At 42.8% G+C, this 57,671-nt stretch carries 53 protein-coding genes, 1 other RNA gene and 1 riboswitch (2 of these 55 cut by a window edge); of the genes, 13 read left to right on the plus strand and 41 right to left on the minus strand.

Going from position 1 to position 57,671, the window contains the following annotated elements:
• Together BLQ87_RS21075 and BLQ87_RS21080 are read left to right on the plus strand one after the other, a co-directional pair.
• On the plus strand, positions 1-462 hold the 3' portion of the coding sequence (locus BLQ87_RS21075) for a sulfite exporter TauE/SafE family protein (RefSeq protein WP_074610661.1). 225 nt of this gene lie to the left of the window's left edge; only the last 462 of its 687 coding nucleotides appear in the window; its start codon lies beyond the left edge, outside the window; it ends in the stop codon at positions 460-462.
• Positions 463-500: 38 nt separating this feature from the next.
• Positions 501-878 carry a group III truncated hemoglobin gene (locus BLQ87_RS21080; protein WP_074610663.1) on the plus strand — a complete coding sequence of 126 codons (378 nt, stop codon included), beginning with the start codon at positions 501-503 and terminating at the stop codon, positions 876-878.
• Between the two features lie 146 nt (positions 879-1,024).
• On the opposite strand, the gene hemN is transcribed toward BLQ87_RS21080, so the two are convergent.
• From hemN to BLQ87_RS21100, 4 genes are all read right to left on the minus strand, one after another.
• Positions 1,025-2,383: an oxygen-independent coproporphyrinogen III oxidase gene (gene hemN / locus BLQ87_RS21085; protein ID WP_074610665.1), complete on the minus strand. Its 1,359-nt coding sequence runs from the start codon at positions 2,381-2,383 to the stop codon at positions 1,025-1,027.
• A gap of 1 nt (position 2,384) precedes the next feature.
• Entirely contained in the window at positions 2,385-2,858 is a 474-nt protein-coding gene (locus BLQ87_RS21090; RefSeq protein WP_074610667.1) for a Rossmann-fold NAD(P)-binding domain-containing protein, read from the minus strand.
• An 83-nt stretch (positions 2,859-2,941) separates the two neighbouring features.
• Complete coding sequence (locus tag BLQ87_RS21095) at positions 2,942-4,000, minus strand: response regulator (RefSeq protein ID WP_074610669.1); 1,059 nt, start codon at positions 3,998-4,000, stop codon at positions 2,942-2,944.
• Between the two features lie 13 nt (positions 4,001-4,013).
• Positions 4,014-5,198 (minus strand): PAS domain-containing sensor histidine kinase, encoded by a 1,185-nt coding sequence (locus BLQ87_RS21100; protein ID WP_074610670.1) that lies wholly within the window; start codon positions 5,196-5,198, stop codon positions 4,014-4,016.
• A 136-nt stretch (positions 5,199-5,334) separates the two neighbouring features.
• Here BLQ87_RS21100 and BLQ87_RS21105 point away from each other — a divergent pair, with 136 nt between their 5' ends.
• The 5 genes from BLQ87_RS21105 to BLQ87_RS21125 all read left to right on the plus strand — a co-directional run bounded on the left by BLQ87_RS21105 (position 5,335) and on the right by BLQ87_RS21125 (position 9,749).
• Positions 5,335-7,104, plus strand: coding sequence for a hypothetical protein (locus tag BLQ87_RS21105; RefSeq protein ID WP_074610672.1), 1,770 nt, complete (start codon positions 5,335-5,337; stop codon positions 7,102-7,104).
• 183 nt (positions 7,105-7,287) lie between these two features.
• The gene (locus tag BLQ87_RS21110; RefSeq protein ID WP_074610674.1) at positions 7,288-7,749 is read left to right on the plus strand and encodes a hypothetical protein; all 462 of its coding nucleotides are present in this window, start codon (positions 7,288-7,290) and stop codon (positions 7,747-7,749) included.
• 39 nt (positions 7,750-7,788) lie between these two features.
• Positions 7,789-8,469 carry a GTP cyclohydrolase I FolE gene (gene folE / locus BLQ87_RS21115; protein ID WP_074610676.1) on the plus strand — a complete coding sequence of 227 codons (681 nt, stop codon included), beginning with the start codon at positions 7,789-7,791 and terminating at the stop codon, positions 8,467-8,469.
• On the plus strand, positions 8,466-9,488 hold the full coding sequence (locus BLQ87_RS21120; RefSeq protein ID WP_074610677.1) for a CobW family GTP-binding protein: 1,023 nt from the start codon (positions 8,466-8,468) through the stop codon (positions 9,486-9,488). Before folE ends, BLQ87_RS21120 begins: the two co-directional genes overlap by 4 nt.
• Before the next feature lie 66 nt (positions 9,489-9,554).
• Positions 9,555-9,749 (plus strand): hypothetical protein, encoded by a 195-nt coding sequence (locus BLQ87_RS21125; protein ID WP_074610679.1) that lies wholly within the window; start codon positions 9,555-9,557, stop codon positions 9,747-9,749.
• Between the two features lie 235 nt (positions 9,750-9,984).
• Here BLQ87_RS21125 and BLQ87_RS21130 read toward each other — a convergent pair whose 3' ends face one another.
• From BLQ87_RS21130 to BLQ87_RS21270, 29 genes are all read right to left on the minus strand, one after another.
• Complete coding sequence (locus tag BLQ87_RS21130; protein WP_074610681.1) at positions 9,985-12,507, minus strand: family 20 glycosylhydrolase; 2,523 nt, start codon at positions 12,505-12,507, stop codon at positions 9,985-9,987.
• 47 nt (positions 12,508-12,554) lie between these two features.
• Positions 12,555-13,676 carry an acyltransferase family protein gene (locus BLQ87_RS21135; RefSeq protein WP_074610683.1) on the minus strand — a complete coding sequence of 374 codons (1,122 nt, stop codon included), beginning with the start codon at positions 13,674-13,676 and terminating at the stop codon, positions 12,555-12,557.
• Positions 13,677-13,771: 95 nt separating this feature from the next.
• Positions 13,772-15,559: a RagB/SusD family nutrient uptake outer membrane protein gene (locus BLQ87_RS21140; RefSeq protein ID WP_074610684.1), complete on the minus strand. Its 1,788-nt coding sequence runs from the start codon at positions 15,557-15,559 to the stop codon at positions 13,772-13,774.
• Positions 15,560-15,629: 70 nt separating this feature from the next.
• Complete coding sequence (locus BLQ87_RS21145; RefSeq protein ID WP_083361982.1) at positions 15,630-19,148, minus strand: TonB-dependent receptor; 3,519 nt, start codon at positions 19,146-19,148, stop codon at positions 15,630-15,632.
• A 292-nt stretch (positions 19,149-19,440) separates the two neighbouring features.
• Positions 19,441-20,490, minus strand: a complete 1,050-nt coding sequence (locus BLQ87_RS21150) for a FecR family protein (RefSeq protein WP_074610688.1) — start codon at positions 20,488-20,490, stop codon at positions 19,441-19,443.
• Positions 20,491-20,563: 73 nt separating this feature from the next.
• Positions 20,564-21,142: a sigma-70 family RNA polymerase sigma factor gene (locus tag BLQ87_RS21155; RefSeq protein WP_074610689.1), complete on the minus strand. Its 579-nt coding sequence runs from the start codon at positions 21,140-21,142 to the stop codon at positions 20,564-20,566.
• 146 nt (positions 21,143-21,288) lie between these two features.
• Positions 21,289-22,218: a transporter family protein gene (locus tag BLQ87_RS21160; RefSeq protein WP_317048288.1), complete on the minus strand. Its 930-nt coding sequence runs from the start codon at positions 22,216-22,218 to the stop codon at positions 21,289-21,291.
• Between the two features lie 33 nt (positions 22,219-22,251).
• Positions 22,252-23,313, minus strand: a complete 1,062-nt coding sequence (locus BLQ87_RS21165; protein WP_074610691.1) for a cytochrome-c peroxidase — start codon at positions 23,311-23,313, stop codon at positions 22,252-22,254.
• A gap of 5 nt (positions 23,314-23,318) precedes the next feature.
• Entirely contained in the window at positions 23,319-24,170 is an 852-nt protein-coding gene (locus BLQ87_RS21170) for an MbnP family protein (RefSeq protein WP_074610693.1), read from the minus strand.
• A gap of 54 nt (positions 24,171-24,224) precedes the next feature.
• A complete protein-coding gene (locus BLQ87_RS21175) occupies positions 24,225-25,301 on the minus strand; it encodes a cytochrome-c peroxidase (RefSeq protein WP_074610694.1) in 1,077 nt (358 codons plus the stop codon).
• Positions 25,302-25,306: 5 nt separating this feature from the next.
• Positions 25,307-26,107: an MbnP family protein gene (locus BLQ87_RS21180; RefSeq protein WP_074610696.1), complete on the minus strand. Its 801-nt coding sequence runs from the start codon at positions 26,105-26,107 to the stop codon at positions 25,307-25,309.
• Between the two features lie 198 nt (positions 26,108-26,305).
• On the minus strand, positions 26,306-26,659 hold the full coding sequence (locus BLQ87_RS21185) for a hypothetical protein (RefSeq protein WP_143010511.1): 354 nt from the start codon (positions 26,657-26,659) through the stop codon (positions 26,306-26,308).
• Between the two features lie 39 nt (positions 26,660-26,698).
• The gene (locus BLQ87_RS21190) at positions 26,699-26,959 is read right to left on the minus strand and encodes a YHS domain-containing protein (RefSeq protein WP_074610697.1); all 261 of its coding nucleotides are present in this window, start codon (positions 26,957-26,959) and stop codon (positions 26,699-26,701) included.
• The gene (locus BLQ87_RS21195) at positions 26,956-27,594 is read right to left on the minus strand and encodes an SCO family protein (protein WP_074610699.1); all 639 of its coding nucleotides are present in this window, start codon (positions 27,592-27,594) and stop codon (positions 26,956-26,958) included. The genes BLQ87_RS21190 and BLQ87_RS21195 overlap by 4 nt, the downstream gene beginning before the upstream one ends.
• Positions 27,594-28,028, minus strand: coding sequence for a hypothetical protein (locus tag BLQ87_RS21200; protein ID WP_074610871.1), 435 nt, complete (start codon positions 28,026-28,028; stop codon positions 27,594-27,596). Before BLQ87_RS21200 ends, BLQ87_RS21195 begins: the two co-directional genes overlap by 1 nt.
• 176 nt (positions 28,029-28,204) lie before the next feature.
• Positions 28,205-28,579: a hypothetical protein gene (locus tag BLQ87_RS21205; protein WP_074610701.1), complete on the minus strand. Its 375-nt coding sequence runs from the start codon at positions 28,577-28,579 to the stop codon at positions 28,205-28,207.
• Between the two features lie 81 nt (positions 28,580-28,660).
• Complete coding sequence (locus BLQ87_RS21210) at positions 28,661-29,047, minus strand: acyl-CoA thioesterase (protein ID WP_073234650.1); 387 nt, start codon at positions 29,045-29,047, stop codon at positions 28,661-28,663.
• A gap of 34 nt (positions 29,048-29,081) precedes the next feature.
• On the minus strand, positions 29,082-30,086 hold the full coding sequence (locus BLQ87_RS21215; RefSeq protein ID WP_074610702.1) for a beta-ketoacyl-ACP synthase III: 1,005 nt from the start codon (positions 30,084-30,086) through the stop codon (positions 29,082-29,084).
• Between the two features lie 57 nt (positions 30,087-30,143).
• Positions 30,144-32,462: a 5-methyltetrahydropteroyltriglutamate--homocysteine S-methyltransferase gene (gene metE / locus BLQ87_RS21220; RefSeq protein ID WP_074610704.1), complete on the minus strand. Its 2,319-nt coding sequence runs from the start codon at positions 32,460-32,462 to the stop codon at positions 30,144-30,146.
• 167 nt (positions 32,463-32,629) lie between these two features.
• A riboswitch (cobalamin riboswitch) is annotated at positions 32,630-32,821 on the minus strand.
• A 61-nt stretch (positions 32,822-32,882) separates the two neighbouring features.
• Positions 32,883-34,637, minus strand: coding sequence for a HAMP domain-containing sensor histidine kinase (locus BLQ87_RS21225; protein WP_074610706.1), 1,755 nt, complete (start codon positions 34,635-34,637; stop codon positions 32,883-32,885).
• A 75-nt stretch (positions 34,638-34,712) separates the two neighbouring features.
• On the minus strand, positions 34,713-35,840 hold the full coding sequence (locus BLQ87_RS21230; protein ID WP_074610708.1) for a sensor protein KdpD: 1,128 nt from the start codon (positions 35,838-35,840) through the stop codon (positions 34,713-34,715).
• Positions 35,841-36,105: 265 nt separating this feature from the next.
• Positions 36,106-37,176 carry a porin gene (locus tag BLQ87_RS21235; protein ID WP_074610709.1) on the minus strand — a complete coding sequence of 357 codons (1,071 nt, stop codon included), beginning with the start codon at positions 37,174-37,176 and terminating at the stop codon, positions 36,106-36,108.
• Between the two features lie 102 nt (positions 37,177-37,278).
• Complete coding sequence (locus BLQ87_RS21240) at positions 37,279-37,845, minus strand: K(+)-transporting ATPase subunit C (protein ID WP_074610712.1); 567 nt, start codon at positions 37,843-37,845, stop codon at positions 37,279-37,281.
• Between the two features lie 46 nt (positions 37,846-37,891).
• Positions 37,892-39,925: a potassium-transporting ATPase subunit KdpB gene (kdpB, locus tag BLQ87_RS21245; protein ID WP_143010512.1), complete on the minus strand. Its 2,034-nt coding sequence runs from the start codon at positions 39,923-39,925 to the stop codon at positions 37,892-37,894.
• Positions 39,926-39,934: 9 nt separating this feature from the next.
• Entirely contained in the window at positions 39,935-41,653 is a 1,719-nt protein-coding gene (gene kdpA / locus BLQ87_RS21250) for a potassium-transporting ATPase subunit KdpA (protein ID WP_074610716.1), read from the minus strand.
• Between the two features lie 10 nt (positions 41,654-41,663).
• The gene (locus BLQ87_RS33580; RefSeq protein ID WP_073235656.1) at positions 41,664-41,741 is read right to left on the minus strand and encodes a potassium-transporting ATPase subunit F; all 78 of its coding nucleotides are present in this window, start codon (positions 41,739-41,741) and stop codon (positions 41,664-41,666) included.
• A 269-nt stretch (positions 41,742-42,010) separates the two neighbouring features.
• Entirely contained in the window at positions 42,011-43,342 is a 1,332-nt protein-coding gene (locus tag BLQ87_RS21260) for a sigma-54-dependent transcriptional regulator (RefSeq protein ID WP_074610718.1), read from the minus strand.
• A gap of 20 nt (positions 43,343-43,362) precedes the next feature.
• A complete protein-coding gene (locus BLQ87_RS21265; protein ID WP_074610720.1) occupies positions 43,363-44,505 on the minus strand; it encodes a M20/M25/M40 family metallo-hydrolase in 1,143 nt (380 codons plus the stop codon).
• Between the two features lie 151 nt (positions 44,506-44,656).
• Positions 44,657-45,265: a GNAT family N-acetyltransferase gene (locus tag BLQ87_RS21270; RefSeq protein WP_074610722.1), complete on the minus strand. Its 609-nt coding sequence runs from the start codon at positions 45,263-45,265 to the stop codon at positions 44,657-44,659.
• 194 nt (positions 45,266-45,459) lie between these two features.
• Between BLQ87_RS21270 and BLQ87_RS21275 the strand changes: the two genes are divergently transcribed.
• The 6 genes from BLQ87_RS21275 (at position 45,460) to BLQ87_RS21300 (ending at position 50,155) form a co-directional block, all read left to right on the plus strand.
• Positions 45,460-46,113: an SCO family protein gene (locus BLQ87_RS21275; protein ID WP_074610724.1), complete on the plus strand. Its 654-nt coding sequence runs from the start codon at positions 45,460-45,462 to the stop codon at positions 46,111-46,113.
• A gap of 2 nt (positions 46,114-46,115) precedes the next feature.
• Positions 46,116-46,538, plus strand: a complete 423-nt coding sequence (locus BLQ87_RS21280) for a c-type cytochrome (RefSeq protein ID WP_074610727.1) — start codon at positions 46,116-46,118, stop codon at positions 46,536-46,538.
• Positions 46,539-46,853: 315 nt separating this feature from the next.
• Positions 46,854-47,498, plus strand: a complete 645-nt coding sequence (locus tag BLQ87_RS21285; protein ID WP_074610729.1) for a hypothetical protein — start codon at positions 46,854-46,856, stop codon at positions 47,496-47,498.
• A gap of 139 nt (positions 47,499-47,637) precedes the next feature.
• On the plus strand, positions 47,638-48,279 hold the full coding sequence (locus BLQ87_RS21290) for a hypothetical protein (protein WP_074610732.1): 642 nt from the start codon (positions 47,638-47,640) through the stop codon (positions 48,277-48,279).
• Positions 48,280-48,311: 32 nt separating this feature from the next.
• Positions 48,312-48,686: RNase P RNA component class A (gene rnpB / locus BLQ87_RS21295), an RNA gene on the plus strand.
• Positions 48,687-48,751: 65 nt separating this feature from the next.
• Positions 48,752-50,155 (plus strand): sigma-54-dependent transcriptional regulator, encoded by a 1,404-nt coding sequence (locus BLQ87_RS21300; RefSeq protein ID WP_074610734.1) that lies wholly within the window; start codon positions 48,752-48,754, stop codon positions 50,153-50,155.
• Positions 50,156-50,220: 65 nt separating this feature from the next.
• Here BLQ87_RS21300 and BLQ87_RS21305 read toward each other — a convergent pair whose 3' ends face one another.
• The 8 genes from BLQ87_RS21305 to BLQ87_RS21340 form a co-directional block, all read right to left on the minus strand.
• Positions 50,221-52,014, minus strand: coding sequence for a chloride channel protein (locus BLQ87_RS21305; protein WP_074610736.1), 1,794 nt, complete (start codon positions 52,012-52,014; stop codon positions 50,221-50,223).
• Between the two features lie 10 nt (positions 52,015-52,024).
• Complete coding sequence (locus BLQ87_RS21310) at positions 52,025-52,747, minus strand: RluA family pseudouridine synthase (RefSeq protein WP_074610738.1); 723 nt, start codon at positions 52,745-52,747, stop codon at positions 52,025-52,027.
• Between the two features lie 29 nt (positions 52,748-52,776).
• Positions 52,777-53,466, minus strand: a complete 690-nt coding sequence (locus BLQ87_RS21315; RefSeq protein WP_069380689.1) for a response regulator transcription factor — start codon at positions 53,464-53,466, stop codon at positions 52,777-52,779.
• Between the two features lie 105 nt (positions 53,467-53,571).
• Positions 53,572-54,678 carry a TlpA disulfide reductase family protein gene (locus tag BLQ87_RS21320; protein WP_074610740.1) on the minus strand — a complete coding sequence of 369 codons (1,107 nt, stop codon included), beginning with the start codon at positions 54,676-54,678 and terminating at the stop codon, positions 53,572-53,574.
• 4 nt (positions 54,679-54,682) lie between these two features.
• Positions 54,683-56,146 carry an Asp-tRNA(Asn)/Glu-tRNA(Gln) amidotransferase subunit GatB gene (gatB, locus tag BLQ87_RS21325; protein ID WP_074610743.1) on the minus strand — a complete coding sequence of 488 codons (1,464 nt, stop codon included), beginning with the start codon at positions 56,144-56,146 and terminating at the stop codon, positions 54,683-54,685.
• A 167-nt stretch (positions 56,147-56,313) separates the two neighbouring features.
• Positions 56,314-57,312, minus strand: coding sequence for a helix-turn-helix transcriptional regulator (locus BLQ87_RS21330; protein ID WP_074610745.1), 999 nt, complete (start codon positions 57,310-57,312; stop codon positions 56,314-56,316).
• A 7-nt stretch (positions 57,313-57,319) separates the two neighbouring features.
• Positions 57,320-57,640, minus strand: coding sequence for a DUF6686 family protein (locus tag BLQ87_RS21335; protein ID WP_245723899.1), 321 nt, complete (start codon positions 57,638-57,640; stop codon positions 57,320-57,322).
• Positions 57,641-57,662: 22 nt separating this feature from the next.
• Positions 57,663-57,671, minus strand: partial view of a S41 family peptidase gene (locus BLQ87_RS21340; protein ID WP_074610748.1) — the final stretch only. Its footprint extends 1,518 nt past the window's final position; only the last 9 of its 1,527 coding nucleotides appear in the window; its start codon lies off the right edge, out of view; it ends in the stop codon at positions 57,663-57,665.

The following is a 57,671-nucleotide window of genomic DNA, read 5'->3' on the forward strand; positions in this document are numbered from 1 at the left end:
GGAGTTAGTATTTTCAGTGGCATATTGATTATGATGGCTGCCTGTTCCAGGTTATTCAAATTCCAGGTCTTCAAAAACACGCCTTCCTTCTTTTTAAAGCCTTTTAACAAGGCCTTTAATTATGCCTTGAAGCATAAGGCCAACCACCTGATCATCGGGGTAATCAACGGATTTCTACCTTGTGGTTTTGTTTACCTGGCCATGGCAGGAGCGTTAAACACCGGAAATGTCAGCAGCTCCATGACCTATATGTTCTGGTTCGGCATGGGCACCCTGCCCCTGATGTTTATCGCAACACTAAGTATGGGATTTACAGGGGCACTGTTGCGCAGAAGGATCAACAAGGTGATTCCCTACTTTATGCTTTGCCTCGGAATCTGGTTTATTTTTAGGGGGCTGGAGTTAAACATCCCCTATCTGAGTCCGGCAGGAACGGAACAAGGGGTTGCAGAATGCCGGTAAACTTTTTTTAACCCATTAAACGTAAATTTGCAATGAATATGAGAGATATAAAAGACAGTAATGACATCCGCTTATTGGTAGATGCTTTCTATAGCAATGCACTTATTGATCCGGTAATCGGCCCGGTATTTAAAGCGGCAGATTTCTCTTTGGAAAGACATATTCCGGTGATGGTTACCTTCTGGGAAACAATCTTATTAGATGTAGTGACCTATAAAGGAAATCCAATGTTAAAGCACATCGCCTTAAATAAGGAAGTGCCGCTGCATCCGGAACACTTTGATCAATGGATGAAAATATGGACAGCTACCATCAGTGCTAATTTTGAAGGGCCTGTAGCAGAAAATGCCATCTCCAGAGCCTCTTCTATCGGGCAACTGATGCAATATAAGATTAAACAAAGCAGCTCGCTTTAAACGTTTCCAATCCCTTTTTGCAAGGTAATTGCTGCGTTCAAAGCGAGCTGTTTTCTGATGTTTTTTTGATATTCAGTTAATGCCTTTACTACTTATTATTCAGGTACGCATATTGTTCAAATACGTTCTTATCACCTGAACCCAGACTAACCTGTAAGACTAAACAACTGTGTTGTAGGCTGATTTGCCCATAACCTCGCATCTAATGCCATACAGATATTCCTTAAAAACCTTTTACCTAATGGAGTTACCCTAAGGTTCTCCTCCGACAATAAGACAAGACCGTCCAATGCCAGCCAGCGCATGCGCTTTAATCCTTCGCTCAGTGCTGCAGATTGTTCTTCAGCCCTGCTCCAGGAAGTATATCCCCTGCACATGATGTTTAATATATGTTTGCGGATGACCAGGTCTTCTTCCGTCAGTAAATGCCCTTTAAATACAGGCAGTTCTCCTTCGTTTACGATCCTGATGTAATCCTCTACTTTTTTCACGTTTTGAGCAAAGGCAGACCACGTATCACTGATCGACGACACCCCTAATCCGACCATCAGGCGACTGTATTGATGGGTGTAACCCATAAAGTTCCGGTGCAGATTCCCTTTGATCTCCGCGCCATATAAACTGTCTGTGGCCAGTGTAAAATGGTCCATACCGACATCGATATAACCTCCATCTTTTAGCTTTTTACGCCCCAGTTCATAGAGTTCCTGCTTCATTTTTGGAGAAGGCAGATCGGCTTCTGTATAACGTCTTTGTCCGGGTTTTACCCAGGGCACATGCGCATAACTGTAAAAAGCGATGCGGTCTGGTCTTAATTTTACAACGGCATCAAGGGTATCAGACAGACCTGCCGGATTTTGCTTTGGCAAGCCATAAATAAGGTCGTAATTGATCGAGGTATAGCCCGACTCCCTGGCTTTAAGGGTCACCTCTTCTACCTGTTCATAGCTTTGGATCCTGTTGATGATCAGCTGTACTGTAGGATCAAAATCCTGAATTCCAAGACTCAACCTTCTGAATCCAAGTTTATTTAAAGTGCTCAGGTGTTCGGGATTGGTATTTCCGGGATGGGCTTCAAAACTAAATTCTGCATCCTCATGAAGGTCTGCATATTGTAGAATCCCTTCAATCAGGATCTGTAGATTTTCGGCGCTGAAGAATGTTGGCGTGCCACCACCAAGGTGTAATTCCTTGATTTTTGGCCTGCTGACAAACAAGTTCAGGTATAATTGCCACTCTTTTAGCACAGCGGCGATATAAGGTTCTTCCACCTGATGGTTCTTTGTGATCCTGGTATTGCAACCGCAATAGGTACAGAGGCTCTCACAAAAAGGAAGGTGGATGTATACGCTGATCCCGTCTGAATCATTGCTTTCTTTAAAGGATTGTGCTACGGCCTTAGCCCAGTTTTCCGCATTAAAATCAGTCAGGTTCCAATAAGGAACCGTAGGATAACTGGTATAACGTGGCGCAGCAACATGGTATTTTGAAACGATGCTCTCCATATTAATGCTGATGAGGTTGTCCTTTGATGTGTACTTTGCTTCCCGCCTGATCACATGCCTTTGAACAGACACAGGCATCGCCGAGGCAACGGTTTTGCTGCCAGTTATCCAGGTTGATGATCGTTTCCGCGGCCAGAGCCATTGGCAATTCCTTCTCGGTAAGGCCGGATAAGGAAGCCAATGGAACATTGGCGATCTTAAGGCTTCTCAAACCTGCAGCTTCGGTGTCGATATGTGTCGTATCGGTAGAGCGTGTAGCAATGAATTTCACGCCAAGATCTGCCAGCTTATTGATCACCAAGGCAGAAACGTTGTCCTCTTCATTGAAAACGATCACCGCTTCTTTACCTTCGGCATAAGCTGCTGTTTCCAGGCTCAGCGAATTGGAGATCAGCGTGATCTCATGTTTTTTATTGTTGGCAATGGCCAGCGGTTCTTTTTCAAAAGATTTTATACTATATGCGACAACTCTCATGCGGTTCGATTATTTAATAACCAAAGTTAGCATGAAGGCATGGCGGGGAGAATGAGTTCGGTCAGCCGAAAAAGTGATCTTCGTCAGTTTTTCATTTGCTGCAGCCGAACCTGATCCAGGATAACGATCTGACTTCCTTTTCTTTCAATAATTCCTTCATCTTTGAAGTCGCTCAGGATCCGGCTTACCGTTTCTGTGGCCATTCCTGCCATCGCAGCAAGGTTATCCCTGGAAATGCGCAGGGTCAGCTCCGTTCCCTCCTGTTCCTGTTTGCAAAGCCTGGCCAATACTTCCGCCATGCGTTTTCTAACTGAATGATAGGCCAATTGCAGCAATTGTTCTTCTTTTTCCTGAAGGTTATTGGAGAGGATTTCTATAAACTGTCTCGCTACATCCGGGTAACGGTGGAGTAAATCTTCCATCAGATCCTTTGGCAGCATGCAAACCGTACTGTCTTCCATCGCCTCTGCTGTTTCCGTGTAAGGGGCATTGAGCAATAAAGATGTGATTCCAAAGTATTCTTCATGGCCATACATACCGGTTAGCAATTCTCTTCCATCTTCGCTCAGCTTAAAGGTTTTCACCTTCCCCTGCATCACGAGATAAACGCCGGAAACATTGTCGCCCTCGTAATAAACGATTTGTTTTTTCTTAATCGCCCTGACTTTCCGTGCGGCAATTATTTTCTCCAGCTCCTGCAAACCTGAAGTATTGCTAAACAAAGCGCTTAGTTTTTCCAGCGACTGGCTATAGAAATGTTGTTGTTTCTCTTTTTTACTGAGCCTGCTTTCTATCGCATTCATCAGTTCTACATCATCGAAAGGTTTCGTGAGGTAGTCATCTGCTCCCATTTCCATGCCTTTACGCATGTCCAGACGTTCAGCCTTGGCCGTCAGAAAGATAAACGGAGTAGCGGCAGTCTTTTCATTTTTATTGAGCAAATACAATACACCATAGCCATCCAGCTCCGGCATCATGATGTCACATAAGATCAGGTCCGGCAGGTGCGTCCCCGCGAGCTCGACGCCTATCCGGCCATTGCTGGCCTGCAATACTTCATAATTGGCAAGCTCCAGAATTTCTGCAGTACTTTCCCTGATGTCGTCGTTATCTTCTATAATGAGTATCTGTATCTTCTTCATTTGTATTGAATGGTTATTTGTGGAAGGACAGGACAAATTTAGTCCCGGTATGAATGCTGCTTTCAAAATATAAATCCCCCTTCATTAAGGAGGCATAACGGTGAACAATGTTTAAGCCCAGACCTGTTCCTGGAATGTTACCGGTATTGTGGGCACGGAAAAAGGGTTGAAACAAGTACTTATGGTCTGATTCCGGAATCCCGATCCCATTGTCTTTGATCGTCACGATACATTGCTGATCGTTGATTTCCGTATTAAATTCTATGAAAGTATTTTCTCCTGAATATTTGATGGCATTGGAGATCAGGTTGATCATGCAATTTTTCAAGAGGTTTGGATCAAGCAGCACCATGCTTTGCAGTCCGGTATGCTGGTAAATGATGTTCTGGTCCTGTTTGGCAATCATCTGCATTTCTTCCGTAATCTCTTCCGCAAGTTTCACGAGGTCAAAAGCGGTAAATGTCGGTTCTACCCTTCCTGCTTCCAGACGTTCCAGAGACAGGAAATCATTCAGGATAGTGGTTAGGTTTCCTACTGCGTTTTTGATCTTGCTGACATGCTTTCTGATATTGGTATTGTCGTAAGGCTCTGCATATTTATCGATCAGTGAAGCTGAAAGTTGTACCGAGCTCAGCGGTGTTCTGAATTCATGAGAAGCCATAGATACAAACCTGCTTTTCAATTGATTGAGTTCTTTCTCTTTTTCTAAAGAAAGACTTACTTCTTCTTTTGCCTCACTTAAAGCTTTTACTGTTTTTTTAAGGGATTTTGTCCGTTCTTCTACCAGTTCTTCCAGCTCTGCAGCATATTCCCGCAAGCGCTCTTCTGCTTCTTTCTCCCTGGACAGGTCATGTATAAATCCGGTATAAATGATCCGATCATCGTATTGAACCTCACTTACAGCCAGTCTGAAAGGAAAAGTAGAACCGTCTTTCCTCAATCCTTTTACCTCTCTCCCCTTGCCGATGATCCGTTTTTCTCCGGTGGTCTGGTATCTGGAAATATAGCCGTCATGTCCGCTTCTATCTGGTTCAGGCATTAAAACAGAAATGTTTTTTCCTTCCACCTCTTCCAGTGCATAACCAAATAACCTCAATGCTGCCGGATTAAGGCTCTCTATCCTGCCCCGGTTATCGATGGTAATGATCCCATCAATTGCCGTTTCAATGATCGCCTTAAGTAACCTCGCCTTTTCCATGTTTTACTTTTTACAAATATAGTCAATACGATTGCAGGAGCCAGATAACCTAAATCATGCAAAAGTGTGACTAATATCATGTTTTTAAAATTAAATAGTCTGTTCTTTTGCGCTTCACCTTGCTATTTTATATTAAATGAACCATACTTTTCACATTCCGGTACTAGGCTTAGGCTATTCGATTGACACTCCTTTAAAAGTAGCCAGATACGGCATCTCTTCCGTTGTCTCCATTGTGGATGATGAACTGACGGAGCGCATGAGAAAGTACCATCAGGAAAATACGACAAAAGGATATACCTTAATTGAGAAAAAAGAGGAAGACAGCAGGGCGAGGAGGATTACCGCCTACCTGAACCTTTTGGATACGCTGGTTAAGGAGCAGTTTGCTGCATTAAAAATGCAAAGCTTTGAAGAAGGAACGGAGCTGTCCCGATACTTTGAGCTTTTGCCGGATACTTCTCCAATGAAACAAAAGTATGCACAAATGAAGGCTTCAGGAACGGGAATGTCCGGAGAGGCTGTACGGAAAGAACTACTGGCGTCGATGATTCCGGGAGCCATAGATGTCAACATCATGTCTAAAGTAGACAAAGCCAATTATAAGGCCAACAATGAATATGCCGGTGATAACTTTACTGATGCCCTGGCTGCCATGCGTGGTTTTGCCAATAGTACACTGGAATCCTCTGTGATTATTTCCGCAGGTCTAAACCCGAGATTGTATGCTTATATGGAAAAATGTACTGCCTTTTTCCCGGATACTGAGGGGAAACTACAAAAGAAAATCATCCTTAAAGTGAGCGATTTCCGTTCGGCGATGATACAGGCAAAGATGCTGGCTAAAAAAGGTTTATGGGTTTCCGAATTCCGCGTAGAATCGGGTTTGAACTGCGGAGGCCATGCTTTTGCTACAGAAGGTTTCTTATTGGGGCCTATCCTGGAAGAATTCAAACAGAAGCGGGCTGAGCTTTCGGAAGAACTGTATCAGATGTATGCTGCGGCGCTGAACAGTAAGGAGTTCCCGGAAATGGAAAAACCAGTACAACGCATTACTGCACAGGGAGGTATCGGCACGGCCGAAGAACATGCGTTCCTGCTCAATTATTATCAGCTGGATGCCGCCGGTTGGGGAAGTCCGTTTTTGCTGGTTCCTGAAGCGACAAATGTGGACGAAGAAACCTTAAATGACCTTGTTACTGCAAGGGCTGATGATTATTACCTGAGCAACTCTTCCCCATTGGGCGTACTTTTCAATAATTTCAAAAAAAGCACTGCAGAGCAACAAAGACTGCAACGCATAGAAAAAGGACGGCCAGGAAGTCCATGCACAAAGAAGTTTCTATGTACCAATACCGAATTTACAGAACTGCCGATCTGTACGGCATCAAGAGCATATCAAAACCTAAAGATAAAACAGCTGAAAGATCAGCAACTGCCCAAAGCAGATTACCAAAAACAGTTTGATTCCATTACGGAGAAAGTATGTCTGTGTGAAGGTTTATGTGCTTCCACCTATATTAAAGCAGGGATATTAAAGCCAAGAGAAAACAGGGCGGTGAGCATCTGCCCGGGTCCAAATCTGGCTTTCTTTCATGCCAAATACTCCCTTAAGGAGATGATCAATCATATTTATGGAAGAGAAAACTTACTTTCAGGGGTCCTGCGTCCCAACCTGTTCATCAATGAACTAAACTTATATGTGGACTATCTGAAGAAAGACATTGCTACTCATTTAGAGGAGTTTAATACCAAAAAAGACAAGTACTTCAGCAAGTTTAAAGCGCAGTTATTGAACGGGATCGACTATTACAGAGCACTTATTCCCGAATTAACATTCCAGGACAGCTTATCTGTGGAAGAAATGCTCAAACAACTCAACCTCGCAGAGCAACGCTTAAGCTAAATTGAGTTTTAATTTATTAAGCCAGGGATTGAACAAGAATTAGGTGCATTTCTTCCCCCCCTTCTTTCTCTGGCTTATCTCTTTCCATTTCCGGTTTCGTCATCAGCGTTTCAGTTTACAAAGTATAATTGCAATGTTGTTGCATTTAATCTATGTTTGCAATACCCAATTGCATTGATAAACATGAAAAGCCGACTATCCCTTATTTTGGCCCTGTTGTTTTTTACAACCTGCGCCCTTGCCCAAAAAAGAGCGCACAACCCTGCAGATGTCATCCGCTCCATGAACTGGGACGTGATTGGCTCCGTGAATTTTGAGATGGACAAGCAAAACAAAATCCTTCCCGTGTATGGAGAGATGATCAGACGGTTTGCAGACCGTGACTTTAGTTTAAAAGGCTATATCATTCCCATTAAAGCAGGGCTGAAACAGCAGCAATTCCTGCTTTCTCCACTGCCCATCAATCAATGTTTCTTTTGTGGACAAAACGGAGTCCCTGCGATGATTTTAGTGAACATGAGCAGTCCCATTGCCTATACCACCAAGCCGGTTCTCATCGAGGGAATTCTGAAACTGGAAGTCGTCGATGCGGCGACTGCCGCTCCAATCAGCCTCCAGAAAGCAACCGCATCCCAGGCTAAATAAAAGGGATCATTACCTGTCAAAATACCAAACCATCATAAAATGGAACATTTACTGAGCAGCTACGAAGCTGAAGGGGAAACGCATTTCTCCGCAAATACCCAGACCCCATTAAGGGCTGATGCTTTTCTGAAAACCGATGAAGAAAAGATCCTGGCGATCAGCAAACATTTTGCCGCAATTATGGAAGAACTCGGTTTAGACCTGAGCGACGACAGCTTGCGGGGAACGCCACACCGCGTGGCAAAAATGTATGTTAAGGAATTGTTTTCAGGACTGAACCCTGCCAATAAACCGGGCATCTCTATTTTTGAAAACAAATATGGCTACCATCAGATGCTGATCGAACAGGACATTGAGTTTATCTCTGCCTGTGAACACCATTTTCTGCCCATGCCGGGAAAAGCGCACATTGCTTATATTCCGAATGGCAAAGTTATCGGTCTTTCCAAGATCAACAGAATTGTAAAATACTACGCCAAAAGGCCACAAGTACAGGAACGACTGAGTAAACAGATCTTCCAGGAGCTTCAGGAGGTCCTGAATACTTCAGACATCATCGTGGTCATCACCGCGCATCATATGTGCGTGAGTATGCGCGGCGTGGAAGACCAGAGCAGCAAAACGACCACGATCTCTTATGGCGGAAAGTTTGAAGAGAAAGAAACGAGAAAGGATTTTTTTCAGGTGTTAAACCTAGGCACTGATACTGTAATTAGATGAAAAACATCAAGGAAGTCAGCATTTTAACCGGGTTTTTAGGCTCAGGAAAAACCACCTTAGTCAACGCGATCATTTCCGGAAGAGCAAAAACCCGTTTTGCGATTATAGAAAATGAAATCGGAGAAGAAAGTATTGATGCAGAACTGCTCATTAAAGGGGACGACAATATTGTGGAGCTCAATAATGGTTGTTTATGTTGTACCTTAAATGACAATCTGTATGACATCCTCAATCAGTTATGGCTTAGAAAATCGTCCTGGGACCAGCTGCTGATCGAAGCCACCGGCATCGCCGATCCCGCAAATATTGCCCGGCCCTTTCTGACCAATGAATCGGTTCAGGAAAGTTTTCAATTGAAAAGGGTCATCTGTGTCGTTGATGCCGAGCTCATTGAAGACCAGCTGAAAGAAACAGAAGTAGCCATCCAGCAAATTGCATTCAGCGACGTCATCCTGCTCAATAAATCTGAAAAGGTAAGTTCCGCTTACCTTCGGGAATTGCAGGCTATTTTAAAGACCTTAAATCCTTTTGCAGAGATTTTAGTGGCCCTAGAGAACGATTTCAAGATTGATATTTTATTTAACCGGGAAAGGTTTGCCAATTTCTACAGCAATCCTAAGCCATTTCTAACGCCTAAAGGCATGTTTAACCTGATCCCTGCGGAAAGCGAAGCAATTCCGCAGTTTGGTTTGGGAAGCGCTCATCGCCAGCATCAGCATAGTGGTATTGAAACCATTTTGCTGAGGTATCCGGAAAATATGAACATAGAAGCCATTCAGCACCGGATGATGGTTTTTCTGTTGACTCAATCCATCGGTGTTTACCGGATTAAAGGGATTCTCTTTAATGCAAACTATCCGGAGCGGGTGATTCTGCAAACGGTTGGAAAGGGAATGTCTGTCAGCAAAGGTCATCCCTGGCTGGAGGGCGATAAAAAGGAAAATAAAATTGTAATTATTGGCAAGCGCCTCTCCCTCTATGGCTTCGACAGAATGTTTCGCAGCTGCCTGGAAGCCTGATTGATTAAACTTTTTTTCTTATATTAGGTAGAAAGAAAAATCCGCTACAATAACCAATAAAATGCCATGGAAAAAGAAGCTATGAAATCATTACTGGAAATTATTGACCAGCAAGTTAGTTCCTCAATTTTAGGAGGAATGGAAGAACAGTACGAAGAATTGGAAAGATTGGGATACATCCGGATCGACAGGTCCAGTGTGCAGCACTCCTCTTCTATTACGCCGGAAGGAATGGAATTTTTATATCATGATGAAGAATAGCGTTTCGCGCTCTAAAGCGCCGCTAAATCGATTCCAATTGTCATGAAATTGTTTTTATTTTTAAACCTGAAAACTTTTTTACAACATTGTCCGTTATATGATCAGTTTGTTTGGTTTAGGTTGGTCTGTGGTGGATCAACCACATTATAACAGGGATAGATCTCTCCGATTTATCCCTGTTTTTTTTGGTCTTTTTTTACTTTTTGTAAGCGGGTATGCGGATGATGATTTAAGCTTATTTGATCAGAATTGTTCTGCCCCCTCTTCCTGCCCGATCAAAAGCACGCAGTTTTACCGCTCCTTTAAAAGGGATCGCTGTTTTATAAATCTCACTGTTTTTTCCTGGCTCTGTTCCATCCGTGGTATAGCGAATGATAAAACCCGGGAACTGTAGGTTGGCCTCCAACTGTCCATTGTCAATCCGCACCCCGGGAGTTGGAATTCTGTATTGATAACCTCCTGAATAATAACTTAAACGTGGCAGCTCTTTCTTGCCTAAAACGTTGACAAATTCCGACCATGCCTGATCATAGGCTGCTTTCTCCTTTGCCACATCTGTTATCGTTGCCCATTCCGGATCTTTGGCCCATGCTCTTTCAGCAAGACCTAAAAGTTTTGGCAACAACATGTATTCCAGTTGTGCGGGTGTTTTTATGGTTTCACTCCATAATGGTGCCTGCAGACCAACAATATTCAGCTTTCCTTTTTCCGTCAGCCGCTCTTTATTCTTAAAAACACTGAGGTCAACAGGGTTCCCCTGTTCATCTTCCTTTACGTTTTTATAATAGTCGTAAGGGATGAAGTAAAAAGGTTTGTCTACATCCACATAACCACCCCAATTCTGCCCTCTTTCTTCAAAGCTTGGATTTACCGCAAGGTCAATATAGAAATTGGTTACCGGTGTTAAAACAACTTTATATCCGGCATTCGCCATTTTATAGGCCAGGTCTTCATTACCGGTCAGGTTGTTCCAAACATCCGCATGAAAGTTTTCATTTACAAAGCGGGGTTCCGGCAGCATTTTCTTTTCGCCGTTAACCTCCATTTTACGGAGTCCGATTTCTTCCCATCCGGACAGGTATAGTCCCCTTGCTTTTAACAGCTGATTCATTTTACTGAAATAGTAGTACCAAAGCGCATCCGTTCCTTTAACCTCAGGATCTGTTTTCGACAACCGATCTGCAGCAGCTGATTTTTCCCAGACTCCTGCCGGGACTTCATCTCCTCCGAAATGGATCGTCGTCAGCGGCGCTCCTGCTTCTTTGTGCATGGCGATCAGCTCATCAGTTACCTTTTCCAGAAAAGCATAGGTAGAAGGCAGTGCAACATTGACCACATTGTCGTCAAAGCCCTGAACAGAACGATATTTAGACTGGTCATTCAGGTCTCTTAACAGGTAACGTTCTGCCTCGCTTTTCTGGCCGGCTTTCATCAACCTCGAATACCTGGCATCCATTGATTTGATCGCTGCCCGCGCATGTCCCGGAGTTTCAATTTCGGGAATCACCAGGATATGTCTTGCAGTGGCATATTTAAGAATTTCTACATAATCTGCTTTGGTAAAAAAACCGCTTCCGGAATTTGTTCCGGCAGTAGCTGCTGATCCATAAGAAGGAAGAATACTTTTATGCTCCCCCTCGCTATGTCCACGCTGTGCACCTACGGAAGTAAGTTCCGGTAATCCCGGAATTTCCAGTCGCCAGCCCTCATCTTCCGTTAAATGAAAATGGAAGACATTCAGTTTATACAGAGCCATCAGGTCCAATACTTTAAACACTTCTGATTTTGGCTGAAAATTTCTGCCTACATCCATCATAAAACCCCTGAATCCGAATCGCGGTTGATCTTTAACCGTTGCTGCCGGGAGGCTGATGGCCGTTTGCACACTTGCCCAGGCTTTTGCCGGAAACATGATTTTTAACGACTGGATCGCATAAAATGCGCCAGCCGCATCTCCGGCTTTGATCACGATTTTCTGGGAACTGATGCTCAGTTCATAGGCTTCTTTAGCCATCGAGCTTTCCTGCTCGAAGAAAATGCCCCCTTTTTCCGAAGCTTTGACCACAACCGGTGTCTTTCCTAAAATTTTAGCAAGCTCATCTGCAAATCCCTTTACTTCTTTTGCAAAAACACCTCCTGTAACCAATTGAACAGCAGGACTCAGTTTAAAAACACCTTCCTGCTTGATATAGCTAAGTGGAGTTGGAAATACCGCTGGCAAATCGCTTTCCCGAATCTCTTTTATTCCTGTATTTCGCTGGTAAACCTTCGCTGCCAGTTCCTGTTCTTCTTTTAAGTGTTCCGGAAAGGGTTTGTAGGTCAGTTTAGAGATGGACGCTGCATGATCAGGACTTCTATCCCATACCAGGTAAAATCCCTGTGGGCGTTCTGTCACATTGTTCATCGATTCCAGTGCCAGCTGAAGTTGAAGCTCCGCTCCGGCAGGAACTGTTTTAAAGGCTTTCAATGGAGATAGGCAGAACAGGTCTCCGTTTACATGTTTTATAGTCGCAATTGTCGAATCTTTAGCCCATGTTTTTACCACTCTGGAGTTGAAATAGATCTTCCATCCTGAAGCAGGAAGCTCAGCCTTACCATTGTTTTTGAGGCGTAAGAGCGATTGTGTCTTGCCATCATTCCTGCTAACCATCTCCAGCTGAATACTAAGGTCTGCGGCTTTTAAACTGGCTGTCTTTTGGGCAAAACCGGTTTTCACTACGGCCAGAATCAATAAAGAGCCGATCACATATTGTTTCATTTAAATTGTCTTATGAGGTGATGTATTCCATTTTATTTGTAAAACTATCAGACACGGATGTATATTTTCTTCCGGTCAAGAAAGTACCCTACCAGCCAGCAGACCAGCATAAAGCTAATTGCAAAGAGTAAGGAGCCAATTGGTCCCGGGGCAATGGCCTGGAAGAACACGGTATTGATCCATCCGCTAAAATCAGATTTCGGGAATAGCGTATTGATGATGATCAGCAAGAGATCGGCAACGATATAAATAAACAAGGGATTTTTACCGAATATGGTAAAGAAGCCAGTCCATCTGACCGATTGTTTCACTTCGATGATGTAAATCAGCGCTGCGATAATGATCAGGTCCAGTCCGCAGGTGATCAGCACAAATGAACTTGTCCATAATTTTTTATTGATCGGGAAGGCTGAATTCCAGCACCATGCCAGGAAAACGAGCAATACTCCGGCCATCAATAATTTCGCTATGCTTTCAAAACCTTTTCCTTTTTCCTGAATAAAGCGGCCTGCATAATAACCTATGATCACATTTACGCAGGAAGGAATGGTACTGAGGATCCCTTCAGGATCAAAGGCAATTCCTTCACCATGGTAGAGGTGTTTATCTCCGAGAAGGAACAGGTCGAGGTATTGGCCTGCATTTCCGGTCATACTGAAGGGATCGGCTGGGTTTCCGAAGAGCAGCAAGACCAGCCAGTAACCGAGCAGGAACAAGATACTGAGGATGATGACCCACCTCGTGGACAGGTAATGGATCATGAGGGAGACGATTCCGTAACACAAGCCGATGCGTTGTAATACGCCCAGGATCCTTGTGTTTCCGATTGGAGAAAGGCTGATCCCTCCGCCATCATTATAATGAAAAAACGGGAACCAGTACATCAGGTATCCGATCAGAAAAATCAGTAAGGTTCGCTTAAATATTTTGGTCAGCACTTCCTGATCTTTCATCAGTCCGAATTTTTTCATAGAGAAGCTCATGGCATTTCCTACGGCAAACAGGAAAGAAGGAAAAACCAGATCTGTGGGAGTGAATCCATGCCAGGCTGCATGTTCCAGCATGGCAAATGGCTGTGCGCCGCTTCCCGGAGTGTTGACAATGATCATGAAACAGACTGTCATTCCCCGAAAAACATCGAGTGATAAAAAACGTTGTGGTTGGTTCATTTGAAGAGGAAGTTACAAATAAATATGATAAATGAGTAGGGGCATCCGCCCCTACTTCATTACAATAGGGATAAGAAATGGGGGAACACTTCTCCCTAGTTATAACCGGAATTTTGTTTTAGAACCGCCGTACCATTGGCCTGGCTCAAATCAATTTGTCGTTGTGGGATCGGGTAATATTCGCTTTTACCTTTAATGTATTTTCCGTTTCTTACATCAGAAGTCAGCTTGCCCTGGAAATTAAAATAAGCATTCAGCTCCTGATCAGCAATACCCCAGCGTACCAGGTCAAAGAAGCGGTGTCCTTCCATCGCTAATTCTATTTTTCTTTCAAAATAGATGGCGCTTAACGCATAATCCTTTCCTTTTCCGGAGAAATCACCAATCGGATATTCATTTACCTTATAATTGGCGGCCGGAATATTGGAGAATCCCTCCATCGGCTTTGCCTCGTTTTTATACTTGTACACCCATCCTACCGGATTGGCCGCACGTGCCCGAACCAGGTTCACATAACCTTCCGCTTTACTCAGGCTTCCTGCCTGAGCCTCCGCCTCTGCGCCCATCAGCAAGACATCCGCAAACCTGATGACCAGGTAATTGATCGCTGAACCAGGTGCCCAGGTGGTCAGATCGGCATCTGTTGCCTGTGATTCCTGCCAGTAAATGTTCTTTTTAGGTCCATAAGGTCCGCCGTAGCGCTGATCTCTGATCCATGGTTCTCCAGGATAGATTCCCCAATCCAGATATGGAACACCACGTCTTCCGGCAGTCCAGTCGATCCTTGGATCCAATGTTCCTGCGTCCGGAACAAAGGCTTCCGTTCCTTTGATGCCCATATCATTCTTCACTGCAAAATCATTGTAATTGTTCAGATATGGAAGTCCGTTGGCAGAGTTGGTTCTAAAATGGTTGACCATATCAATGGAAGGCTGGAAAAATCCGCAGCAACCAAAAGGGCTGTTTCCATAAGGAAAGTTCAGCATATCACCGTTATTCCCATTAGATGGGCCATTTGGATCCACATTCGCGGCCATTTGAATGGCAAAAACCACTTCTGAGTTGTCTTCTTTACTCGGCTTAAAATTGTCAGAGAATTCCGTATTCAACTGATATTTTTTACCGGTAGTCGTTACCCCTTGTGAGATGACGATGTCAAACAACCCTTGTGCTTCCGGAAATTTATGCTGGTATAAATAGGCTTTCGCAAGGTAAGCTCCTGCTGCCCATTTGTTTGCTCTTCCCATCTCTGTTTGAGTAGGCGGCAGATTATCGTAGGCATATTTAAGGTCCTCGTTTATTTTAACCCAGATATCTGTATTGTTTGGCTGGTTAAAGATCGTGGTTGTTTCATCGATCCAGGGTACCATATTCCATAACTTCTTCAATTCAAAATAATAATGTGCACGAAGGAACCTCGCCTGACCAGCGATATTTTTACGGTCGGCCTCAATGATATCGGTCGCTTTCGCCATTACTTTTAACACGTTATTGGTCCGGGTTACGCCTTCATATAAGGCCTTCCATTTTCCGTTAAAATAAGCATTGGTAGCGTCAGAGTAGAAGTTCGCAATGGGATCTACGGCAGGTTGATCTGCCCCGTCACTTCCTTTGGAAGCATCACCACCGGTGATGGAGCCAAAGACCCAGTTGCTTGGTGAAGCATGCCATGCTTCACCTCCACCTAAACCCTGATTAGAACCTTGTTGTCCGTCTAATGCCGCATAGGCACCAATTAACAAACCGTTCACTCCATTTTTATTGGCTAAAATCCCCTCTGTCAAAGAGCCCAATGGCGGTTGCTCCAATGCCTTCTTGCAGGAGAAAAATAACTGCGTTGTAAAGCACAATACAGTTAACAAAATGTATGTTGATCTTTTCATCGGAATATAATTGTTAATGGTGATGAAGCTATCATATATGATGGTTTCATCTGTTTAAAACATTAAATGGTTAAAAATTTAAATTTAATCCCAACAGGAAAGTACGCTGACTTGGATATGCGCCTTCGTCTACCCCATAAGCAGTCTGGCTTCCCGTTGCACTGGAAGTACCAATCTCAGGATCCAGTCCTGAATACTTGGTAATCGTAAACAGATTCGCTCCGGAAACATAAACACGAAGCTTTCCAACCCCAATTTTCTGAAGTGTTTTTGCAGGGAAGGTATAACCGATCTGTGCATTTTTTAACCGGAGGTAAGATCCGCTTTCTACGAAATAAGAATTAGGTACCCCATTGGAACTGAAAGACTGATTTTTTTCCTGGATAGGTGCTTTTGCATTCCTATTAGATGGTGTCCAGGAATCATACAATGCAGTATGACTTTTTGCTCCTCCGAATGAAGAAGAAAAATCCGTCCACCATTTCACCTGATTCCAGATGGAATTGCCCTGGGCACCATAGAAGAACATACTCAGATCGAAATCTTTATAAGTCATTCCGAGATTCAGGCCGTAACTAAAGTCAGGATTTGCATTTCCTAAGAAAGTACGATCGGCAGCAGTAATCAGTCCGTCACCATTCACATCTTCATACTTGAAACGCCCCGGAGCTACCGCACTTTGATACACGGAATTGACATCACCGGTGATGCCTCTTGCTTTTAAATCTGCCGCATCAATTTCTGCCTGAGAATTCCAGAAACCTGCTACTTTATAACCAAAGAATTCACTTACAGAACGGCCTACTTTATTGCGGATAATCGCGCTGCCATCAAAGCGACGCGGATCTTCATCATAATAATCTGCATCAGAAGAAATCTTTTTAATGAGGTTATTGTAAGTGGTCAATGTAGCTGTTGCATTAAATTTCAGATCCTTGCCAATATTGGTATGTGCAGAGATGGCCAGATCCAATCCATCATTCTTCATTTCGCCGATATTCACATAAGGCTGTCTTGAAGCACCGTTGGAAGCGATCATTTCCGGGTTATACAACAGGTCTTTGATCGTTTTACGGTAGTAATCAGCGGAGATTTCAAACTTTCCACCAAATAAAGTTGCATCTACCCCAATGTTTGAATTGGTATTTTTCTCCCATTTTGCACCAGGGTTACCCGTTGCATTTTTATAGAAGCCGGAAACCACATTGTTTCCACCACCTATCGCATAATACGAAGGCGCGATGGAACTGCTAAAAGTATTGAATCCATTTCCATTGGTTACGTTCAGCTGATTCCCCATTACACCATATCCTCCTCTGATTTTCAGATCGGTAAGCCATTTCACATCTTTCAGGAAAGACTCCTGAGAGATTCTCCATCCCCCACTTACGGAAGGAAACCAACCATATACATTTTCTGTGAATTTAGACGAACCGTCCCTTCTCAGCGTTGCACCGATTAAGTACCTGTCGTTGAAGCTATAATCCAGACGTCCGATCAAAGAGAACATCGCACTGGCATCACGCTCACTTGAAGAATCTTTCGGACCGCTTCCGGTATTCAGATTGGTAAAGTTGGGATCAAAAGAGAAATAGCCTTTATTGCTCCCACTCAGCGTATTGTCGCGATTTCTAAGGTATTCTGTACCTACTACGGCCTTTACACTGTGTCTGTCAAAGACCTTCGTAAAAGCAAGTGTATTTGTCCAGGTATATTCAAAACCTGTATAAGAAGATTCAGAATAGGTATTGGTAATGTTATTCTCAGAATTTTCATACTGAGGATGAACAAATGATCTGGAATCACCCGAATAGTTGGCTCCTCCAAATGAACTGCGAAGCGTAAGTGATGCAGGCAGGTCAACTTCAACAAAGACATTTCCAAACAACCTGTTGTCTGTTGCCCTGTTATTTTTTGTTCTGTTCAGCATCGCTACCGGATTATAACCATCGCCCAATCCACCACCAAAAGAACCACCATAATTTCCCATGATGTCATATACCGGAATGATGGGTTGCTGACGGAAAGCATGACCAATGGCATTATCGCCCGTCAACCCGCCAATTTTAGGGTTATTTTTAAGGGAATAAGCAATATTTTCGCCTATCCTGATTTTTTTACCAATGTTATACTGTGTATTGGAGCGCACCGTATATCTGGTCAGAAAAGTTTCCATCAAGGTACCTTCCTGATTAAAATAGTTGGCAGAAAAAAGGTAATTCCCCTGATCTGAGCCACCGCTCACCGTAACATTATGACTTGTAATTGGTGCCGGACTGAAAATTTCTTCATACCAGTTTGTTCCGTTTTTATTGGACCGGGTGATCCTGTTAAAACCAGCATACTCCGCAGGGGTGAAAAAAGGTTTCACATTATACAAAGAAGGATTTGTTCCCGGATCGCCTTCTTTTGCGCCTCTCGGCAAAATGTAATCAGGAACGACATAAGTAGGTCCATTTCCATAAAGCGCATCATTGAGGTCAGTTTCTCCGGAATTGATCAGCATCTGACGTTTTAAATTTGCCATTTCCTGAGGATTCAGGATATCCCATACATTTCCGGTTTTAGGGCGTTGCGTACCATAATAGGCATCATAGTTCACCTGGATCTTCCCTTTTCCTTTTTTAGTCGTCAGGATGATCACCCCATTTGCAGCCCTGGAACCGTAAATAGAAGCCGAGCCCGCATCTTTAAGCACCTGCGCCGATTCAATATCGTTGGGATTGATGTCGGAAGTACTTTGGGTAGGCACCCCATCTACGACGTATAGCGGACTGTTATTTCCGAAAGTATTGATCCCCCTGATTTTCACCTGAGGTTCTTCACCTGGTTGTCCGGAGCCCAATACGGTTACACCGGATGCTTGGCCCTGTAACAGGTTGTTCACCGAGGAAACCGGTTGTTTGATCATGGAAGAAACGTTGACCACTGAGACTGCACCCGTCAGGTCCTTTTTCTTTTGTGTCGAATATCCCACCACCACCACCTCACCTAAGGAGGTAGCTTCTTCTTCCAGCTGGACATTGACCGTAGTTTTTCCTGCAGCGGCAACCTCTTTGGTCTTAAAACCGATGTAAGTAAACACCAAAACCGCATCTGCTGAAGTTGTGGTAACTGCATAATTACCGTTTGCATCAGTCATTGCACCGATGGAAGTGCCTTTTATTTTTACACTTACGCCGGGCAGGGTTTCTCCTTTGGTGGAGCTCACCTGTCCTTTGATGACGATCTGTGTTTTTTTCGCTTCTGCTTCCGCAGCGGCAAAGCTGTCTTTATCGTATAATAAAATGTGCTGATCCACCACCCTATAAGTGATGTTAAGAGCAGCGAGCGTTTCCGACAGTAGGTCTCCCAGACGTTTATTAACTACGTTTAAAGAGACGATCCGCTCGGATCTGATCATGGAAGGGCTATAAATAAACTTTACCTTAGTCTGGTTTTGGATTTCCTTTAAGATCTGTTTTATTTTACCTTCAGTAATATTGATAGAAATTTCTTTGTTCAATATTGCCTGTGCCTCTACTTTTTTTGCAAAGGTGCTACAGGTAAATAAGATCACAAGAAATATTTGGCTTACAGATATTCTCATTGCTGTTATTATTAAAGCAACAAATCGCTTTTTATTCATACCTTTAGAAGTTTTGTTCGTTAATGTGAAAAATTTCGTTCAGAATTAATTTAACTGGCAATGTCCCGCAACATTGTCAGTTTTTTTTTGGAAGTTGGTCTAGTAAAAGTTTCTCTTTTTCATACGCTGTTGGTTTGGTTGGTTAGTTGATTGGTTAATTAGGTTACTCCTATTATTCAGATCAGATTCGCTCCTGCAAGGTCCCGCAACGCTGCTGGTTTAAATCTTTTGACCTGTTATTTCTTATCGTTTGTTATTTCTTACGCTTAATGATGATGCTTGTTCCCGAGATTTCATAGGTCGCTTTTATAGACTCACATAGAAAATCCAGTTTATTATATAAGCTCTGTTCAGAAAGGTCTCCCGTAAACGTATTGTTATATAAAGCCCCGTCTTCTACAATAAAATCGATCTCATAGGTCTTTTTAAGCTGTGCAATCACTTCTGTCAATGGCGCATCATTGAAAGCAAAGGCTTCCTTAACTTCGGCACTGCGCAGTTCTGCCGTTACCGGTTCCGGATTGCTGACCAGCGTTTTTTCAAACACTTTCTGATCACTGATGAATACTGCTTTTTGATTAGGAGTCAGGAAAATGGCTTTATCTGTACCCAGAATTCCTTTCACGATCGCCAGTCTGCCGGAAACCGGAGAAACCTGAACTTTCCCGGTATGAACAGAAACTTCGGTTGATTTACCTGATGCGCTTGTTCTGATCATGAAACTCGTTCCAAGAACTTTGGTGATCACATCTTTACTATAAACCATAAAAGGCCTTGAAGCATCTTTACTAATTTCGAAAAAACCCGCCCCTTCCAGGGTCACTTCCCGGACATCGCTGTTAAAATGAGCCGGATATTTAACTACCGCATTTTTTTCAAGGACAACAGAGCTGCCATCTTCAAAGGTAATCTTCTCGGGTTTTCCCGAGGTATTGGTACATTCCTTAACGTCTTGTACAGATTGAACTGCCAGGAACGTTGGAATGTGGGTTTCTTCTTTAAAAAACAGGTAACCGGTGATCAACAGAAAACCAGCAACCGCAGCAGCAATACCCCTCCACATTCCTGCGGAGCGCCTGCTGTGTTTTAAGAAAACAGGGTTTGTTGTTTCCGGAGCGGAGATGTCCACATGAATCCTGTCCCAAAGCTTTTGCTCCATGGTATTGATTTCCCTGGGGTTAATCTCATCGAGGTCTTCTTTATCAAGCATTCCGTAAAGTTCTTCAACGATTCGTTTTTCCTCGTCTGTACATGTTCCCTGGAGGTATCTGTCCAATAAAAGATGAAATGCTTCTCTACTCATTATTATAGCTTTTAAACTATATGTAAGCTAAAGGCGGGCGATCCCTAAAGAAAATAAAAATATTTTTCTGTTTTTATAAAAACAGGCTGAGGAGGATGGGTAAAAAGAGGTAATCTTTCAAATGAAAACGCATCGATTTGAGGGATTGGGTGATGTGGTACTCCACTGCCTTTTCGGAGATGTTCAACTCCCGGGAGATGTCTTTTACAGAATAATGTTCCAGTCTGCTCAGCTTAAACACCTCTCCCGTTTTCTTGGGCAACCTGGCAATCCCATCGGTCAAAGCACCAGACAATTCATTGAGCATCAATAGATAATCGGTATTTTCTACCGTATCATTCTTTAGGACCTTCAGGTGATCCTGATAGTTCTCTCTTACCAGCTGAGATTTATAATGGTTAATAATGCTGTATTTCAAGCCTCCAAAAAGATAATTACTGATGGAACCGATAACTACCGTCTCCCGTCTGCGCCAAAGGTCTACGAAAAGATTTTGGGTGAGCTCTTCTGCAAGCTCCTTATAATGTGTCTTTTTATAAGCTACCTGGAAGACACCTTTCCAATAACGGGTGTAAATCTCCCTGAACGCACGTTCGCTGCCGTCTTTAAAAAGAACGACCAGTTCATCATCTGTCAGGACTGAAAGGTTCATAAGGCAGTTAGGATAGTTAGTTAGTCTGGGTCTAACAAATTTAACAATAAAAGTCAAAAGGCGATAAAAAATTATCTGCACCTAACTAACCAATCACTCAGCAGGATTGACAGCCCCTGCTGAGTGACGTTCCTCTAAAAGTTCGCCTAAAAGGGTAAAGACATATGTACCATTACCCGGTTTCCTGCTTTTGCCCTGCCTCCTGCGAGGTCCTGAGCGCGTACATTCTGGTAATTGGTACCAAAAGAAAGGCCTTTCATTGCCACTTCTATACCCGCAACAGCGGATAAGGAATAACCTCCGGAGACTTCCACATTATACTTATTGTTTTCTACATCTTTATCGGCGGTCTCATATAAAACACCTGCATTGGGGGCTACAGTAACCACATTTGCCAGTCTGAACTTATAATAGGCCAGCATATTTGCCGTCAGCTTATTTCCATAACGATAATTGTATTTGTTTTCCGTATTGATCTTATAGTTCACATTTGTGTTCAACCCCAGGTCATTGTAACGGATGTCGTAGGCCGCATTTAGGGTGAAATCAGTGCTTGCCGTTCCCAGCTGGAAGTTATTGGGAGATTCCTGAATGACCAGTCTTTCGGAAGGTTCATATTTTCCTGTAGGCACTTTTATCCCTCCTCCAATCCAGACCGATTGTACCAGCAGGCGTTCCCCAAGAGTGCCGCTTTTGTCCAGCAGTTTATAATAACCCATCAGCGCAATGTCTCCAAGCCCATTTTTGGTTCCATTACCAGTCTGACTTTCTCTTTTATTGAAATTATAAGGCACGAAAGCCAGAATCCGAAAGCGACTTCCGATGTTCCAGCCTCCCCAGAGCTCTGCACTCTGATAAGTTTCATCGGCAGTAATCGGCGTTCTTTGCCCCAATGGGCCAAGGTGTGTCTGTAAACTCTTATGCTGATACCTCAACCCTATAAATCTTTTGTTAAACTCGGGGAGGATGCCCAGGTAATAACTTCCTACTCCGCAGCCACAAATGTCGCAGGCAAAACTGGCAAATGCAGTGGAGCACAACAGGATCAGGCTAATTATTATTTTCTTCTTCATCATTATTCTCGTTGTTTTGATCGTTATAAGACCTTGTTATTGTTCAGACAAAAGTTTGTTATTGATAAACTCTTCGTCATTTAAAGTGGATAAGAATGCGGTCAGCTTTGCCTTATCATTTTCTGTTAAAGCGATCCCCCGCCGGTCTCCCTGCAGGAGTAAAGGATCCAGGTTCGCAGTGGCCTGAACTTCCGAATTGTAATGTTCCAGCACCCCCCCAAGACTCAAAAACCGGCCATCATGCATATATGGAGCCGTATAACGCAGGTTCCTCAAAGAAGGCACCTTAAACTTATACTTATCCGTACTGATGAGGGTAGCCAGGTATAAACCCTGATCATTGATCGGGCTGGGTCCTAAGCCATTGTTCCGGAAAGCGCCATCGGTAAACAGGGGTTCACTATGACAGGAAGCGCATTTTTGCTTAAACAAAGTATATCCCTCCTGTTCTTCTGCAGTAAAAGCGGCATTTCCTTCTTTTCTCATCACCTGATCATATTTGGAATTGCTGCTGACACACATGAGCATGAACTGTGACAATGCTTTCATAAACCTCGCAGTGCTGATCTCCTCCGTTCCAAAAGCACGTTTAAACATTTCCGTATACCTGGGAAGCTGCCGGAGTTTATTAAATACATTCTCCAGTTTTTCGTCCATTTCCTCATGCGTCGTAATAGGTGCAATGGGCTGTAAATCCAGGTCATAAATCCCACCTCCCCACATGAACGATTTGTTCCAGGCAAGGTTCATAATCGGCGGGGAATTGCGCGTTCCCAGGCGGTCGTCGATCCCATGGCTCACATCATGTCCATGCTGCGTGAAAGCAGAGGATTGAATGTGACAGGAACCACAGGTAATGGTATTGTTTCGGGATAGCCGGGGTTCATAAAACAAAGCCCTTCCCAATTCAAAGCCTTCTTTAGTGATTTTATTGTTGGCGAAATTATAGACAGGCTCCGGGAAGTTTGCCGGTTTCTGAAAGCCCAGAAAATCCGCAATCTTATCGATCACAGGGTTGCCTTTCAGGGCCACATCCTTCTTACAAGCCAGAATAAAGACGCCCATCAGGAACAGCGTCATCCAGTGTTTTTTATTCATGGCGACTAATTTTCGGTATGGTCATGTCTGAACATTTCGCTCAGGTTATTGGCAATGTTCGCGCTAAAATCACCAAACATGACGTTCGGATGTGCCGCGATACTAAACGCATTTTTTCCGTTAAAGACTTTCATCAGGTCTACAAAGAGATGGACATTGCTCTGACGGTCCTTTCTCACCTTGGCAATTCCGGCCGCTTTCAGGTCTACAGTCACCGTCCTGATATTATTTAATGTTGGCGCATTATAACCGCCAAAACCACCAATATGGTATTTGAACTGCTTTTTACCGGAAGGGTCGCCATTTTGATCATCAGAGATTACCGCAGAATTTCCTTCAAATTTGAAAAAGATATAGCCGTTTTGCCAGCCCCAATACATGCCCCCTGAATCATGGCCACCGCCATAGGCAGGGTCCAGGATTCCGGTCCGCTTTTCCACAGGCATAGTACTTCTTAAACTGTCTACCCCTACGGTAAAGGTTAAGCGGGTATAATCTCCCTCCGGGACATTTACCTTGGCAAAACGGGTCGTTTTATCGCCACCATTGATCAGGAAATAACTGTCGTCCTGCTTAACGGTGTATTCCTGACCGGAAGCAGTCGCAACCTTAATGTTGCTGATGAAATATTGCAGAAAAGAAATAGAGAATTTCTCCCCCGCAGCATTGGTATATGGGCTTCCGGTATTGTTAATCGAAAAAGTCCGTTCTCCGACAATATTGTCGAACTCTACGGAAAAAGGGGCCAGATTTGTGGCTACAAATTCCGGAGCTGCATCTTCTTTTTTAGAACAGGCAGATAAGATCAGAAAGATACCGCCCAGCAGTACCCATTTAAAGTTTTTTATGTTGTTCATCTTTTGTTTTTTATCATTAGAAAACCGCTTTTGAGGCCGTTGATGACAAGCGCATCAAAATGGATTTCCATGTTTTTTATTCGTAATAAATGATTCGTCAGTAAGTGTTCCTAGAAAAGCAATCAATTCCTTTTTCTCCGTTTCAGTGAGGGGAATGCCTATAGCGCCATGGTCCTGATAAAGGATGGAGTCCACAGTCGGAGCAGCTTTTATCCCTGAATTGTAATGCTCCAGTACTTCTGCTATCGTATTGAACCTTCCATCATGCATGTATGGTGCACTGAGCAAGACGTTTCTCAGGGAAGGGGTTTTGAATTTTCCCAGATCGGCAGGGTTAAAACTCACCCTGAAATGCCCCTGATAGATCCCTTCCTTTTCATCGCCAAAACTGGCGTCAAGGCCATTGTTATGGAAAGCCTGATCGGTAAATAATGCCCCCTTATGACAAGCACTGCATTTTCCGAGGTACAGATTCATGCCATTCAACTCTTCTATGGAAAGCATTGCCTCTTTCCGCAGGTATTGATCATAGCGTGAATTGGCAGAGATCAGCGTCCGTTGAAATTGCGACAAGGCTTTTACCACATCTGTTGACCGGATTTCTTGTTTAAAGACGAGTTTAAACTGATTCACATAATCCGGTATGGCCTTCAGCTCTGCTTCCAGTTCATAAAGATCCTGATGCATTTCGTCTTCGGCCGTGAGTGGCCCAAAAGCCTGCGATTCCAGGTTTTTAGCTCCTCCATCCCAGAAAAGCCCCTGATTTGCCCATGCCAGGTTAAACAATACCGGAGCATGGCGCAATAGTGGCCGTCCGGAAAAGCCTTTATTACTCAGGGCTAAACCATCGGAAAAGGCCAGTTCCTGCCTATGACAGGAAGCACAGGCGATCCTGTTGTTTCCGGACAACCTGATGTCGTAAAAAAGCCTTCTCCCCAGCTCAATTCCTTCTTCCGTTAAAGGGTTGTCGGGATCGATCTGAATTTGAGGGAATTCCTTTGGCAGGTGGAGCTGAGCTTCATGCAGCAACACAGGCTGTTCTTCCTGCGGTGCCTCCTTTTTACAGGAAATCAGCACCGCACAGAAGAAAAGTCCGGCAGCAATACGTAGAAAAGCAGAATTGCTGGTCATGTGTTTTAGTTCAGCGATTTAATACTGAATACTTTTGTCGCATAGTTCCCTGCCACAGCAGTCATTGCAGTTGCTTGCGCCGCCCCCACAACAGGAGTCGTCATGACATCCAGTCCGTCGAGTGCTTTGGCCACATCTACATTAAGGACCAGGTGGCTTGATGTCGTAGCATTGATACTTAATGCCTTAGGCAGATCCAGCGCAACGGTTTTGTAATTGGCATTGAGCCCCGTTTCTATTTTCAATGTTTTCGAGGTTGGCCCTTCTGTTACTTTACCTGTTACAGAAGTAAAAATATAGCTCGTCAGCCACATCCAGGAAACATTCGTCATCCCGTTTAAAGGAGACAATTCTCCGGAAAGCAGGCTCAGGTTATCATTGTATTTCGGATCTACACCTACCGAGAATTTAATGGATTTATAATCTCCTGCCGGAATGTCTTTCAACACGACATCTTCTCTTTTCGTAGCGGGATAAACAGTGGTAGGCAGGTCATTATTAACCCCTTTCAGGTTTATTGCCCCTGTTTCTTCGAGTAAATAATAAGATCCCGGAACTTTAAATTCTGTGCCATTGCTGCCGACAAGAACCACATTACTGATCCAATACCTGAATTTATTGAAATTATAGGTTTTTCCGGAAGCAGTAAAGTCGGTATTGAGGGCAAAGTCCTGATTCCCAAAGACTGCATCAAAGCTCAGGGTTGTTTTTCCATTTGCATCGATTGCATTAATCGGGTCTTTATCTTTTGAACAGGCGGTAAATAAGAGTACTGATAAGCTAAGAATGGTTGATATTTTCTTCATTTGATTTGAAATTATTGGTCATACCTCTCCCATTCCATCGGAATGAGCTTGCGGGTAAGATTTTAAAAAAAATTGATAATTTTGGTTACAGCCAGCCCGTCCGGCGTTACCAAACATCAGGACATTTTCATACACAGGATATCCTCCGAAATGACGGTGATCCCCTGAGGTGACGAAAAAAGAAAACTAAGCTGTTAACTAAGCGGGAATGAAGAAAACCGCGGGTGGAGGGTGAAGGATTTCCGTGGTACTTTCCGGCAGGTGGAAAGGTCTTTCTTTTGAAAAATCTGTTCTGATAAACCAGGCAGGAAAAACAAGCAATACATTTGACTTCATGAAGAAGGAATCTCCTGCATTTTTCTTTTGTGCTTCTCTTTCCTGTCGTTTCTCTTTTTCTTCTGCCTGTCTGAGTTTATTGGTCAGGTAACATTTACCATTGCAATGCATTTCCGGTTTGTCCCTGTTTTCGCAAAGTGTATTGGCAATGTATTGCTGGTTGAGTTCAAAACCCGCATAGATGAAGACCCTGCTGAACTGAGTCAGCAGTATCATGGTCAACAAAAACATAGCGGTAAAACTCCTGAACATCATTTATTTCTTAAGGTATTTGTCCGGATTGCTTACAAAATTCTTTTTACAGCTTGCGCTGCAAAAGCCATAAACGGTCTTATTATGCGTTTGCGTAAGGGTGATTCCCTTTTTCACTTTCATTCCGCAAACCGGATCTCTGGCATCAGTTTTCAAGGTGTCTGTCTGGGCTTGCGGAGCAGAAAACAGCTCCGGGTTTCCGGAGGATTTAAAGGCAGCGCTACTGAGTAAAAGCAGCACCATACAGGTTATCAGTTTTTTCATTTCTTATACTCGTTTAATAAAATATCCATGTCTTCCATGAGTTTTTTGACTTCTTTATCCAGGGTTCCGTCATAGGCACCCCTCATGCGTTTTTCTTTATCTATCAGGATGAGGTATCCCTGGTGCATAAAACCACCGGGTGCTTTATTGTCTTCCTTTGCTGCAACGAGATAATTGCGTTCAGCAAGGGCATAAATCTCTTCCTTGGTTCCCCAAAGGTATTCCCACTGGGTTCCTTTGACACCTAATTTATCCGCATAGGCTTTCATTCTCGAAGGAACGTCATACTTCACATCAATGGTATGAGAAGCCAGTTTCACTTCCGGATTGCCTTCATACTTCTTATACACCTTTAATAAGTTGCGGTGCATGGTCGGACAAATGGTTGGACAGGAGGTGAAAAAGAAATCCGCCACATAGATCGCTCCATTGAAGTCTTTATCCGTTACAGCCACACTATCCTGATTTAAGAGTTTAAATGTGGGAATCGTTCTAAAAACAGTATCTATCACTGTTTTACCATCAACCACCTTCTCCTGTTGTTCCATTTGCAGAAATGGCAGGCGTTTTGGCTTTTCTTTACAGCTAAAAAGAAACAAAAGAAAAAAGGAAAGACAGGTTATGTTTAATCTCATTATTTTTTGAATTTACTGAGGTAAGCTTCTGATGATTTGATTTCTTTTTTGTAGAGGCTGTCTACGCGCTGAATTTTCGCTTTTTCTGCCTTGAAATATTTGACAGATTCTTCGTTTGATTTACCTGTTACATCAGGTTCAAACTTGTGCATCCAATCGTTCATGCTGTCTTCGGCCGTAGTCAGGTCCTGCAGCAAAGCTTTCATCGATTCTTTTTCTTTTAGGGTATCCAGATCAGGATATTTCGCTTTCAGCCCCTTCAGGTCTTTCAATAAGGTATCCAGCTTCATCTGGTAGTTAACGATGGCCGTTTGATCACCCATTACCAGGTCATGAAACTTCATCACTTCATCGCGTTCTTTTTTGTAATCTGCGGTTTGCGTACATGCTGCGGCTCCAAGAGCCAGCAGGACTATTCCAACTAATTTCTTCATCTTAATTTTTAAAAATATTCGGGTATGGTTAGCGATCAGCGTTCCAACAGGCTGCATAAGGGCAATTCAAAGGATATAAATAACCTTCTCCCTGCTGCGCCTGAAAAATAACTGATTTCTAATGTAAGGTTAAGTATTCGCCTGAAATCTGACCATGAGGGCCAGCAATTCCGGGACTATATACTCAATTGCGGAGGGTGGAAAATCGAATTCAAAATAGATTGCGGCATTCCTGTAGACAGCGGAATATGAAAATGAATTTCCGCGAAGGCATATTGTTTAAATTCCAGGGTGTTGACTACGATGGCATCCTGAATGGGTGTTTTCTGCGCTTGTCTTTCCTGTTTCTGTTCTTTGTCCTGCGCCTGCTTTAACTTGTTCATTAAATAGCACTTTCCATTACAGTGAAGCTGGGGTTTATCTTTATTCACACAAAGCTCGGCAGCGATGTATTTTTTGTTCATTTCAAAACCAGCGAACACAAAGGCATTGGAGAAGTTTACCGTAAGTAAACTCAACAAAAGCAATATGGCTGTTGGTTTGATTAACATTGGCGCAAAGATAGGGAACAATTACCGGGATTTACCAGATAAAGCATAAAAAAAGCAGGCCGGAGCCTGCTTTTCAATTGATTATTTCAATATTTTTATTGGTTTCTTGTGTTCGTCAATCGCCACAAAAGAAAACTCTCCTGTAACGGCCTTTTCCCGGTCTTCAGAATACATTTGTTCAATGTAAATCTCTACCCGTACCTTCAGACTGGTATTTCCGATATGACTTACCGTGCCGATCAGCTCTACAATTGTTCCTGCAGGGATCGGTTTCTTGAAATCAATCCGGTCACTACTTACGGTTACCATGATTTGTCTGCTGAAACGGGTGGCCGTAATAAAGGCTACTTCATCCATCATGTGCATGGCTGTCCCGCCAAATAAGGTATCGTAATGATTGGTGGTATTGGGAAACACGGCTTTAAAAATGCGTGTTTCCGACGCTTTAATTTTATCTTCTACTGTCATTTATTTTTCTTTAACACTCATTCTAAGGGAAAATCTATTTCCCTCTTAGTTTGCCCCATTTTAAATAGGTAGCACCCCATGAGAATCCTGCTCCAAAAGCGGTTAATAATAGTTTATCACCATATTTGAAGTCATCTTTAAAATCCCATAAGCACAATGGAATCGTTGCTGCAGTGGTATTTCCGTACCTGCTGATGTTGACCTTCACCTGTGATTCGGTAAGGTTCAATTGCTCCCCTACCGCCTGAATGATCCTTAAATTTGCCTGGTGAGGAATCAGATAGTTGATTTGTTTAATGTCTAAGTCATTTGCCCTCAGGATCTCTCTGCAAGTATCCGTCATGCCTTGAATCGCTGCTTTAAATACAACGCGGCCATCCTGACGGACATAATGTAAGTTCTGATCCAGCGTATCCTGCGATGCGGGATATTTGGAACCTCCGGCAGTAACGATCAGGTTTTCCTTCCCACTGCCATCTGTTCTGAAATAACTATCGATTAATCCTACTTCTTCTTCTGTTTGTTCCAATAAAACCGCTCCGGCACCATCACCAAAAAGAATGCAGGTATTGCGGTCTTTATAGTTGACGATCGAACTGTTTTTATCCGCACCAATCACCACTACACGTTTACAACGTCCGCTTTCGATCATGCTTGCCCCAAGGGTCAAAGCATAAAGGAAACCGCTGCAGGCAGCATTGGTATCTATTCCCCAGGCATTCTTTAATCCTGCTTTTTCACACACCATACTTCCTGTAGAGACCATCACATAGTCCGGAGTAGAGGTGGATACAATCACACAGTCAATTTCGTCAGGGTGTACATTTCCATCTTCAAGCAATTTTTTCAAGGCATTCGTCGCCAGGTCCGAAGTTGCCACATTGGCATCGTTCACGATTCTTCTCTCCCTGATCCCGGTTCTGGAAACGATCCATTCATCATTCGTTTCCACCATTTTTTCCAGGTCCTTGTTGCTCAAAACAGTTTCCGGAACATAACCCCCAACTCCGGTTATCACCGCATTTTTACGTATTCTCATTCTGTGTGCTGTATCTATTAAAACAGGCAAGCGTACCACTTGCCTGTTTGATTTTTTTTACAAAGTTACGGCTTCTTCAACATATTCCCGCAGTACTTTTGCAGCAGCGACCATTTCTGTCAATGCTTTTTTTGTTTCGTCCCAGTGTCTGGTCTTCAAACCGCAATCCGGATTCACCCAAAGTTGTGCCGAAGGAATCACAGCACGTGCCTTTTCCAACAGAAAAACCATCTCTTCTTTGGCCGGAACGCGGGGCGAATGAATATCGTAAACCCCTGGTCCTATTTCATTTGGATATTTAAAGTCGGCAAAAGCATCCAGTAACTCCATTTGAGAACGGGAACATTCAATTGTGATGACATCCGCATCCATGTCTGCGATATTTTGAATAATGTCATTAAATTCAGAATAGCACATATGGGTATGAATTTGTGTTTCATCCTGTACTCCACTGGCAGAAATGCGGAAAGCACGTACTGCCCAATGCAAATAATTCTGCCAATCGGCCTTTCTCAAAGGCAAACCTTCGCGAATTGCAGGCTCATCAATCTGAATAATTTTTATTCCTGCGCTTTCCAGATCCACCACCTCATCTCTGATCGCCAATGCAATCTGGGTACAGGTTTCGGAGCGTGGCTGATCATTACGTACAAAAGACCATTGCAAAATCGTAACCGGACCGGTTAACATTCCTTTTACCCATTTATCCGTCAGCGATTGCGCAAAGGACGACCACCTGATCGTCATCGGTGCCGGACGGTGAACATCTCCATAAATGATGGGTGGTTTCACACACCTGCTGCCATAACTTTGGACCCATCCATTTTTCGTGAAGGTAAATCCAGCCAGCTGCTCCCCAAAATATTCCACCATGTCATTGCGCTCAAATTCACCGTGAACGAGTACATCAATCCCTGTTTCTTCCTGAAAGATGATCGTTTCTTTCGTTTCCTTTTCAATCAGTGCATCATATGCTTCCTGACTCAGTTCTCCTTTTTTGAACCTGGCCCTCCAGCTTCTCACTTCTGCCGTTTGCGGAAATGAACCGATGGTGGTGGTCGGGAAGGAAGGTAATTTCAAGGCTTCTCTTTGAACAACACTTCTTGAGGCATAAGGATGCAAACGCTGCTCATCTTTTACAGTAATTCCTGACACCCTTTGTTTTACGCCAGGGTTATGGATTAAAGTTGAAGTTTTCCTGTTGTTATTCGCCTGGTCATTACTTTCCAGCTTCGCTTGTACCTGGGCATCGCCTTCCGCCAATTGCTTTAAGGTCACGATCTCTTCTACTTTCTGCTTCGCAAAAGATAGCCATTGTTTAATTTCAGGTGTTAGTGTAGCCTCATTGGTTTCCAGATCAAGGTCACATGGAGAATGGATCAGGGAACAGGAAGGGCTAATGATCAGACGGCTCGCACCAATCTTTTCTTTTGCGGTTTCAACTAACTGAAGCGAAGCGCGGAAATCATTTTTCCAGATGTTGCGGCCATCCACCACACCGATAGAAAGGACAAGATTGGCGGGAATTGCAGCCAGCACCGTCGATAATTGTTCCGGATTCCTCACAAGATCAATATGTAAAGCATGTACAGGAAGTCCAACGGTCAGTTCTGTATTGTCTTTTAAGGCCTCGAAATAGGTAGCCAGTAAAGTTTTAAGTTTAGGGAACTGTTTTTTGATCTCTGCATACACATATTTAAATGCCGCTTTATCTTTCTCTGTCAGGTCTAAAGAAAGGAATGGTTCATCAAACTGTACCCATTCTACCTGTTGTGCTTCCAGTTTTTTAAGGATCTCGATGTAGACTGGTAATAGGTTTTTGATCAGGTCAATCCGATCAAAACCGGACTCTTTCTCTTTACCCAACAATAAGTAAGATACCGGGCCAATCAGGACTGGCTTGGTTTGAATGCCCAGTCTTTTGCTCTCATTGTATTCATCCAGCAATTTAGTGGAGAACAGTTTGAACTGTTGATCTTTGGTGAATTCCGGTACGATATAATGATAATTGGTATCAAACCATTTGGTCATTTCCATTGCCGTGATGTCCAATCCTTCTTTTTGATAACCTCTGGCCATCGCAAAGTAAAGGTCCAACTCTGTATTTGACTTGTTCAGGATCACCTCATGGTAACGCTTAGGAATGGCACCTACGGTAAGGGACAAATCCAATACCTGATCATAAAATGAGAAGTCGTTGGAAGGAATCAGGTCGATCCCTTTCTCTTTTTGCAGTTCCCAGTTCTGCCGGCGGATGTTTTTTCCTACCTGTACCAGATTTTGAAGGGTACTTTTCCCTGCCCAAAATTGCTCACAGGCTTTTTTGAGTTCTCTGTTACTACCTATACGCGGGTAGCCTAGATTGTTTGTTAGCATTGTCTTGCTTTTTAATTGATGAAAAGATCAGTTAAAAGTTCTTTGCTGAAATCGCAATGCGGTCGGGAAGAGAAAAAAAGGAAAAATAAATGTACAGACATACGCATTCCGAAGAAGGTATGTATTGAATATACACCTACCTGACCCATGCTTCAGATCGCGAAAGCATTGTCAATTCGGTAAAGGCAGGTCTCCTGACTTGTAACATTTTTACCATCCTTCCCATTCCAGGACTGGAACAGTGGATATTCTTGGGTAAAAACCTTTTTGTGTTACTTACAGTTGCGCGACAGCTCGTGATTTACACACGATTCCCTATTAATCTACAGCTAAGTAAAACCTCTTCCGGTTGATGAAGAAATAAAGTAAAGAACTTATCAGCTATAAAGGTAAGGAAAAATCTAACTCCCCTGGTATACCTTAAGGGGCAATAGGCAAGGAAAAACAGAATCTACTGCCTTCACCCAATGCGCTTTCTACCCAGATCTTTCCACTTTCTGCTTCGATAAAATCTTTAGAGATGGCCAGTCCCAATCCCGATCCGGACTTGTTATTGCCATCTGTAGGCACCTGGAAATACTTATCAAATAGTCTCTTCTGATAGATTTCCTCAATTCCTTTTCCAAAATCACGTACAGAAAACTCGATGTCTTCTGCATTTTCGATCACCTGAATCACCACTTTCGATTTCTCAGAACTGTAACGGAGTGCATTAGAGAGGAAGTTTACCAGTACCCAGGCTGTTTTTTCTACATCCACATTCACCTTGGGCAGGTTGTTCCTGCTGATCAGTTCCAGTTCAATGTTTTTCTGCTCTGCCTGAAAGCGTACAGAATCCATGGCATAGATCGCAATCTTGCGAGGGTCAGATTTCACGAAATTCAGCTGCAGGTTTCCGGTTTCTACCTGCGCCAGGTCCAGCAATTCACTCGTGATCTTTAGCAGGCGGCCGCAATCTTCGCGGATGTGTTGCACCAGTTCTTTCTGTTCTACATTCATCATCCCTACCCGCTCGTCGTCCATCAGCTTTAAGCTCATTTTAATGGAAGAAATCGGGGTTTTCAATTCATGAGATACCGTAGCGATAAAATTGGTCTTCGCTTCATCCAGCTCTTTAAACTGCGTGATATTTTTTAAGATGTATACCTCTCCTGCGGCTCTTGCCGTCTGGTTCATGGCCACATCCGTTTGCCCTTCGTAAACCGGCACCGTGATTTCCCTCTTTTCCAGCTGGAAATAAGATTCTTTATTGTCCGCGTAGATCTTCATGGCTTTCTCCGTCTGTTTGCCCTGAAGAATGCGGTTCAGCAAATCGTTCCTTTTCATTAACACTTCTGCATTCTGACCGACCACCGTTTCCCCGTCCAGGTTCAGCAGTTCTCCGGCAACCTTATTAAAAAAGAGAATTTCTTTCCGCTCATTCAAACCGATAATCGCATCCTGCATTTGCTCGATGATTGCTTCAATCCTTAATTTCTCCGATTGAATTTTAGAAAGGTTACTATTTTCCCATTTATTGAGTTCATGGGCCATGGCATTGAAAGATACAGCAAGTTCAGCAAATTCATCAGAACCATTAAATTCCAGGCGTTGTTTATAGTTTTTACGGCTGATTTCTCGGATCGCTTCTGAGAACTCCCTTAATGGATTGGCCACGAAACCCGGGAAATTAACGATAAAAGAAAACAGGATCAGAAAACAAATTGAAGCGGCAAAGATCACATACATGGCCGCTTTTTCTATCGCCTTTTGCGCATTGTCATTTTTGCGGACGATGGCATCCATATTCAGTTTATCGATATGTCTCAATTCTGACCTCAGTATAGTCACTGCCCCCTGCATATCAGACAAGCTGGAAGCAGCGTTGCTGATCTCTCCATAAGCTTTGCGCAAGGTTGCAACCGCTTCCCCCTCCCCTTTTTCTGTCACGTTCTTTCCTTCCAGTTCCAGGTAGTTTTCAAAATCTTTCTTTGCTGCTGCAGAAAAGGGCAGTTGATGTTCATCCAATACCGCACGCATATTGCTCGTATAGTTCAAGGTTTCATAATTATCCTTCAGGATCACTTTGGAACTCAGCGAGATTTTATTCATGTAAAACAAAGAAATTGCTCCAAAGAAGATAACCACCACGAATAGGAATCCGAATCCGAGGCGGAGTTTGGTTTTGATTTTCATGACTCTATTTATTAATACTTGTTTTTATATTTTAAAAGGGATACCCCTTGTATTTTCCTTATGTTATATGACCGGTTATGATAAAATCACCAGGTCCGTTTCTGTAGTAGAAATATGCTTCAGCAACTGGTTAAAGATTGCCGTTCGCATGATCACCTGAAAGAGGTTTAAATGCGGTTTTCCAATGCATATCGTTGTAATTTCTTTTTCATCTGCCATCTTTGTGATCGTGCCGGTAACATCATCACTCTTCACCTTAATCACCTCTGCACCCAGTTCGGTTGCCAGTTTGAAATTATTGATCAAATGGCGCTGCAAATCTAATTTAATTCTGTCACCACTTTCCTTACTATTCTGCACATATAACACAATCCATGGAGAACGGTAATAGGAAGCCAGCCTCGCTGTTTTACGGATCACAATCTTAGCGGTTTTATTGTTGGTGGAGATACAGGCCATAAAGCGTTCCTGACGCAGTTTAATTTGCTTGGGGATTTCGATACTGATCTTTCTTTCCACATGATGAGCCACTTCTTTTAGCGCCATTTCCCGCAATTGCAGGATCTTTTCCGATTGAAAAAAGTTGTCTAAGGCCCTGGAAATTTTGCTCTCATCATAGATCTTTCCGGCTTTCAGCCGATCGATCAGTTCATCGGCAGTTAAATCGATGTTTACAATTTCATCTGCCAGTTCTAATATCTTATCCGGAATCCTTTCTGTAATTGGAATTCCGGTGATCTTTTCGATCTCTTCATTCATGCTTTCCAGGTGCTGGATATTTACCGCCGAGATCACGCTGATCCCTGCTTCTAAAATATCGACTACATCCTGCCAGCGTTTGGTATTTTTACTACCTTCTATATTCGTATGGGCCAGTTCATCCACAATCACCACTTCCGGATGGATGTTGATGATGCCCTGCACATCCATTTCTTCCAGTTCTTTGCCCTTATAAAAGATCTTTCTTCTGGGAATCACCGGAACCCCAGCCAGAAGCGCATGCGTTTCCAGTCTGTTGTGGGTTTCGATATAGCCAATCTGCAGGTCTATTCCATTTTTTAAGAGTGCATGGGATTCCTGCAGCATTCTGTAGGTTTTGCCCACTCCTGCACTCATACCGATATACACCTTAAATTTCCCTCTCCTTGACCTTTTCACCAGATCAAGAAAATCTTTTACAGAACCTGACTTATTTTCTTCCATTGCTGTTTACCATTTAAGAATCACATAGTCCTTACTTACCAAATACCACAGCGCCGCAAGCAGCACTAAACCAACACTTAACAGGGGGATAAGTTTAATTGAACGTGTATTATAGTTTCTCTTTTCCATGAGGAGGATCATTATATTTTTTTATAGATACCTGTCATTCCGGGCTGCGCCTGATTGCGTTGTGATGGAATGATGTCCTGATCGCTTTCAGGTTCAGCACACCGGTCCGGAATGACAGGTAAATCTTTATCTGTTTTTAGAACGATACCGCAATACTTGCCGTCATTGCCGCATTATAATTTACTGCACTTTGTTCGCGAACAAAGATTTTATCTTTACTATCATAAACTTTTCCTTCCAGTCTGACTACCGCATTTGGGAATGGTGCATAATCCACATTCAGCGAATAACCAGTAGTTTTAAACCCGTTAGTTGTTCCTGTTGCTATAAAAACACCATTTTTATCCTGGTAATGTTCTACCCTGCCTGCCAGTGCCCAATTGCTGTTAAACCGATACTGAGCAATAGCTACAGGTGAAAACACTTCATTCTTCGCGGAACTTCCTTTGGCTTTCTGCTGCGTTCCGTAATCAATTCCAAGTGTTACACCAAAATGATCTGTGACCTGAAAAATTCCATATACATTATGGTAAAAACGACGGACACGAACAGAATCTGCACCTTCAGTTCCTAAGAAATTACTGTAGTTTACCGTAATTTTATCGGTAGGTTTCCAGGTTAACTGAACACCTCCCGCAGGCTGACTGTTTGCATTCTGACGGTTGATGCGCTGCCACCCATTCAGGTAAAGTGCTGTTGCCGTAAATTTACCATCATTGGTACCATAAGTAAGCTTAGCTCCGGATTCATAGTATGGTGTATTTTCCGAAGAGATGTTTCTGGTCAGTACCCAGCAATCTTTTGATACGGCACTTTCAAAACCGATATGAGAAGAGAAAATCCCCGCGTCGATCCAAAGGTTTGCGGTTTTAGAAATCTTGATCCCCGCGTTTGCTTCCAGCACATTTTTTAATACACCCGGCTCGGCCGCTAAATTCGCATTCGAATAGGTTCCTGCCATCAGTGCCACATTTGCTCTGATGTTTCCATTGTCGTAACTACCTTTGATAAATCCCAGGTTTAAGTTCACTTCGTTATGACGGTTATGGGAGTAGATAAATCCCGGTCTGTTGTTATCTGATGGTTTATTAAAGTCGTATCCATAGTAAGTTTCCAGGTAACCTGTTACTTTAATTTTAGATTCTTCCTGTCCGTAAGAGCATAGTGCAGTACCTAATACTGCTGATAATGTAAGTAGTTTCTTCATGTCAATTTTTATTCTTTTGTATCTTTTTTATTTCCCGTTTAGCTGCCTTTTCCAGATTCGGCAAACGCATCTGGATTGGGCAGCACCATCGGGCGGGGGGAATTATTTTTTCAACTCGTCAAGGGCAACATTCAGTTTTAGCACGTTCACTTTGGAAGGGCCAAATAAACCAAACAAAGGGCCTTCGGTATTTTTCACTACCGCCTCAGCTACTACTCGTTCGTCGAGCTTGCGGTACGCCGCTACTCTTTTGATCTGCATGATTGCTCCTGCTTCTGAAATGTCAGGGTCAAGACCACTACTGGAAGCGGTCACCATATCCGCAGGGATATCAGATTTTTTCAGGTAAGGGTGGTATTTTAGCAGCGTATCAATCCTTCCGGAAACATCTTTCAGATAATCTGCGTTTGATGGTCCTTTGTTAGAACCTCCTGAACCTGCTGCATTATAGCCTACGGCTGATGGTCTTCCCCAGAAATATTCCGGTTTGGTAAAGGACTGACCGATGAGCGCATAACCGACTACTTTACCATTTTTGGTTACTTTTTCACCACTTCCTTCACCCGGGGTAAATTTCCCTGCATAGGCGATGGCTAATGGATAGATGACACATAACAGTACCATAAGTACTCCTGTTAATCGTAGCGATTGTATGATGTATTTTTTCATGACTTTTTTTATTTATTTCAATGATCTTTTTCTATGAATCCGGCAACTAAGCCATCAAAGAAATCAACATGTCAATTAATTTTATTCCGATAAATGGAGCAATTACTCCTCCTATTCCATAAATAAGCAGGTTTCTGCGCAATAAGGCACTCGCACCAATTGGCTTGTAAGACACCCCGCGTAATGCAACCGGAATCAACAATGGAATCACGAGTGCATTGAAAATAACTGCCGACAGGATCGCTGTTTCCGGGCTGTGCAGGTTCATGATGTTCAGGCTGCGCAATGCCGGGATGGAGACGATAAACAAAGCCGGAACAATGGCGAAATATTTCGCCACATCATTGGCAATGGAAAAGGTAGTCAGCGTTCCCCTGGTGATCAGCAACTGTTTTCCGATCTCTACGATCTCAATCAGCTTGGTTGGATCATTGTCCAGGTCGACCATATTACCTGCTTCTTTAGCGGCTTGTGTCCCACTGTTCATGGCCACACCCACATCTGCCTGTGCAAGGGCTGGTGCATCATTTGTACCATCACCCATCATCGCTACCAGCTTACCTTGTGCCTGTTCTTCTTTGATATAGTTCATTTTATCCTCAGGCTTAGCCTCAGCAATAAAATCATCCACACCTGCTTTCTGAGCAATAAACTTAGCCGTCAAAGGATTATCTCCGGTTACCATCACCGTTTTCACACCCATTTTACGAAGGCGTTCAAAACGTTCACTGATGCCAGGTTTGATGATATCCTGTAGCTCTATAACGCCCAATGCTTTTTCATTTTCGGCCACTACGAGCGGCGTACCACCATTGCTGGCGATTCTTTTCACCTGCTCTTCGATGTCCATAGGAAAAGGATTTCCGGCAGTCAGCACGATATTGCGGATAGAATCAAAAGCACCTTTCCTGATTCTTCTGCCATCTGCAGTATCTAAACCACTGGACCTGGTTTCTGCGGTAAACTTGATGAATTTAGAACCTTCCGGTGCTGTAGTCATCAGTTTATCGTCTTGCGAAGCCGCCAGTTCTATGATCGATTTTCCTTCAGGTGTTTCGTCCGCTAAGGAACTCAATACACAAGCATCAGTAAAGCTTTTGATGATGATGCCTGCAGTAGGGTAAAAATTGGTCGCTTTACGGTTACCAATGGTGATTGTTCCTGTTTTATCCAGCAACAATACATCAATATCACCGGCAGTTTCTACCGCTTTACCTGATTTAGTGATCACATTGGCTCTCAATGCCCTGTCCATTCCGGCAATACCAATCGCGGAAAGTAAACCTCCGATGGTAGTTGGAATCAGGCAGACAAATAAAGAGATGAATGCAGCAATCGTAATTGGCGTATTTGAGTAATCTGCAAAAGGTTTCAAGGTGATACATACGATGATGAAAACCAGGGTAAAACCAGCCAGCAGGATCGTTAAAGCAATCTCATTCGGTGTTTTCTGACGGGAAGCACCTTCTACCAGCGCGATCATTTTATCCAGGAAGCTTTCCCCCGGCTGGGTGGTCACCTGAACTTTAATCTGATCTGAAAGCACTTTCGTACCACCTGTTACCGAAGATTTATCACCACCGGATTCGCGGATCACCGGAGCCGATTCTCCCGTAATGGCCGATTCATCAATCGTGGCAATTCCTTCGATGATCTCTCCGTCTGTAGGAATGGTATCTCCGGTTTCACAGATAAACACATCTCCTTTTTTCAATTGATTGGAAGAGCGGACTTCAATTTTTCCGTTGCTCAGCACTACTTTTGCGGGCGTTTCTTCTCTGGTTTTACGCAAGCTGTCTGCCTGTGCTTTACCTCTTGCCTCCGCAATTGCTTCTGCAAAATTGGCAAACAAGACGGTTAACAAGAGTACGATAAACACAATGAGGTTATATCCGAACGAACCCTGACTGCTGTTGCTTATAGAGTAAAGCGTAACGAACAGCATCACGAATGTTCCGATCTCCACGGTAAACATCACCGGGTTGCGGATCATCAAACGCGGATCAAGTTTGATAAACGATTGCTTTAATGCAGTATTCACTAAAGCAGGTTCAAATAATATATTAGATTTATTTTTCATCGAAATGTGTTATTTAATCAGGGTAAAATATTCAGCTACCGGGCCTAAAGTCAGCGCAGGGAAAAACGCTAGTGCAGCGATGATTACAATGACTACGAAAGTCATCATCCCAAAAGTTAACGTATCCGTTTTTAGGGTTCCTGCTGATTCCGGAATGTATTTTTTAGAAGCCAGTAATCCAGCGATGGCCACAGGCCCGATGATAGGAAGGAAACGTCCAAGGATCAGCACAAAACCTGTCAACACGTTCCAGAAGGTATTGTTATCGCCAAGCCCTTCAAAGCCTGAACCATTATTCGCAGCCGCTGAAGTGTTTTCATATAACATTTCAGAGAAACCATGGAATCCCGGGTTATTTAACCAGCTGGCCGGTTTCACTGCCCAGCTTGCATCCGGGAAATAAGTAATCGTATAAGCCGCCAATGCAGTTCCTACCAGGATAATAAAGGGATGCAATAAGGCAATGATTGAAGCAATCTTCACTTCCCGGGCCTCTACTTTATGTCCGAGGAATTCCGGTGTTCGCCCAACCATCAATCCGGAAATGAAAACTGCAATGATGATAAAGATAAAATAGTTCAGAATCCCGACTCCGCAACCTCCGTAGAAACAGTTCATCATCATGGCAATCATTTGATACATTCCAGTCAATGGCATCGCACTGTCGTGCATCGAATTAACAGAACCCGTAGAAATGATCGTGGTGACCGTGCTCCAATAGGCGGTAGCCGTAGGCCCAAACCTGACCTCTTTCCCTTCCATTGCTCCCGTTAACTGAGAAACACCCATTTTTGCAATCGCAGGACTGCCTCCGGTTTCACTGATAACGGTAGGAACAAGTAGGAGCATCATTCCCAGGGTCATGATCCCAAAGATCACCCAGGCCATTTTCTTCCTGCGGATAAAGTATCCAAAGGCAAAGATCATCGCCACTGGAATGATTACCTGAGAGATGGCTTCTGTCATATTGGTCAGGTAGTTTGGATTTTCTATCGGATGTGAGCTATTCACACCAAACCAGCCACCACCATTGGTACCAAGGTGTTTGATCGCTACGAAACCAGCAGCAGGGCCTCTGGATACATTTACCGTATCTCCCTGCAGGGAAATGTACTTGTCTTTACCCTCATAACTTGTTGTGGTACCATTAAAGGCTAAAATAATCGCTACCACTACAGATAGTGGTAATAATAAGCGGGTGATAGAACGGGTAAAGAATACCCAGAAGTTACCAAGACTAGTGGTTGTTTTATCCCTGAAGGCTTTAAACAGGACTACTGCAGCTGCAATTCCCGTAGCCGCGCTTACAAACTGTAAGAACATAAATACGAAGTGCTGCGTGAAGTAAGTTGCCCCGCTTTCTCCTGAATAATGTTGTAAATTACAGTTGACCACAAAGCTGATGATACTGTTAAAGGCAAGATCCGGCGACTGACCAAGGTTTCCATCTGGATTTAAAGGAAGTTTATCCTGATAGATCAGGGCAAAAAATCCGTATACCAACCAAACCATATTGATGGTCAACAGCGCTTTCATATGCTGTTTCCAGTTCATCGACTCTTCCGGATTAATTCCGGATAATTTATAAATACCCTTTTCAAGGGGTTTTAGAAAGTCTGTCCAGACTTTCTCACCTGCAAACATCTTTGCCAGATAAATACCTAGTGGTATTCCAATCAGCAAGGTCAGTCCGTAGGTGGCAATAATGCCAAGTAATTCAGTGTTCATAATAAATTAATTAAAATTTTTCAGGTTTAATCAGCACGTATACCATGTAGATAAATACTGCGATTGCGATAAGAAATAATGCGATCATAATTGTTAGATTTTTTCGAACCAGTCGATTGATTTGTAGAATACCCAGCACATCAGTAGCAGGGCGAGAAGTAGTGCGATTGTTAACATAAATTAGCTATTTTAGATAGCCATAGCCAATTGGCATACCAGAGAAAAGGCCAAAGACCTAAAACACTGATTACAAGCCAATAAATCAACAAAACAGGTAAATGCCAAAAATCATAAACAAAAAAACCCTTCCATTTTGGAAGGGTTTTTTATCATAATGAACGGTATTGCTTTTTTGCCTTAGCTGATCTTATACTCTTCCATTTTACGGTATAGGGTGGTCAGACCAATCCCCAATAACCTGGCGGTTTCCGTTTTATTACCTCTGGTATGTTTCAATACTTTATTGATATGCTGCTTTTCGATCACCTGCATCTTCATAGAATCTTCCTCCTGCGTCTCCGCATGAAACTCATAAGGCAGCAGGCTCGCGGTCACTATATTTCCATCGGCAAGGATGACCACCCTTTCCATTACATTTTTTAATTCCCTGATGTTTCCCTTCCAGACATGCTTCATCAGCAGTTCTGTAAAAGCATCATCCATGATAAAATCAGGTTTATTCACTTTGACAGCAAATTCTTTCAAATAATGCTTTGCAATCATCAGAATATCTGTTTTTCGCTGGGAAAGGTTGGGCAATTCAATAGAAAATACAGAAAGCCTGAAATAAAGGTCTAACCTAAACTTTCCTGCTTCCGCCTCATCTTTAAGGTTTCTGTTGGTTGCCGCAATGATCCTTACATTGACTTTACTCGTATGCGTATCCCCAACCTTAATAAAGGTTTGATTTTCCAGTACCCGCAACAGTTTCGCCTGAAGGTCGAGGTTCATCTCTCCGATCTCATCCAGGAAAAGGGTCCCTTCATTCGCTTCTTCCAGCAATCCTCTTTTGTCTTTCATGGCACCGGTAAAAGCACCCTGTTTGTATCCAAAGAGCTCACTTTCCAAAAGCTCCGGGTTAAAGCCGCTACAGTTCAGCGCCACAAATGGCTTCATCTTTCTCGGGCTTTCATAATGAATCGCCTGGGCAAAGACTTCTTTTCCCGTTCCGGTTTCCCCCAGTAACAAAACCGTAGTATCCGTTGCAGAAACTTTCTGCGCCAGATCGAGCGCTTCTTTCATCGCCTTCGACTGACCGAGAATACTCCCGAAACTGTGTTTTTTAATGATTTTATTTTCCAGATCATAAACCCTGCGCTGGAGTTTTACTTTATCCATCGCCTTATAGACCAATGGAATGATTTTATCGTTATCATCACCTTTGGTGATGTAATCAAAAGCGCCATTCCTCATCGCCATGACCCCATCCGAAATGGTCCCAAAGGCGGTAAGGTTGATCACTTCTACATAAGGTTTGATCTTTTTGATTTCTTTTACCAGCTCCACGCCATTGATATCGGGTAGCTTCACATCGCTGATCACTACGTCAACCTCCTGCGTGGTCAGGGTCTTCAGTCCCTCCTTTCCGGTATTTGCCTGAAACACCTTAAATCCCTCCAGTTCTATAATCCTCGCGAGGAGGCTACAGATTTTCTTTTCGTCGTCTATTATGAGGACCGTATCTTGCATAGCTGATAATTTAGACAATATTAATAATTATCTGAGACAAGTAGGTTTTTCTTCTTTCCATGATTGCTAAATAGGGATTCCAGCAGCCAGATATAAGTCGCGATTCCCTCCCTGATTTCCTCCACAAAGATATACTCATCCGCCATGTGCGACCTTGCAGAATCACCAGGCCCCATTTTCATGGATGGAACATCCAGCCAGCCCTGATCTGAACTGGTGGGCGAACAATAAGTGTGCTTTCCAATCTCTTTTCCAGCCATGACCAAAGGATGCTGCCCGTCAATAAAGGAAGGATTCATCACGTTTGGACGCACATTGATTTTACAGGTGGTATGGTTATAAATGGTGGTCAATATTTCTTTAGGTGTCCAGGAATGGGTAAAACGGATGTCCACGGTGAAATTACACTCTCCTGGAACAATGTTATGCTGTATTCCGGCGTTGACCTCGGTCACCGTCATTTTTACCGGGCTCTGTAAATCCCCTTCAATGGGAAAGATAAAACCGGCAAACCATTGCATATCGGCAAAGGCTTTATAGATCGCATTGTCCCCTTCTTCCCTTGCAGCATGCCCGGGCTTACCATAGCTGATACAATCCAGCACCATGGATCCTTTCTCTGCAACTGCCATTTCCATTTGTGTAGGTTCACCCACAATAGCAAAAGCGATGTTCTGAAGTTCCGGAAGGATACATTTCAATCCTCTCTCTCCGGAAGTTTCTTCCTCAGCGGTTGCTGCAAAACAAAGGTTGTAAGGCAGGTCTGTAAATTCATGGAAATGAAGAAAAGCCGCCATTAAAGAAACGAGGCAGCCCCCTGCATCATTGCTTCCCAGTCCATGTAGTTTCCCATCTTTGATAAAAGGATGAAAAGGATCATTTTGATACGCTTTTGATGGCTTTACCGTATCGTGATGAGAATTGAGTAAAAGGGTTGGTTTTGAGGGATCGAAATTTCTGTTGTAACACCAGATGTTATTGAATTTCCTAAAGGTGAACACATCGTGATGGATCAGAAAGGATTCGATCTGATCAGCAGTATTCACCTCTTCAGTACTGAATGAGGGCGTAGAGATTAATTTTCTGAGCAACTGGAGCGGGTCTTCAGTTAATGTATATAAGTCGGGCAAACTGCCGGCGCTTTTAATGGAATTGGGATTCATATGCTTTTTGATTGATGATTTGATTTGATTTGTTGACTTGACTTGACTTGACTTGACTTGACTTGACTTGACTTGACTTGACTTGACGATTTCATGATTTAATTTGAAAATTTGACTTAGTCAATTGATTTAAAAAAGTATTGCTGACCCGTTAATTGGTTTTAGAAAGGTACCGCTGATAAGATTCAACAGGCATCGACAGCTCTTGTTCCCTTTGTACTTTTTCCGGATCGAATAACATTGCAGTACATAAACAATTGCATTTTTTCTTGCCTTCAAGGATGTCGTAATTCACACAGCTTTTACAACCTTCCCAGAAGGACGCATCTTTTGTAATCTCCGCAAAGGTGACAGGTTCAAAGCCCAACTGAGTGTTCATCTTCATAATGGCAATGCCTGAAGTAATACTGAAGATTTTTGCATTGGGATACCTTCTCCTTGACATCCTGAAGATCCTGTCCTTAATAGCCCTGGCCACTCCTGTTTTACGGAATTTCGGGGAAACAATAAGCCCCGAATTGGAGATGAAATTTCCGTTCTCCCAGATTTCAAAATAAGCGAAACCTACCCATTCCCCGGCAGTAGTCACCGCGATCACTGCTTTCTCATCCCTGATTTTCTGAGCCAGAGATTCCGGGCTGCGTTTTGAAATTCCAGATCCCCTGGCAATAGCAGAGGATTCCGTTTCCTGAATTATTTCATCGACGTATTTTATATCATTTATGGTAGCAATACGCACAAAGATCATTGGATTTTCCATTGTTAAATTATTTTACCGGAGCTCTGTTCAAACCGGGTGCCCAATCGGGCCAAAAAGAAGAAAACACGCTGTGAATATTAACTGAGCGTGGAATAATAATTTCATGACGCTATTGTGGCAATAGTGAACCTTATCAAAATGGCAGGGTTAATTTCATTTTAGCTACCTTTGGCGGATTCAATAATAATAAAATTATGAAGCTGAACTTTTCCCTCCCGTTATCGTTTTTATTTGCGCTCGCAATCTTTGTTTCTTCTTGCCAGAACAACAAAAAATTACCAATCCTTGGCCCCAGAGAAGCGGTATCCGTTAAAAATGAAGATGGTTCCATGGGCGTAGATACCGTGTATCAGACCATTCCTGCATTTCGTTTCTTAAACCAGGATAGTGTTTACATTACGAACGATCAGTTCAAAGACAAAATCTATATTGCCGACTTCTTTTTCACTTCCTGCACCACGATCTGCCCAACGATGCACAGGAATATGAAAACCATATTTGAAAAATATAAAGACAATCCGGAGGTGATGTACCTTTCACATACCATCGATTTTAAATACGATAAACCTTCAGTATTGAAAAAATACGCAGAGAAACTTGGTGTAGATGGCAATAAATGGCAATTTGTATACGGTTCAAAAGATAGCGTATATCAGCTGGCAGAACGCAATTACCTTGTGGCTGTGATGGAAGATACTACTGCAAGGGACGGTTACATTCACCAGGGATGGCTGGTTCTGATTGATAAGCAAAAACGCATTCGCGGTGCTTATGATGGAACAGACCCAAAACAGGTAGAACAACTGACGAAAGATATTCCTGTGTTACTTGCTGAAGATAAAAAATAACCATGCGAAAACTACTCATCAGTACCATTGTCTTATTTACCCTGCTCACGATGATCTACTCTTGCCAGAGTGCAGATCAGGTAAAACAAGACATCTATTATACCAATGGCCGGGACTATTACATCAAATATTGCCAGAATTGCCATGGAGCCAAAGGTGAAGGCCTGGGTGCTTTAGCCCCTCCCCTGACCGACAGCGTATTTTTAAAAGAAAACAAACAGAAATTAGCCTGCTACATCAAAAACGGAATGAGCGAGGCCATTACCATCCATGGTCAGAAATATGAAGGTAAAATGCCGGATTTTCAAACCCTGGCTGCAATAGATATCGCGCAGATTGTCGTTTACATTACCAACTCTTTCGGGAATAAACAAGGGATGTATACTTTGGAACAAACCTCCAGCGATCTGAAAAACTGCAAATAATTCTTGCTTTAAAAGCAACAAATCTCATCTCATGGGGGCTGATTAAGCCCCTTCAGCAAGCCCAGGCTGAATATCACTAAAAATATTACAAATGCTATCCTCCCGAAAAACAGAGTTTTTCCATGGATAATAACGTTTTAGCATTTCATAGTTCTTAAAAACGAGCTGCAGAAAATTCTATAGTCTTTATTTATTTCATAATAATGTAAAAGATTCTACATAATATTGTTTACACACACAAATGAGATCATTATGAGTTCCAACCCACTAACCATGGACTAAAGACGCATTGATGATTTTTTAAAAATCTATCAAATGAAAAAATCATTGTTACTATTTGTAGCGATGGTGACTGGTATGGTCGCCAACGCTCAGTATGAGAATGCCAAACAGGTGTTCAACAGTCCAAAACTGCAGGAAGCAGTTAAAACCCACAAATTGGTGGCTATTTTACCTTTCGAGGTAAAGATGACCTACAAAAAGCAACCCCGGGATTTCGATCTGGAAACCAACCGGGAGAAGGAAAGAGAAAAGGCTTACTCTATTCAGTCCAGCATCTACACTTTCCTGCTTCGTAAAGCCTCAAAGTATACCGTAGAATTTCAGGACGTGGAAAAAACGAACGTGCTGTTAAAGAAAGCAGGAATGACGGACAAATTGGGAGAATTTACCAAAGATGAGATCGCTAAAGCGCTGAATGTAGATGCGGTCATCGCCGGTAAGTTCGAAGCAGAACAGTCAAAATCAGAAGCAGGAGCCATTGTAACCACCGTATTATTTGGAGGAATGGGAAGCAAAACCGGTTCCGGTGCATTGACGATGATGGTCAACGACGGGCCTTCCGGAGATTTATTATGGAGGTTCTTCAAAAGCATGAACGACGATGTATTCAGCTCCAGTGATGAGCTCATCGACCGGATGATGAGAAAAGTTTCCAGAAACTTCCCTTATACGAAGTAATTATTTTAATACCCCTGAATTGGTTTGGTGGTTCAGTTTCTCCCCCCCTAAACGAATCACCAGCCAATTCTCATCTTCTTAATCCGACGATAAAGCAATCCTGCTTATGATTGCTTCATCATCATTAAAACATATTCCAATGAAAAGGATCTTTTTATTTTTAATCGCAATGAGCATCGGTATGATGGCCCATGCACAATTCGGTTTTCCTGCCAGGACAAAACAGGTATACACCAGTCCTGATCTTAAAAAAGCAATGAAGAATTATAAAACAATTGCCATTTTACCTGTAGGAACTCAATTAAGCTTTAAAAGCCAGGTTCCATACCTCAACGAAAGAAATCAGGCAATTGAAAATACCGGATTGGCCAATCAGTCCAGACTATATAGTTATATCTTACCCAAATCCCATCGGATGAAAGTAGAAATTCAGGACATTGAAAAAACCAATCTCTTACTGCTGAAATCAGAAATGAGCAGCAGGCTGGACCAGTATACCAAAGAGGAAATTGCAAAAATTCTGGGTGTAGATGCCATCCTATCCGGCCTTTATGAAAGTTATGCTTTTATTAGAGAGGGCCAGATGAAGATCGATACTGCTTCACTCTCGATAAAGATGCCAGGTACCTCAACTGTAGTTAAGAATACACTTACGCTTGTACTTTATGACGGGCAAACCGGAAAACAAATGTGGAGGTTCTACGATCACGATGAACAATACACTTATATATCCGATTATTTAATAGAACAAGCGGTAAGAAGTCTGCCTTTTATTCGATAAACGCTGTTTTTTTATATCTTTGCAACGTAAAAAATGCAAGCCGTTCTATCGCTGCGATTTATCGGAGAGGAAAGTCCGGGCAACACAGAGCATCCCGCTTCCTAACGGGAAGAGGCTTAGGGTTGAAAACCTGAGTTATGGAAAGTGCCGCAGAAAACATACCGCCGATGGCTGTAAAGCACAGGTAAGGTTGAAAACGTGAGGTAAGAGCTCACGAGTATTCCGGGCAACCGGATTGCTGGTAAACCCCGGGAGTTGAAAGACCAAATAGGCTAACGCATGTAGGGCTGCTCGTCCGATGTTAGCGGGTAGGTCGTTAGAGATAAATGGCAACATTTATAGTGGATTAATGGTAGAAATTCTGAGCAATCAGTTTACAGAACCCGGCTTACAGGCTTGCATTTTTTATTTTATCACTCCTTGTTGATAAAAGTAATATATTCGTATCTAATAAAAATGATGAGCACTACCTATGGCAAAATTATTAATAATTGATGATGAACGGGCAATAAGAAGCACTTTACGCGAAATCTTAGAGTATGAAAACTACGATGTTGACGATATTGATAATGGTGTAGACGGTTTAGAACTGATTAAGAAAAAGAAATTCGACCTGGTATTATGTGATATCAAGATGAATAAAATGGACGGAATGGAAGTGCTGGAACAGGCACTGGCCTATAGTCCCGATCTTCCTTTCATCATGATCTCCGGTCATGGAACAGTTGAAACCGCTATCGAAGCCAGCAAAAAAGGAGCCTTTGACTTCATCTCCAAACCGCCTGACTTAAACAGGCTGCTGATTACCGTAAGAAATGCGCTCGACAGAGGTACATTGGTTACTGAAACTAAAGTCCTTAAAAGAAGAGCAAGTAAAACAAGAGATATATTAGGCAGCTCCGAAAGCATTGGAAAGATCAAAGAAACCATTGAACGTGTTGCCCCTACTGATGCCCGTGTATTAATTACCGGTGCAAATGGTAGTGGTAAAGAACTTGTTGCAAGGTGGTTACATGAGAAATCTAACCGTGCGGACAGCCCTTTAATAGAAGTAAACTGTGCTGCAATCCCCTCAGAACTTATTGAAAGTGAACTATTTGGTCATGAGAAAGGGTCTTTTACCTCTGCCGTAAAACAAAGGATTGGTAAATTTGAACTGGCAAACGGCGGAACACTTTTTCTGGATGAGATTGGCGACATGAGCCTTTCTGCACAGGCAAAGGTATTGCGTGCTCTACAGGAACACAAAATCAGCCGTGTAGGCGGCGAGAAAGAACTGGAAGTGAACGTGAGGGTACTTGCAGCAACCAACAAGGACCTGCTGAAAGAAATCGAAGACGGCAACTTCCGGATGGACTTGTACCACCGCTTAAATGTAATCAATATCCATGTTCCTCATTTAACGGAACGTGTGGAAGATATCCCGGAGATTGCGCAAAACTTTCTGGAGGAAATCTGTAAAGATTACGGCATGCCGGTTAAAAAGATCGGTGATGCGGCAATGGCGGCACTTCAGGCTTTACCCTGGACAGGAAATGTCCGCGAGCTGCACAATATGATTGAGCGTTTAATCATCCTGAGCGACAAAGCCATTACAGAACATGATGTTGCTGCATTTGCAAATCCTGGTGGAGGAACAAATATCGGCGCTGCACACAGCTCATCGGCTAGTACCGTTACACGTACGGCAACGCCAAACTACGATAACTTCAATAATTTCCAGGATTATAAGGATTATGCAGAAAAAGAATTCATCAAATTCAAACTGGAAAAGAACAACTGGAATGTTTCCAAAACTGCCGATGACATTGACATTCAGCGCAGTCACCTTTACAGTAAGATTGAGAAATTCGGATTAAAAAGATCCACAGAATAAAGATACAAGACCTACGAAAAAGCCAACTTCCTGAAGTTGGCTTTTTTTATGATCAAACATTTTCTCTATTCCATATAATCCGCCTGCCTGCTCAGCAATGCGCGATACTTGTTGAAGATCGCTGTTTTAGAAACAAAGCCAATGTACTTGTCCTGATGATTTAAAACGGGCAATAACCAGGCATTTTCCTTTTCCATTTTCTGCAATACGATTTTCATCGGATCATCAAGGTGTAAAGTATCCGGAGCGGCAACCATTAATTCTTCTACCTTAATTTCCTGCTGATCCGTATGGTTAATGCCTTTCTTCAGCACATCCTCTACATAAATCAAGCCTTTAAAACACAAGTCCTCCCCTCCGATCACCGGAAAAAGATTTCTTTTAGATTGCAGAATTTCGTTTAACCTTTCAGCAATGACATCGTCTTCATTCAGCACCAGGTAATCACGTTCTACCAGGTATTTCAATTTCATCATGTTCAATACCGTAGTGTCTTTATCTTCATGAGAAGAGAGCTCCCCTTTCTCTGCCAGTGGCTTGGTATAAATAGAATACTTGTTTGCACTGCGGTTGATCAGGTAAGAAATTGCCGAAGTGATCATCAAAGGAACCATTAAGACATAACCACCTGTAATTTCCGCAATCAGGAAGATCCCGGTCAGCGGTGCATGCATAATGGCACTTAATGAGGCGGCCATTCCTGCAACAATAAAGTTGGCCACATTCAAATGAGCGATTCCAAGCGTATTGACTGTATAAGCGACCATAAATCCCATTAACCCGCCCATAATCAGACTTGGCGCAAAAATTCCTCCGTTCCCACCAGCACCCAAAGTAATCAGTGTGGCGGCAGATTTAGCGAAAAGTGTGATCAATGTAAACAACAACACCACCCATGGCAGGTTACTATAAGAAGAAAAGATGCTGTTATTGATAACCGCAAAGTAATTTCCCCCTAACAGATTCTTAATCGTAATGTAACCTTCCCCGTATAAAGTAGGGAATAAAAACACGAGTAATCCGAGCATCAAACCACCCAATACGACTTTCTTATAAGGGTGGTTGATCTTGTAAAAGAAGCCTTTGATGAAGCTGTTTGCCTTGGTAAAATAGATGGAAAAGAAACCAATTAAAACAGCCAGGATCACATAATAGATCAGGGCATCCATTTTCCATCCTTCGGTAACGAGGAAGAACAGTTGCTCATTGTAAAATAACCTTGCGACTACCGCTGCTGTAGCAGAAGCAAGCAACAAAGGAATAAAGGCCGGAATCGTGAACTCAGGCAACAGAATTTCAATAGCGAACACAATCCCTGCAATCGGACTGTTAAATGCACCAGCGATCCCCGCAGCAGCACCACAGGCCAGCAACATGGTGGTCTCCCGGTAAGATAAACCGAGAAAACGGCCAACTACTGAACCAATCCCGGCACCACTCGTTACAATCGGCGCTTCCAAACCTGTCGATCCACCAAAACCAACGGTCATGGCGGCAGTAATGATCTGGGAATAAATGTTATGAGGCTCTACCTTACTTGATTTTCTGGAAATGGTATACAATAAAGGGGTTAAACCGGTTTCAAACTTTCCCTTTCTAATGAACCTGCGGACATACATGACCGACAATAAGATCCCTATAAAAGGAAAGAAGAAAAATAGATAATACTTGTATTCCCAATGAAATCCTGTTTGCAGGAAATCCTCAATATGGTGTGTGATGGTCTTCAGCAGTGATGCAGCAAGCCCGGCAAGAACGCCGACAATCAGTGCTGCAATCACTAAAAAGTTTCTGTTTGAAATCTTCGTCCTCCGGTATTGGTTAATTGCGTCTACATAATTTACCAGCCGTACGTACATATCTGTTTATTTAAGCGTCAAATTTATCGAGTAATTTGATGAGCGTTGCAAAGTCTTTCGGATAAGGGGCATCGATCACAATGTCAGCGCCATCCAGCCCTTTAAACACCAGATGTCTGGCATGTAAGGCAAAGCGCTTCATAATCGGCAACTCTTCATCGTCTTTGGCAATGCGGTATCCTTTTTTCATGCTGGAAAGGAAAACCGGTTTTCCACGGTACATGTCATCTCCCGCAATCGCTGCCCTTTGGGTGGCCAGGTGAATCCTGATCTGGTGCATACGACCGGTAATCGGCTTACATTCTACCAGGGTATAATGACGGTAATTTTTTATGGAATTAAATATGGTTTCTGCACGTTTCCCCTCTTTTCTGTCGATGGTAACGCTCTTATTCCCGTCATTGAGGATAGGAAGGTCGATAAATAGCTCGTTAAAAGTAAACTGCCCGTCTACCACTGCGTGGTATACTTTGTTTACTTTACGTTTTTCAAATTGCATCGCTACAGAGCGATAAGCTTCAGGTGTTTTTGCTATAATAATCGCACCTGAAGTTTCTTTGTCTAAACGATGACATACCTGTGCGTCAGCAGAATACTGCTTTGCCAAACGTAATATATTGACCTCGCCTGATCCGCCACGCTCATCCAGCGAGGCTACAAATGGAGGTTTATTTACAACGATATAATCATCGTTTTCGAATAGGATAAGATCTTTAAAAGAAGGATATTTCAATACAGTAAATTTAATACTGTACAAAAATACTAAGAAAGTTCGAATTTATAGCCTACACCCTTCACTGTTGCCACATATCGTTCCCCTAATTTCTCACGAAGCTTGCGGATATGTACATCAATTGTACGGTTGGTTACTACTACAGAGTCTTCCCAAATGTTTTTCAAAATAGATTCCCTGGTATATACTTTTCCAGGTTTAGAAGCCAGCAAGTACAACAATTCAAATTCTTTTTTCGCTAAAACCACTTTCTGTCCGCCTTGAAAAACAAGATAAGCTTCTCTGTCGATCACCAAATCACCAATTTCTACTTTATTATCAGAAACTTCATCTGCACTTGAATTTCTTCTTAATATGGCATTAATCCTACTAATCAATGCCCGTGGCTTAATTGGTTTAGCAATGTAATCATCGGCACCAACATTAAAACCGGCAATCTCTGAATACTCCTCACTTCTGGCCGTTAAAAATACCATAAACGTATTTTTAAACTCCGGAATGGCACGCATTAACCTGCAGGCCTCGATCCCATCCATTTTAGGCATCATGATGTCGAGAATGATCAGATCGGGATGAACTTTCTTAGCAACCGTAATCCCTTCCTGGCCATTACTGGCCAAAAAAACCTGATAACCTTCTTTTTTCAAGTTATATTCTATTAACTCTAAAATATCTGGTTCATCATCAACAATAAGTATCTTCTGTTTTACGGTGCTCATAGCTTTAATTATTTGTTACGAAAATAGGTAATCAATTATAATATACCGTTAGCACAAAGTTAACAAATTGTTAAGAACCTCCTATATATTAACATGAATTTAGGGTTATCGTAAAGTTTTATTTAAGAAAGCCTCCAGCTCTTCACCACGTAGGTTTTTAGCCAGAATTTTACCGTTAGGATCTAATAAAAAGGAACTTGGGATCGCTTCAATCTGGTACAACCTTACCGTCGGACCTTCAAAATCTTTCAACTCTCCGGCATGAGACCAGGCCAGCTGATCTGCAGCAATGGCATTTTTCCAGGCACCAGGATCTTTATCTAATGAAATTCCAAGCACGGTAAAGTTCTTTCCTTTGTAAGTATTGTAGGCTTTTACCAGGTTTGGATTCTCCTGGCGACAAGGCATACACCAGGAAGCCCAGAAATCCAGCAATACATATTTACCTTTGAAATCGGTCAATTTCACTGGTTTTCCGTCCAAACCATTAATGGTAAAGTCGGGCGCCTGCTGTCCGATCTGTAAAGCTTTCAGCTTCGCCATCTTCACCAAAAACTCAGTTACCGCAGCATTGTCGTTGAAACTGCTTTTAATCTTGTCAGAATAAGCCACCATCTCTTTCTCATATTCCGATGGGTTTAATAAGTTAATGGCATAAAAACCGGCCAAAGAACTGGAATTCTCCTGAGCAAACTTTAACACTGCTTTATTCAGTCCTTCGATTTCTTCTGTATATTTTGGCCTCATCTGTTCCATGATCATGTCCCTGTTCTGAGGTTGTGAAGCTACCGTCTCATCAAACTGGGCCTGAATCGCTGCAATCCTTGTCATGTACTGGTGTTTGGTCACGTTCAGCTCCTCCAGTTTATCTGCTTCCGCAGCACCGGATAATTTATAAGCTAAATTCTTATCGGATAAATCAGCAGAGATCTTAATGTCGTCACCGTTCTTGGCAATGATCATATATTCACTATTTCCGGCAGAGATCCTGAAAAAATCTACCCCAGGAGTGCTGTGAGAGAATTTAAACGCTCCTTTTTCCGAAAACACGGTAGAATCTAAAGGCAGCACATTGTCTTTTTGTAAACCAAATAAATAAACTTTACTTTTTGGGGTTGCATTTTTAAATTCCCCGCTGATCATAAATTTACTTTTGTCTTTACATGCAGCAAAGGCAAGGCATAACAATAATAGATAACTGATTCTTTTCATCTCTTTACTTTAATTTATCCTGTAACAATTCATTTATTTTCTGAGCGTCTGCTTTTCCTTTGGCAAGTTTCATCACTTCCCCAACAAAAAGACCTAATACGCCCTTTTTACCTTTTTTATAAGCTTCCACCTGAGGCTGGTATTTCGACAGCACTTCGGCTACAAACCCAGACAACTCATCCCCATTTTCGGCAATCAGCAGGTTTAACGTTGCCGCCAGTTCAGCAGCTACCGAATCCGGGTGTTTGATCAATTCCGGAAGCAGTTGTTGTAAAGCAATCTGCTGGGTAATCTTTTTATCATCCACAAGGTTGATCAATCCAGCGAGTTGTACCGGTGCCAGTTTAAAATCAGCAATGCTGATGCCCTGTTCATTCAATAAAGCCCGGATTGCTCCTGTTAGCCAGTTTACCAGGCTTTTCTTATGGTTTACATGGGCTAAAGCCCCGTTAAAATAACTCAGCAATTCATGATCTTCGGAAAGCATGGCCGCTTCAGAAGCATTCACCCCAAATTCTGCCACCAGACGTTTAGAAATTTCCGCCGGTAATGCAGGCATTTCCGCCTTGATCTGTGCCAGCCATTCATCAGAAATATGGATGGGCGGAAGATCCGGGTCGGGGAAATAACGGTAATCATTAGCCTCTTCTTTAGTCCGCATTGGCGAGGTTGTCCCCTGATCTGCATCAAAATTAAGCGTGCTTTGAATGATGCGTCCTCCCTCGGTAATCACTTGCTCCTGACGGTTAAATTCAAATTCCATCGCCCTGCGCACATTACGGATAGAGTTCAGGTTTTTCACCTCACAGCGCGTTCCAAATTCGGTGGTTCCTTTTTTACGGATCGAGATGTTCGCATCGCAACGCAAACTGCCTTCTTCCATATTGCCATCACTCACATTCAGGTGACGCACGAGCTTCCTCATTTCAGTTAACAAGGCTGAGGCTTCTTCCGCAGAGCGGATATCAGGCTCGGTCACAATCTCAATGAGTGGTACTCCGGCCCTGTTCAGGTCGACAAAAGAATACTGATCGTCCTGATCGTGTAAGCTTTTCCCGGCATCTTCTTCCAGGTGAATCCGGTTGATCCCGATTCTCTTTTCTTCTCCATTGGCCAGGGTAACCATCAGGAATCCATTCTGACAAATGGGCTTATTGTCCTGCGTAATCTGATATCCCTTAGGCAAATCTGCATAGAAATAATTCTTCCGGTCGAAATAATTCAACTGGTTGATTGTACAGTTTAACGCAAGTCCCATACGGACTGCTTTGGCGACCACCTCTTTATTGAGTTTTGGTAACGCACCCGGCAAGGCAAGGGAGACTGCAGAAATGTGTTCATTCGGTTTAGCACCAAAAGAAGCACTATCTGAAGAGAAGATCTTTGTTTGTGTATTCAGCTGTACGTGGATTTCCAGACCAGATACCAATTCAAATTCTGATGAAGAAACTAGGGCATTCGTACTCATTTATCGGCAATGATTTAACTTAAATTTCGATGGATTAGATAGACAAATATAACCAATTGTGCGTTACATAAGCATGTTCACCGTATTATTACCATTGCCAAACAGAAAATTCAATCGAACATATTTTCATAGGTCATCATTTTCAACTTCTGTTTTTAACAATTCACTCAGGACTCCTGTCCCTGATTTACCTCACTCGGCAAAATACCGAAATAGCGTTTAAAAGCATCTGTTAAATGACTCTGATGATTGAAACCTACCGCATTTGCAACCTGGCCAATGCTCATTTTCTCTTCCAGGATCAGGCTTTTGGCCTGTTCCATTCTTAATCTCGTAACATATCCATAGATCGTGGTACCGTAGTATTCTTTAAATCCACGCTTGAGCTTAAATTCATTTAAAGCCACTAATTTAGACAATTCTATAATCGTGGGCGGATAGCGGTAACTTTCATCGAGAACTGCTCTGGCATGTTCAATCTTTTTCAGGTCATCCTGCTTGATCAGGTATTTTTCTACCTCTACTCCCGATTGCATCTGCTCTAGCTGCAACATCAGCAATTCCAGAATTTTTGACTCTGTGTGTAAACGCTTCAGCTCTCCTGTCCTTTTGCATTCACAAATGTCATTGATCACCCGCCTCATTTCCCCGGTTACAGACAGGTCTTTGGCCGCAAATGAGGTATATTTTCCCTTTAGAATTTCCCGCACAAAGTCGGTATGCAGCATAGAGTGCTGGTCAATCAAATGAAAATAATAGGATCTGGAAAGCACGAGTAAAAAGTATTTGTATTCAATATCCGGCAGCATGGGATATTTCCCTTTCAGGGAAGGAATGTAACGGATGTTGTGCCTGCTTCCCGTGCGCCTGCTGCTTTTTGCCGCCGTTTTATCTCCTGCAGCATTTGAGCCATAAAAGATAAACTGAGAGGTAATGGTCTCTCCTTCCACCTCGGAAAGCACTTTTACCGGCTCATTAAACTGCATGGTAGAATGCACCAGAAAGAGGCCACCAGCACTCAACTGGTAATTGACCAGCTTCTGTACCGCAGGAATCCGGATGTTAATGTTCTTTTCCGAAAGCGGGGTATTCGGCGCATACATTTCCGGAATCTCTTCTATAAACAACCAATCTTCTGAACCTTCTATTTTCGATTTAATCTTCATGCTTCCTTTATTTACTCATCAGCACATACACTTCATTCATGTATATGGCTTCATCTATCGCCTGCTTAAACGTTTCAAATTCATCATAACAAAAGGCAAAGCAGATGTCGTCATTGGGGGTATGTAAAATGATCCTTTCTTCATCATCGGGAAAGGGAAGACTGTTCTTATGAAAAGGAAGGCTATTGACCACTTCCCTAAACGATTCAAAGGCTTCCTTAGTGAAATTCAACAGCAGGTTATTGTGCCATAAATAATACATTTTACATCCCTGGCAGCTGCTCACTACCGTTTCCCCTTTAGTACTCAATACTCTTGTTTTACACATGCCATTATCAATTAATTCATCATTATTTTTT

Source organism: Pedobacter steynii (assembly GCF_900103665.1).
In the GTDB taxonomy this organism is placed as follows: Bacteria; Bacteroidota; Bacteroidia; order Sphingobacteriales; family Sphingobacteriaceae; genus Pedobacter; species Pedobacter steynii.

Bases quoted from the DNA above. Each gene is read 5' to 3' on its own strand.
- BLQ87_RS21080 (WP_074610663.1), top strand. From the start codon at position 501: ATGAGAGATATAAAAGACAGTAATGACATCCGCTTATTGGTAGATGCT.
- hemN (WP_074610665.1), bottom strand. From the start codon at position 2,383: ATGGAGAGCATCGTTTCAAAATACCATGTTGCTGCGCCACGTTATACC.
- BLQ87_RS21090 (WP_074610667.1), bottom strand. From the start codon at position 2,858: ATGAGAGTTGTCGCATATAGTATAAAATCTTTTGAAAAAGAACCGCTG.
- BLQ87_RS21095 (WP_074610669.1), bottom strand. From the start codon at position 4,000: ATGAAGAAGATACAGATACTCATTATAGAAGATAACGACGACATCAGG.
- BLQ87_RS21100 (WP_074610670.1), bottom strand. From the start codon at position 5,198: ATGGAAAAGGCGAGGTTACTTAAGGCGATCATTGAAACGGCAATTGAT.
- BLQ87_RS21105 (WP_074610672.1), top strand. From the start codon at position 5,335: ATGAACCATACTTTTCACATTCCGGTACTAGGCTTAGGCTATTCGATT.
- BLQ87_RS21110 (WP_074610674.1), top strand. From the start codon at position 7,288: ATGAAAAGCCGACTATCCCTTATTTTGGCCCTGTTGTTTTTTACAACC.
- folE (WP_074610676.1), top strand. From the start codon at position 7,789: ATGGAACATTTACTGAGCAGCTACGAAGCTGAAGGGGAAACGCATTTC.
- BLQ87_RS21120 (WP_074610677.1), top strand. From the start codon at position 8,466: ATGAAAAACATCAAGGAAGTCAGCATTTTAACCGGGTTTTTAGGCTCA.
- BLQ87_RS21125 (WP_074610679.1), top strand. From the start codon at position 9,555: ATGGAAAAAGAAGCTATGAAATCATTACTGGAAATTATTGACCAGCAA.
- BLQ87_RS21130 (WP_074610681.1), bottom strand. From the start codon at position 12,507: ATGAAACAATATGTGATCGGCTCTTTATTGATTCTGGCCGTAGTGAAA.
- BLQ87_RS21135 (WP_074610683.1), bottom strand. From the start codon at position 13,676: ATGAACCAACCACAACGTTTTTTATCACTCGATGTTTTTCGGGGAATG.
- BLQ87_RS21140 (WP_074610684.1), bottom strand. From the start codon at position 15,559: ATGAAAAGATCAACATACATTTTGTTAACTGTATTGTGCTTTACAACG.
- BLQ87_RS21145 (WP_083361982.1), bottom strand. From the start codon at position 19,148: ATGAGAATATCTGTAAGCCAAATATTTCTTGTGATCTTATTTACCTGT.
- BLQ87_RS21150 (WP_074610688.1), bottom strand. From the start codon at position 20,490: ATGAGTAGAGAAGCATTTCATCTTTTATTGGACAGATACCTCCAGGGA.
- BLQ87_RS21155 (WP_074610689.1), bottom strand. From the start codon at position 21,142: ATGAACCTTTCAGTCCTGACAGATGATGAACTGGTCGTTCTTTTTAAA.
- BLQ87_RS21160 (WP_317048288.1), bottom strand. From the start codon at position 22,218: ATGATGAAGAAGAAAATAATAATTAGCCTGATCCTGTTGTGCTCCACT.
- BLQ87_RS21165 (WP_074610691.1), bottom strand. From the start codon at position 23,313: ATGAATAAAAAACACTGGATGACGCTGTTCCTGATGGGCGTCTTTATT.
- BLQ87_RS21170 (WP_074610693.1), bottom strand. From the start codon at position 24,170: ATGAACAACATAAAAAACTTTAAATGGGTACTGCTGGGCGGTATCTTT.
- BLQ87_RS21175 (WP_074610694.1), bottom strand. From the start codon at position 25,301: ATGACCAGCAATTCTGCTTTTCTACGTATTGCTGCCGGACTTTTCTTC.
- BLQ87_RS21180 (WP_074610696.1), bottom strand. From the start codon at position 26,107: ATGAAGAAAATATCAACCATTCTTAGCTTATCAGTACTCTTATTTACC.
- BLQ87_RS21185 (WP_143010511.1), bottom strand. From the start codon at position 26,659: ATGATACTGCTGACTCAGTTCAGCAGGGTCTTCATCTATGCGGGTTTT.
- BLQ87_RS21190 (WP_074610697.1), bottom strand. From the start codon at position 26,959: ATGAAAAAACTGATAACCTGTATGGTGCTGCTTTTACTCAGTAGCGCT.
- BLQ87_RS21195 (WP_074610699.1), bottom strand. From the start codon at position 27,594: ATGAGATTAAACATAACCTGTCTTTCCTTTTTTCTTTTGTTTCTTTTT.
- BLQ87_RS21200 (WP_074610871.1), bottom strand. From the start codon at position 28,028: ATGAAGAAATTAGTTGGAATAGTCCTGCTGGCTCTTGGAGCCGCAGCA.
- BLQ87_RS21205 (WP_074610701.1), bottom strand. From the start codon at position 28,579: ATGTTAATCAAACCAACAGCCATATTGCTTTTGTTGAGTTTACTTACG.
- BLQ87_RS21210 (WP_073234650.1), bottom strand. From the start codon at position 29,047: ATGACAGTAGAAGATAAAATTAAAGCGTCGGAAACACGCATTTTTAAA.
- BLQ87_RS21215 (WP_074610702.1), bottom strand. From the start codon at position 30,086: ATGAGAATACGTAAAAATGCGGTGATAACCGGAGTTGGGGGTTATGTT.
- metE (WP_074610704.1), bottom strand. From the start codon at position 32,462: ATGCTAACAAACAATCTAGGCTACCCGCGTATAGGTAGTAACAGAGAA.
- BLQ87_RS21225 (WP_074610706.1), bottom strand. From the start codon at position 34,637: ATGAAAATCAAAACCAAACTCCGCCTCGGATTCGGATTCCTATTCGTG.
- BLQ87_RS21230 (WP_074610708.1), bottom strand. From the start codon at position 35,840: ATGGAAGAAAATAAGTCAGGTTCTGTAAAAGATTTTCTTGATCTGGTG.
- BLQ87_RS21235 (WP_074610709.1), bottom strand. From the start codon at position 37,176: ATGAAGAAACTACTTACATTATCAGCAGTATTAGGTACTGCACTATGC.
- BLQ87_RS21240 (WP_074610712.1), bottom strand. From the start codon at position 37,845: ATGAAAAAATACATCATACAATCGCTACGATTAACAGGAGTACTTATG.
- kdpB (WP_143010512.1), bottom strand. From the start codon at position 39,925: ATGAAAAATAAATCTAATATATTATTTGAACCTGCTTTAGTGAATACT.
- kdpA (WP_074610716.1), bottom strand. From the start codon at position 41,653: ATGAACACTGAATTACTTGGCATTATTGCCACCTACGGACTGACCTTG.
- BLQ87_RS33580 (WP_073235656.1), bottom strand. From the start codon at position 41,741: ATGATCGCATTATTTCTTATCGCAATCGCAGTATTTATCTACATGGTA.
- BLQ87_RS21260 (WP_074610718.1), bottom strand. From the start codon at position 43,342: ATGCAAGATACGGTCCTCATAATAGACGACGAAAAGAAAATCTGTAGC.
- BLQ87_RS21265 (WP_074610720.1), bottom strand. From the start codon at position 44,505: ATGAATCCCAATTCCATTAAAAGCGCCGGCAGTTTGCCCGACTTATAT.
- BLQ87_RS21270 (WP_074610722.1), bottom strand. From the start codon at position 45,265: ATGGAAAATCCAATGATCTTTGTGCGTATTGCTACCATAAATGATATA.
- BLQ87_RS21275 (WP_074610724.1), top strand. From the start codon at position 45,460: ATGAAGCTGAACTTTTCCCTCCCGTTATCGTTTTTATTTGCGCTCGCA.
- BLQ87_RS21280 (WP_074610727.1), top strand. From the start codon at position 46,116: ATGCGAAAACTACTCATCAGTACCATTGTCTTATTTACCCTGCTCACG.
- BLQ87_RS21285 (WP_074610729.1), top strand. From the start codon at position 46,854: ATGAAAAAATCATTGTTACTATTTGTAGCGATGGTGACTGGTATGGTC.
- BLQ87_RS21290 (WP_074610732.1), top strand. From the start codon at position 47,638: ATGAAAAGGATCTTTTTATTTTTAATCGCAATGAGCATCGGTATGATG.
- BLQ87_RS21300 (WP_074610734.1), top strand. From the start codon at position 48,752: ATGGCAAAATTATTAATAATTGATGATGAACGGGCAATAAGAAGCACT.
- BLQ87_RS21305 (WP_074610736.1), bottom strand. From the start codon at position 52,014: ATGTACGTACGGCTGGTAAATTATGTAGACGCAATTAACCAATACCGG.
- BLQ87_RS21315 (WP_069380689.1), bottom strand. From the start codon at position 53,466: ATGAGCACCGTAAAACAGAAGATACTTATTGTTGATGATGAACCAGAT.
- BLQ87_RS21320 (WP_074610740.1), bottom strand. From the start codon at position 54,678: ATGAAAAGAATCAGTTATCTATTATTGTTATGCCTTGCCTTTGCTGCA.
- gatB (WP_074610743.1), bottom strand. From the start codon at position 56,146: ATGAGTACGAATGCCCTAGTTTCTTCATCAGAATTTGAATTGGTATCT.
- BLQ87_RS21330 (WP_074610745.1), bottom strand. From the start codon at position 57,312: ATGAAGATTAAATCGAAAATAGAAGGTTCAGAAGATTGGTTGTTTATA.
- BLQ87_RS21335 (WP_245723899.1), bottom strand. From the start codon at position 57,640: ATGTGTAAAACAAGAGTATTGAGTACTAAAGGGGAAACGGTAGTGAGC.